This window comes from Rhizobium sp. P1_B8, assembly GCF_056406515.1.
Genome location: NZ_JBFTZZ010000039.1, coordinates 1 through 54,945, shown reverse-complemented (window position 1 = coordinate 54,945; position 54,945 = coordinate 1). Strand labels below are relative to the sequence as shown.

Here is a 54,945-nt window from a genome sequence, read left to right as displayed (position 1 = left end):
TTCGAATTTCGGCTTGTCGAATTTCGGCTTGTCTGACTTCGGGCCATCGAAGCCGGGTTTGCCCGGCTTCTTGCTCCAGGGCTTGCTATCCTGTCTCTCCTGGCCTGCATTGTCGGCTGCGGCGTATCCGCCGCCCGGACCCTTGCCGAACTTGTTCTTCGGCCGCTCGCCGCGGAACGTATCGTCCGGCCGCTCGTCGCGGGATGGCCTGCCGGCATAAGGCTTCGGCGACGGCGCCCGGCTAAAATCCGGCGTGCCGGGAAGCCTGGTCACGCGGATGCCGCGTTCGAGCGCCTTGTTCGGTCCGATCGCCGCCTGGAAGCTTTCGGCGCTCGCCGCAGCGATCTCCACGAAGGTCTCCTCAGGCTGCATCTTGATCGCGCCGATCTCGCGCTTCGTCACATTGCCGTTGCGGCAGAGCATCGGGATGAGCCAGCGCGGCTCGGCATTCTGCTTGCGCCCGACCGAGACGGAGAACCAGACGCTAGCGCCGAAATCCTCGCGCGGTCCCTTCTGCGCCGGCTCGTAGGGCTCGGCATTGTCGCGGCGCTTGCGGCTGCGTTCGTCCTGCACGGTAACTTCGATGAGATCTTCCGGCGCCGAATGATTGGTGCGGTAAAGACGCAGGAAGGCGGCGGCAAGCTTTTCGGCGCCGTGGCTGGCAAGAAGCTGCTGTACCAGCCCCTGCTCTTCTTCCTGCGGCGTTTCGTTGAAGATCGGGTCGGCGAGCAGCCGCTCGTCGTCGCGTTCGCTCACCTCCTCGGCCGAGGGCGGTCGCGCCCAGGCAGCCGAAATACCGGCATTCTCGAGCAGGCGCTCTGCCTTGCGCCGTGCGTTCAGCGGCACGATCATGGCGCTGATGCCCTTGCGTCCGGCCCGGCCGGTACGGCCGCTGCGGTGTAGCAGCGTTTCCGGGTTGGTCGGCAGGTCGGCGTGGATGACGAGATCGAGGCCCGGCAGGTCGATGCCGCGGGCGGCGACGTCGGTCGCGATGCAGACCCGGGCGCGCCCGTCGCGCATCGCCTGCAGCGCATGGCTGCGTTCGTTCTGCGTCAGCTCGCCGGACAGCGCCACCACGGCGAAATTGCGGTTGTTGAACCGCGCGGTCAGATGATTGACGGCAGCGCGCGTTGAGCAAAAGACGATGGCGTTGGTCGCCTCGTAATAGCGCAGCACGTTGATGATCGCATTCTCGCGGTCGCTCGGGGCAACCATGAGCGCGCGATATTCAATATCGATATGCTGCTTTTCCTCGGCCGCGGTGCTGATGCGCACGGCATCGCGCTGGTAGCTCTTGGCAAGCTTGGCGATCGCCGCCGGCACCGTTGCTGAAAACATCAGAGTCCGGCGTTCGTCCGGTGCCGCATCCAGGATGAATTCGAGATCCTCGCGGAAGCCGAGATCGAGCATCTCGTCGGCCTCGTCGAGCACGGCAGCCTTCAGTTCCGACATGTCGAGCGCCCTGCGGCGGATATGGTCGCAGAGCCGGCCGGGCGTGCCAACGACGATATGGGCGCCGCGTTCGAGCGAGCGGCGCTCGCTGCGGATGTCCATGCCGCCGACGCAGCTGACGATCACCGCGCCAGTCATCTCAAAGAGCCATTCGAGCTCACGCTTGACCTGCAGGGCAAGTTCGCGCGTCGGGGCGATAACGATGGCGAGCGGCGCGCCGGCATTGCCGAAGCGCTCCCTGCCTTCGAGCAGCGTCGGCGCCAGCGCCAAGCCGAAGGCGACGGTCTTGCCGGAACCTGTCTGGGCCGAGACCAGCGCGTCGGAAGCGGCAAGCGCCGGATCGAGCATCGCCTTCTGCACCGGGGTGAGTTCGGCGTAACCGCGCTTCTGCAACGCCTTGGCGATCGCCGGGACGACGCCGTTAAATTCTGTCATGGATTCGATCTTTCGGAGCTGTCAGGCGCGTTGCTGCGCCATGGCCGGAGCCAGCCGGCGGGGTATTTGCGCCGTTCCTAGCCGCTCCCGCGGCGATTGTCAAAGCGTACGGCTACGCCACAGCCAGACGTCGATGCGGCTTGCCCGGCCGCGCAGCGCCGTTTCCAACGGTCCCTCCATGCGGCCGGACTGCGTGAGCACACTATCGGAGCCGGCAGCGCGGACGATTTCGGCGCTCAGCGCCAGTTCGACACCATGGCGGGCGGCCACCTCCATCAGCCGGCTGCCGACATTGATGGTGTCTCCCGCCGCCGTGATCTGTTGCCGGTCGCCGGTGCCTAATCGCGAGGCGACGATCGGGCCGCAATGGGCGCCGACCTTGAAGCCGATCTTCTTCGGGGCAAAGCCCGCATGCGCTTGAAGCCAGGCCCGTGTGCGCTCGCACAGGCTGACCGCGCAGGCAGCGGCGCGGGCGGCATCGTCATCGGCCGGCTCCGGTAGGCCGAACAGGATCATCGCCCCGTCGCCCATGAAGCTGGTGATGGCGCCGCCATGGGCGCGCGCCTCCTCGTCGACCAGTTCGAAGAAGCCGCTCAGCATCTCGCTGACCGCCACTGGCCCGACATTTTCGCTGAGGCCGGTGAAACCCGAGAGATCAATGAAGATGACGGCGGCGTTCTGGCGCACCGGCGCAGCAAGGAAATTCGGATCGCGCGCCAGCCACTCGCCGAGGCCGGGCGCCTCGATGCGCTGCAGGAGCGCGCTCTGCTCGGCGAAATGGCGGGCGCGGCCGCGGTCGAGCCAGAGCTCGGCCGCCCCGTAGATCAGCGCCGGCGGCAGCGCTGCGGCGATCGGCAGCGCCGCACTCAACCAGTAGCCATGCGCAAAAGCCGACAGATTGATCATCGCCCAGACAATCAGCGTCAGCACGATGATGATGTAGCCTGCCGCACTGCGGCGCCAGGCAATCAGCGAAACGAGCACGAGCGTCAGACCGACGGCAACGCCGGCATCGATCAGCCTTATCCTACGGTCGCGCACCATGCCGTCGCCGGTGACGAGATGGGTGATCGCGGTCGACATCACCTCGACGCCCGGCATGACGGGATCGAACGGCGTCGGAAAGACGTCGCCGCCGCCAGTCACCGTCGAACCGATAACGACGATGCGATCAGTGATCGCATCCGCCGAAAGCTTGCCATCCAGCGCATCGGCGGCGCTGAAGGTGGCGATGCTGCCATGCCCGCCATAAAAAGTCACCGGCAGGCGCTGGCCGATATCGGTGGGAATACGCAGCTTTCCGAGCATGATGGCATCGGGTTCGATGGTGGGGTCGACGCCGAGCGCCACCGACGCGACACGCAGCGGAAAAGCCGGATCCAGCCGGTCTGCGGAACGCGAGATCAGCGGAATGAAGCGCGGCGTGCCGGTCTGGTCGGTTGCGACATTGACGATGCCGACCGCCGCTGCCTCGGCAAAGCGCGGAAGCGGCAAGAGCAGCTGGTTTGCCTCAGGGATGGCGGCCAGCGGATCGCCTGCCGCATCCGTGACCCGCTGGCTGCTTTGCGCGAAAGTGGCAGCAGCCGCAATCACGCTCGGCCCCTGGCGAAGGGCAGCAGTCAGCGCCGCATCACCCGCCTCCGGCCCCGGATCGACGAGCAGAATGTCGATCGCCAAAGCCTTCGGCTTCAACGCGGTGATCGCCTCGGCGAGGCGCGCAAGTGTCGCCCGATCGAGCGGATAACCGTGCGCCCTAGCGGTGCGGTCATCTATCGCAACGATCGAGACGACGGGCGGCGGTGTTTTCGCGCCGACGATGGCGCTGCGGATATCGGCAAGCGAGGCCTCTATCCGGTCGAGAAGGCCGTTTCCGGCATTGAGATGGGTATAGCCGAGCGCAGTCGCCCAAAGACCGGCGAGCAGCAGCGCGATCACGGCCAGCAGACGATGGTTCATGGGATTTATTGGCCGAGGCGGGCAAGAAGGGCGGCGGCGCGTGGCGCCGGCCAGCGGCGCCGCGCCGGCCGGCCGGCGGACCGCGACACTGCCTCTGACGACCAGCACCGAGGTCTTGCCGCCAGCGACATCGACAGCCCATTGCGTACCGCGCACGGCAGCGATCGCCTGCGGCGTCACGACCTGAAAACCACCGGCGTGCTGGTTGCTGTCGACATCGACGAGAATGGCCTTGCGCCGCAGCGATGCCGAATCAGGGCTGCCGTCGCGGTTGCGGTCGACGAGGCTGTAGGCGGCGTCGGCCTCCGCCGTTACCGTGACGCCGCCTGGACAACTGAGCACCTGGCGGGCGCCGGCATCACGCGATACAGTGCAGCCGGCAGACTGCGCAAAGGCCGCCCCATGCGGAATGAGGCCGAGAACGAGTGCGGCGGCAAGCAGGCTGCGAAGCGTCGTATTCATGGAAAGTCCCCTTGACCATGCGGAACAGCTCTTTTCGAAAGCGCCCGCCAACCGTCTTCTTCCATGTGAGGGATGATAGACGAATTCAAATATTTCCCTAGGCAAAAAAAGTAAACCGGCGCAATCGCCGGCGGAATTCTTACGTTCTACTATCCGTTTCAAGCACGGGTCCGGCATAACGCGCCCGCGGCCGGATCAATTCACCGCTGTCGATCTGCTCCATCGCATGTGCAAGCCAACCGGCGGAACGGGCAAGCGAGAAGATGATGATCGGCGCCTCCCTCGGGAGGTCGAAGGCGGCGGCCATTGCGGCAAGCGCGAAATCGACGTTGACCTTCTCGCCGACCATCTCTTCGCCGGTTTCCCGGATCTCGGCAAATTGCGGCGGCAAGTCAAAGTGCGAAAGCAGCGCCAGAGCCCTGACATCGCCGTCGGGATAGAGCGGATGACCGAAGGCCGACAGGCGATTGCCTTGGGCGAGCGTGCGGCGGATCGCCTGCTCCGCCCCGAGGGCGGAAGCGTTCTCGATCAAGGCGTCGACGCCCTGCCACGCGGCGCCATGCAACGGCCCTGTCAGCGTCGCCAGACCGGACAGCACGACGGCCGAAAGGGCTGCACCCGCCGATGCCGTGACCCGCGCCGCAAAGGTCGAGGCGTTGAGTTCGTGATCGGCAAGCAGCACCAGCGCGCGACGCAGGCAATCGGCAGCGTCCGGCCTCTGCCAGCTTGCCGCAAGCCGCAAATGCAGCGGCCGGTCGGAAGGTCCTGGCGCCAGCGCATCGGCGACGGTGCGGAGAACGCCACTTGCTTCGCGGCGAAGTGCTGCCTGCGAGCGGCCGAGCGATGGCAGGTCCGACGTTACCCGCCCTGCCAGTGCCAGGAAAGCAACCTGAAGCGACGGAGAGGCATGTCCGGTCCCGCTGCCGGAGGAAAGTGTTTCCGCGCCGTTCCAGAGCAGTGCCGCCGTCTGCTCCAGCGTCGCGACTTCAGCGAAATCGGCGGCATCCTTTCCGCGATAGAAAAGCCGTCCGCCGATGATGGTGGAAATTGCCGAGGAGAGAACCGGATCGCCCCAGCGGATCGCCTCGGCGGCGACCGTTTCGGTCTTGCGGCGGCCGGCATGGCGTTCGGCAAGCCGCTGTACGTCGGAAGCCTGGTAGAGGCTGCGGCGCGGGTCGGTGGGATCGGGCTTGGCACGGATGCGCCCGCGACTGACATTGGCGTAGAGCGTCTGCGGCTTGGTCTTCAGCGCCCGCAACGCCTCCTCGGCAGTCAGCCACGACATTGGAGCCTCACATTGATCAATTACGTCAAGATTGACGTCAATGAGACTAGGTTGGATCATCCCGATCGTAAAGGAGAAAACAACATGAAAAATGGCTTGGAAGACGTCATTGCCGCCGAAACGCAGCTCTCGGATGTCGATGGCGAAGCGGGACGACTGATCATCCGCGGCGTAGCGCTGGATCATCTGGTCGCAGACGGCACCTATGAAGGCGTCGCAGCCCTGTTGCTGGACGGGTTGATGGAGCGAAGCTTCAATGAAGTGGAATTGCGCGACTGGCTGGCGCAGGCGCGAACTGGGGTGTTCGACCACATCAAGGCCGCCGATGCCTCTTTGCTCACCCTGCCTCCGGTCGATGCGATGCGGGCGCTGATCGCCCGGCTGCCTGACGGCGAAGATTTCGATACCGCGCTCAACCTTCTGGCGGCGCCTGCCGTCTTTCTGCCGGCGGTTTTGCGCCTGCAACGCGGTGAACAGCCGATCGCACCAGACGCCTCGCTGCCGCAGGCCGCCGATATCCTGCGCATGCTGACCGGAAAATTGCCGACCAGGGAGCAGACGGCGGCACTCGATGCCTATCTCGTGACGATATCTGACCATGGCCTCAATGCCTCGACCTTCGCGTCGCGCGTCATCGCCTCGACTCAGGCTGGCCTCACCTCTTCCGTGCTGGCGGCGCTGAGCGCCCTGAAGGGGCCGCTGCATGGCGGTGCGCCCGGTCCCGTGCTCGACATGCTGGATGCGATCGGAACGGCGGAGAATGCTTACCCGTGGCTCGGCGAAGCGCTTGATCGCGGCGAAAGGCTGATGGGCTTCGGCCACCGCATCTATCGCGTCCGCGATCCGCGCGCCGATGCGCTGAAGGGCGCGCTGAAGCCGCTGATATCAACCGGACAGGTAAACAGCGCCCGCGGCGCGCTGGCGGAAGCCGTGGAGGTCGCTGCATTGGCGATCCTGAAAGCGCGCAAGCCGAACCGGCCGCTTGAGGTCAATGTCGAATTTTATACCGCGCTGCTGCTCGAAACGCTCGGCTTTCCCCGTGAGGCCTTCACCGGTGTCTTCGCGATCGGCCGCACCGTCGGATGGCTGGCGCACGCGCGTGAGCAGGCGCTCAACGGCCGGCTGATCCGCCCACGTTCGGTCTATATCGGGCCACTACCGGCCGCTGCCTGAAAGTTGAATTCGGCGGCAGAGCATCTTTCTGCCGCCGATCATTAACCGCCGACGAAGGCGGCGAGGTTGTCGAGCGTCAAACGGCAACCTTCCTCATTGTCTTCGAGGCGAATGCCGGAGGGGATGTTGTCGCAGACCATCGTCACATCGGTGCCGCCGTCCGCAGACGCCAGTGTCGTGCTGACCGTCATCTCGCCGGAAAAACCTTCATCCTCGGAATCGAAGACCGTAGCCCAGACGATGTTTTCGTCAGGCACGAGCTTGGCAAAGCGGCCTTCGAACTTGTCGGTCTTGTCGGAGGTCTTGCCCGGCTGCGATGTCTCGTCATCGGGATAGACGAGCGACATGCTGAAGGCGCCGCCTTCCCTGCCCTCGAAGGCATGAACGATGCCCTTCATCGAACCGGGCGGAAGCCAGGTGGCGACGGCATCTGCGTCGAGGAAGGCACGGTAGATGCGCTCGCGCGATACTGCGATGAAGCGTGAGACGGTCGTGCTGCGTGGAGTGGTCATGCCGGCAAGATAGCGCGAGCACGGATGTGATCCAGATCGCGCTTGAAAGCGCGCGATCTGGTGGTGGCATTCGTCAGACGAGACGGCTCTGTTCCGTCGCCGCTTCGATGAAGCTCGCAAACAGCGGATGCGGATCGAGAGGCCGGCTCTTCAGTTCCGGGTGGTACTGCACGCCGATGAACCAGGGATGGTCGGGATATTCGATCGTCTCCGGCAGCACGCCGTCCGGCGACATGCCGGAGAAGACGAGACCGCAGTTTTCGAGCCGATCCTTGTAGTCGACATTGACCTCGTAGCGGTGGCGGTGACGCTCGGAAATATCGGTGGAACCGTAGATATCCGAGATCTTCGTGCCCTTCTTCAGCGCCGCCTTGTAGGCGCCGAGGCGCATCGTGCCGCCGAGATCCCCGGCTGCCGTGCGCTTCTGCAATTCGTTGCCCTTGACCCATTCGGTCATCAGGCCGACCACGGGTTCTTTCGTCGCGCCGAATTCTGTCGAGGAGGCACCAGCCACGTCGGCGAGATTGCGCGCCGCCTCGATGACCGCCATCTGCATGCCGAAGCAGATGCCGAAATACGGCACCTTGCGCTCGCGAGCAAAGCGGGCAGCGTGGATCTTGCCTTCCGAACCGCGTTCACCGAAGCCGCCGGGCACGAGGATGCCATGCACTTTTTCGAGATAGGGCGCCGGGTCTTCCTTTTCGAAGACCTCGGATTCGATCCATTCGAGGTTGACCTTGACGCGATTGGCGATGCCGCCGTGATGCAGAGCCTCGATCAGCGACTTATAGGCGTCCTTGAGGCCGGTATATTTGCCGACGATCGCGATCGTCACCTCGCCCTCCGGCGTGCGGATGCGATTGCAGACCTCTTCCCACTGGTCGAGCCGTGGCTTCGGCGCCGGCTCGATGCCGAAGGCGGCAAGGACTTCGTCGTCCAGACCTTCCTTGTGGTAGGCTATCGGCACATCGTAGATGTTGGCGACGTCGAGCGCCTGGATAACGGCGGACGGGCGAACGTTGCAGAACAGCGAGAGCTTGCGGCGTTCGGCTTCCGGAATTTCGCGGTCGGCGCGCACCAGCAGGATATCGGGATGAATGCCGAGTGCCTGCAGTTCCTTGACCGAATGCTGCGTCGGCTTGGTCTTGAGCTCGCCGGCCGCCGGAATATAGGGCATCAGCGTCAGGTGGACGTAGACGGCGGTGCCGCGCGGCAGGTCGTTGCCGAGCTGGCGGATCGCCTCCATGAACGGCATCGCCTCGATGTCGCCGACCGTGCCGCCGATCTCGCAAATGACGAAATCGTAGTCGTCATTGCCCTCGACAACGAAATCCTTGATCTCGTTGGTGACGTGCGGAATGACCTGCACCGTCGCGCCGAGATAGTCGCCGCGCCGTTCCTTGTCGATGATGTTCTTGTAGATGCGACCAGTGGTGATGTTGTCGGTCTTGGTCGCCGAACGCCCCGTGAAGCGTTCATAGTGACCGAGATCGAGATCGGTTTCCGCGCCGTCGTCGGTGACGAAGACCTCGCCGTGCTGGGTCGGGCTCATCGTGCCCGGGTCCACGTTCAGATAGGGGTCGAGCTTGCGAAGCCGAACCCGATATCCACGGGCCTGCAGCAACGCTCCGAGAGCCGCGGCCGCAATTCCTTTTCCGAGAGAGGAAACCACGCCGCCAGTGATGAATACGTATCGCGCCATGGGATTCACCGGATACCTTTTCAAAAACGATTCCACCAGCCCAAAAATTCTTTTCCGGAACTTTCGGAGCGTGGCGTGGGAATCTGAACAAAAGAAAACCGGCAGACCCTAGGGCCTGCCGGCGGTTTATGTCGAAGACCGGCTTACTGTCCCGTCGGGACGCCGGAAGGCTGGGCCGGTGCCGGCGCGGCCGGAGTTGCGGGCGTTGCCGGAGCCGTCGTCGCCGGGGCAGTCGTAGCAGGTGCGGTGGCCGCAGGGGCCTGAGTTGCCGGAGCCGCAGTTGCCGGAGCTTGAGTGGCGGGAGCCTGCGGTGCGGGCGCCGCTGCCCCGCTGCTCGGAACGCCGTTGCCGGCCGGCTGATTTGCCGGAGCCTGCGCGCCGCCGAGCGAATCGAGAATGCCGTTGCCCTGGCCGCCTGTTGCCGGAATGCGGTCGAGAATATCGCTCGGACGGCCCTCGTAACGCGTCAATATGCCGAGGCCGAGCGAGGTCAGGAAGAACAGAGTCGCAAGGATCGCGGTGGTGCGCGTCAGCGCATTGGCCGTGCCGCGGGCCGACATGAAGCCCGAACCGCCGCCAATACCGAGGCCGCCGCCTTCAGAGCGCTGGATGAGCACGACGCCAACAAGGGCGAGCACGATCATAAGATGGATGACAATCAATACTGTCTGCATGGGTCCAGTCCTGCCCGCCTGGAGACGGACATAAATAAGAATTCTGGCGGCTCTTTACATGAGGCTTTCATCTATTCCAAGCCCTTCGGGCCGGAATATGCCCTGGGATAAACGAATAAACCCAGGAATAAACAATGCCTCAGGCGAGCAGCGCCTCATAGGCCCGGTAGATGGCGAGGAAGTCGGCCGCTTTCAAGCTCGCTCCGCCGATCAGCGCGCCGTCGACATTGGCGATGCCCATCAGCTCATGGGCATTGGCCGGCTTGACCGAGCCGCCGTAGAGAAGACGCATCTTGCGGCCCTCATCGCCGAAGCGGGCTACAAGTTCTGCCCGCATGAAGGCATGCGCCTTTTCGACATCACCTGATGTCGGCGTCGCACCGGTGCCGATCGCCCAGATCGGTTCGTAGGCGATGACGGTATTTTCGGCCGTCGCGCCATCGGGAACGGAGGCGGAAAGCTGGCGTTTGATGACGTCGAGCGCCTGGCCTGTCCGGCGTTCATCCGCCGTCTCGCCGATGCAGATGATCGCCGTCAGCTCTGCGGCGAAGGCCGCCTCCGCCTTGGCGCGAACCAGATGGTCGGTTTCGGCATGGTCGGTGCGCCGCTCGGAGTGACCGACGATGACATAGGTGCCGAAACAATCGGCAATCATCTCGGCCGAGATGTCGCCGGTATGTGCACCAGACGGGTTCTGATGGCAGTCCTGAGCGCCGATCGCCAGCGGGCTGTCGGTGCAAAGCGCCGTCGCCACGTAGAGAAGAGTCGCCGGCGGGCAGATCAGCGCTTGGACCTTGTCGGCCAGCGGCGGGCGAACACCCTCGGCGATCGCTTTGATCTGATCCAGGGAGGCACGCATGCCATTCATTTTCCAGTTTCCCGCCACAAGCGGGCGCACGTCAGGTGTCATGCTGGCCTTCCACAATCTGCTTATGCCTTGGGCAATATCAAAAGCCTGCAGCAAAGAAAAGCATCATGCCCTTGACGTAAGGGGAATCTCTGCGATCTGGAGCATATTTCTGCCGAATATCGACTGCTACAGCGCCGCGCGTCTTTTAAGACACGCAAAGGTAGCATTCTGAATTCCTGCATCGTGCTTTCCAAAAATAGTCTCCGATTTTCCGACCGATACGCTAGCCGGCAAGAATCCAGTTCAACACCCCACGCCAGTCGATCATCCGGATCGGCGTCCCGTGATTTCCGGTCTGAAACAGCGTGAAACGCGCCGGATATTTTGCCTTGTGCAGGCTTTCGAACAGCGCCTGTTGTTCGGAGGCGGCATAGACCGGGTCGCGGCTGCCATGGGCGAACCAGAGCGGCAGCTTCGCCCTATAGAAGGCGCTCTTGATGAAATCCGGATCGGTGACTCCGCTCATGATCAGCATGCCCTTCAGCCGCTTGACACTGTCGCTGTCGCGCGCAATGCCCCAGCAGACTTGGCTGCCCATCGAGGCGCAGGAAAGGATGATCGGTCGGCCGGGCGATTGCGCGTTGGCATAGCGGATCAGGCCGGCGATCGCCGCGACGCCGCTGCTGTCGAAGCTCCTCACGGTCGGCGAATAATAAACGCCGCCATTGCCGGCGACGAGGTTCTTCAGCCGGTTGAAATTGCCGCCGAAGCTGTAATCGTTGGCGCCGAGCCGCCGGTCACCGTCGCGCCCATGGATGAAAATCACCGTGAAAGCGGCACTCTGAGCCGGTCCCACCCTGGTGACATCGAGCTTGATGCCGTCGAGAGACAGCGTCTCGTCCGCCTGGGCCTTGCGGATGCCGAGCGCCACATATTTCTGCTGCACCCGCTTTTGCGGGATCTGGTCGCGGCCGTTGATATCACGCATCTCGTCATAGTCGATGGCCTCGAAGGCGCCATCATCGCCTGTCTGCAGCACGGTCTGCTTCGAAAACAGATCGTCCTTGAAAGGCGCCAGCACATCGGCTGCCTGTGCCGGGCCACCAGCGGATAGCATGGCCGCAGACAAGAAAAACGCCGCAATTGCGGTGATGATGGTGCAATGACTTGTGGACATTCGCATTCGGATGGTTCCTGAAGCCTGCCGCCGCTTGCCATTCCGCGCCCGGCAACGCAAATCATTTGGGAAAAGCCCGCCAAAACTGGCGGTGTCGCGTATAGAGGTGCTTTCTGGCAAAATCTGTCTGATTCGCAAACGTGGCATGAAATGCGGTGATTTTGGGTCGGCGGCGGATGCCCGCCCAAGACAGGATGAAGATCTGAACGGCTCCATGGACGATAGCAACGACCTCTTTTCCGGAATGCCCCTCTCTGAAAAACGCGAGGAGGCGCAGAAGCCTGCCGCTCCGGCCGAGCGGCCGCCGGTGACGGCTGCGCCCGCCGCCGCCGCAGCACCTCCTGCCGGAGCCTCCGCGCGCCCGGCGCCCGCCGCGTCGAACTCCGATGACTACGGCGCCTCGTCGATCCGCGTCCTCGAAGGCCTCGAGCCGGTGCGCATGCGCCCGGGCATGTATATCGGCGGCACCGATGAAAAGGCGCTGCACCATCTGTTTGCCGAAGTCATCGACAATGCGATGGATGAGGCGGTCGCCGGGCACGCCAATTTCATCGAGGTTTATCTCGACCTCGAGGGTTATCTCACCGTCTCCGACAACGGCCGCGGCATCCCGGTCGAGAACCATCCGCAGGTGCCGGGCAAGTCGACGCTCGAAGTCATCATGACCAAGCTGCATGCCGGCGGCAAATTCGACGGCAAGGCCTACGAGACCTCGGGCGGCCTGCACGGCGTCGGCGTTTCGGTCGTCAACGCGCTCTCCGACGACCTCGAGGTCGAGGTAGCGCGAAACCGCAAGCTCTACCGCCAGCGCTTCTCCCGCGGCCTGCCGCAGGGCGGGCTCGAAGAGTTGGGCGACGTCCACAATCGCCGCGGCACCCGGGTGCGCTTCCATCCAGACCCCCAGATCTTTGGGGAGCACATGAAGTTCGATGCCGCCCGCGTCTTCCGCATGGCGCGCTCGAAAGCCTATCTCTTCGGCGGCGTCGAAATCCGCTGGAGCTGCGAGGCGGGCGTGCTGCCCGAAGGCTCCGAGGTCCCTGACAAGGCCGTCTTCCACTTCCCCGGCGGCCTGAAGGACTATCTCCAGGCGACGATGGGCAAGGAGTTCACCGTCACCCGCGAGATCTTTGCCGGCAAGACTGAGAAGACCAGCGGCCATGGCTCGATGGAATGGGCGATCACCTGGTATGGCGGCGATCCGCAGGTACATTCCTATTGCAACACCATCCCGACCCCCGAAGGCGGCACACATGAGGCGGGGCTCCGCATCGCGCTGACCAAGGGCCTGAAAGCCTATGCCGAACTGACGCAGAACAAGCGTGCCGCTCAGATCACCACCGACGACGTGATGATCTCGGCCGTCGGCATGCTGTCTGTCTTCATCCGCGAGCCGGAATTCGTCGGCCAGACCAAGGACAAGCTTGCGACCGTCGAGGCCCAGCGCATCGTCGAGAACGCGTTGCGCGATCCCTTCGACCATTACCTTGCGGACAATCCGAACGAGTCGGCGAAGCTGCTCGACTGGGTGATCGAGCGCGCCGAGGAGCGCCTGCGCCGCCGCAAGGAAAAGGAAGTCAACCGCAAGACGGCGGTGCGCAAACTGCGCCTGCCCGGCAAACTTGCCGATTGTTCGCAGAACACCGCGGAAGGCGCCGAACTCTTCATCGTCGAAGGCGATTCGGCAGGTGGTTCGGCCAAGCAGGCGCGCAACCGCGCCAACCAGGCCATTCTGCCGCTGCGCGGCAAGATCCTCAACGTTGCCAGCGCCGGCCGCGAAAAACTCGGCGCCAACCAGCAGCTCGCCGATCTCATCCAGGCGCTCGGCTGTGGCACGCGCTCGAAATACCGCGACGAAGATCTGCGCTACGAGCGCATCATCGTCATGACCGATGCGGACGTCGACGGCGCCCATATCGCCTCGCTGCTCATCACCTTCTTCTATCAGGAGATGCCGGAGCTGGTGCGTGGCGGCCATCTCTTCCTCGCCGTGCCGCCGCTTTACAAGATCACCCAAGGGTCGAAATCTGCCTATGCCCGCGACGACAATCATCGCGCCGAGCTGATGCAGACGGAGTTCAAGGGCAAGGCCAAGGTCGAGATCAGCCGTTTCAAAGGTCTCGGCGAGATGATGCCCGCCCAGCTCAAGGAAACCACCATGGATCCGTCCAAGCGCACCCTGCTCAAGGTGCTGATCGATGAGGTGGATTTCGAAGGCACCCGCAGCGCTGTCGACGATCTGATGGGCACCAAACCGGAAGCCCGCTTCCGCTTCATCCAAGATCGCGCGGCCTTCGCCGAGAACCTCGATATTTAATGCGTCGCCACGCATTTTAGCATCGACGATTTCACGGAACTGACGAAGAACCGTAACAACTCCGTCAAACAACCGGCGCATGAAGCGGTCGGCGCGCTTTCCCCTTGAGGGAGCGGCAGCGCCGATTCGAACCGTTTTCAAACCCCTTGCCGGATATTTGTCATGACCAAGCGTTTTCTCGCGGCTGCCGCTTTTGTTCTCCTGTCCAGCACCGTCAGCGCCACCGATATCGGCGCCACCTTCGAGACCGCCTGCCCCTTCGGTGATTGCGCCGCCGGCATTTCGCTCTCCTATCTCGGTGAATTCGTCATCCCCACGGGCCACATGGAAAACGGCGTCGAATTCGGCGGCATTTCCGGCCTCGATTTCGATGCCGCCACCGGTCACTATCTCGCCATCAGCGACGACCGCTCGGAAAGAGGCCCAGCCCGCTTCTATGAACTCGACGTCGATGTCGACGCGTCCGGCCTCAAGGGTGTTTCCGTCGTCAAGCAGGTCACCCTGAAGGACAAGAACGGCGCACCCTTCGCCGCCAGGACCGTCGATCCGGAATCGATCCGCCTCGGCAAGGACGGCATCTATTGGGGCAGTGAAGGCGACGGCAAGGCGCTGCTTGCGCCCTTCGTCCGTGTCGCTTCGCCGGACGGCTCCTTCGTCCGCGAATTCAAGCTGCCGGAGGGCTTTGCGCCGACCGCGGACAAGTCGACCGGTATCCGCGACAACCTCGCCTTCGAAGATCTCGCCGTCGCGCCCTCCGGCGATGTTTTCCTCGGTGTCGAAGCCGCCCTCTATCAGGACGGCCCGAACCCTTCGCTGACGTCAGGCAGCCTGTCGCGCATCGTCCGCTACGACGGCGCTACCGGCGAGCCGAAGGCCGAGTACGTCTATCCGGTCTCGCCGATCCCGCAGGCCGCCACCAAGGCCGACGGCGGCAACGACAACGGCATGTCGGAGATGCTTGCCCTCGACGATCACCGCCTGCTCGCCGTCGAGCGGAGTTATGCCCAGGGCTTCGGCAACAGCATCAAGATCATGATGATGGATCTGACTGATGCCACCGATGTATCCGCCATCGCGTCCCTCGCCAAAAACGACCAGCGTGTCGTTCCCGCCCGGAAGAGCCAGGTCCTTGATTTGAGGGCGATCGGCCTTGTTCCCGACAATATCGAGGCCATGTCGCTGGGGAAGGCCAAGGACGGCACCGACGTCCTCATTCTCGGCTCCGACAACAATTTCTCGACCAGCCAGAAGACGCAATTCTACGCCTTCAAGATTCTGCGCCGCCCGCAGCAGTAAGACGCCCGGGTCTGAGCCTCGAATAGCGACGCTTTGTATACGCTTTCATGGTGCGGACCTTGAAACCGCCGGGTTGATGGCCCATAACCAGAGTACAAGAAAAAGAAGAGGCGCGCGTGGGTGTGTTCGACCGTCAGAAAAGCAATCATGAGCCGCGATGGCTCGGATCATCGGCGCAGACGCGCACGCCGCTGATTCCCTCCATTTCGGCGGCGCGCTGGCTGCTGGTCCTGGTCGTCGCTGCCGGCGTCTATTTCTTCTACGGCTTCCTCGTGCCGGTGCTCGCAGCCCTCGTCATCGGCTTTGCCAGCTGGCCGCTCTACCGCAAGCTTCTTGCCCGCGTCGGCGGCAATACGACGATCGCCGCGACCATCGCCATCATCATGATCATCACTTTCCTGGTCATCCCGATCGGGCTTGCTGTGACCTATACGACCGGCGAAGTACGCACCTGGGTCACCTGGGCAATCCACGCCAACCGCGCCGGCGCCCCGACACCCGACTGGATCGTCGCGCTGCCTTGGGCCGGCGCCTACCTCGATGAAGTCTGGACAAAATATATCGGCAGTCCCGGCGCCTTGGGCGAAGTCATCCAGGCAGTCAGCGGCGCCAATATCGGCAACATCTATCGTGCCGTGCTTGCGGCCGGCGGCGGCGCCTTCCACCTGCTGCTGACGCTGCTCTTCATGCTGATCGCGCTATTCTTCGTCTATCGCGACGGTTTCTCCTTCTCCAAGCAGATCGACATGCTGGGCGAGCGTATCCTGCCGAACCGCTGGGAGCGCATTTCCCGCGTCGTGCCGGCGACGATCAGCTCCACCGTCATGGGCATGACGTTGATCGCGATCGGCGAAGGCATTGTGCTCGGCCTTGCCTACTGGATTGCCGGCGTGCCCTCGCCGGTGACGCTCGGCGTTCTGACGGGCGTGATGGCGCTGATACCGGGCGGTGCGCCGCTCTCCTTCACGCTGGTCTCCATCTATCTGCTGGCGAGCGGCTCGCATGTCGCCGGCATCGGTCTCTTCGTCTGGGGTACGGTTGAATTGTTCATCGTCGACAAGACCCTGCGGCCGAAACTCGTCGGCGGTCCGATCAAGCTGCCCTTCCTGCCGACCTTCTTCGGCCTCGTCGGCGGTGTCAAAACGATGGGTTTCCTCGGCCTCTTCATCGGCCCGGTGCTGATGGCGCTGATCGTCGCCATCTGGCGTGAATGGATCCACGAGGCCCGCAGCGCCGACAAGAGCGAAACGGGGCCGCAGATCATCATCGACGAACCGGCCCCACCGCCGGTACCGCGAGTCGCCGAAGGCTGAACATACCTTCGCAGACGGGGCTACCCCAGCCGCTTTTCCATGAACAGGCTGAGCGGGTCCGGCAGGTAGGCGCCGAAAGGCTCGATTTCCCGATATCCGTATTTGCGATAGAGCGCGATCGCCTCGGGTTGGTAGATGCCGGTTTCGAGCCGGATCGCCGTCAGCCCCTCTTTCTCTGCGATTGCTTCGATTGCATTCATCAGGCTGCTGGCGATCCTCAGCCCCCTTGCCTCGGGATCGACGAACATGCGCTTGATCTCCGCCGTGCCGTCACCGGCCTCGACCAGCGCGCAGCAGCCGACGATCGCATCGTCGCTGCGCGCGACGAGGAAGCTCACCGAAGCTTTCTCCAGCACGGAGAGGTCGACCAGATGGTTGCTTTCCGCCGGATAGAGCGATTGCGCATAGGCATCGGAAAGATCGAGAAGGCGAATGACGCCCTCTTGGCGCGGCGGCTCCAGGGCGATGGTCACGGACATGCTGACTTCCTCTGCTGGCGCGGGGCACAATTTTTCCCGACATGACGAAGAGTTAATGCCGGTGCCTTCATTCGGTTGGAATTGCACCCTCTAAGACGATGAGGTGCTCAATAATCAAGGAAGCAGAATATGCAAGCGGTGCTGATCGCGATGACCATTCTCGGCTGCGACGATTCGATCAGCCAGTGCAATTATGTCGCGACGGTCGATAAACGCTGGGAAACCGTTGCCGCCTGCGATGCGGAAGCCGAACGACGCCTGAAGACCTATGTCAATGTCAACTATCCCTCGGTGATCGCGGTGTGCGAGGCGCCGAAAGCCATCGCCGCCGCCGAGCCGCCGAAGCCGGCGCCCGTGCCTGCCGCTGCGCCCGAGGTCGCTGTCGCAGCGCCCGAGTTACCGGCAGGAAGGATCGCCGGTTTTGCTGAAGGCATCGCCGGGCAGGTCCGCGCCCATCTGCCCTCGGGCAGAAGCGTCAGGGATACACTCACCAAACCCGTGCACTTCGTCTCCGCCAGCTATTCCTGGGTGGTGACGCGGCTCGCTGATTAGGCGGCCGCAAGCGCCGCGTAGACGCGGGCCGATTGTCGCTGCTCGTTAACATGCAGCTTTTCCACCAGGTCGAGCAGTTCGCCGATCGCGCCATGCGCATCATGATGGCGGAATTTTTCGAGAAGACGGCCGCAGACATTGCCGAGCACGCTGCCCGGCGCTTTTCTGGCGGCGTCGCGCCACAGCATCGTCGCCTCGACAAAGATCACGCTGATATTCCTCGGCAGGCCGGCGGACTCGTAGAGCGCACGCACGGCATGCATACGCCCGGTTGCCAGGATCGAACGCACCCGGCGCTCGCTGCACGCGGTCAGATCGACGATCGCGCCGGCGAAGAAGTCCACCTTGCCGGCGCAGAGCGCATGCATCAGGAAGGATGGCGTCAGCCGGCCGTTGAGGCGCAGATGCTGGACGAGGTCGGGGATTTCGCGCGGGGCAATATCGCCGGCGATCGAGACGATGGCAGCCTCGGTCGCCTCGCGGCTGATGCGCTGGAGCCGCTGCAGGCCGATCGCCGCCTGCACCAACGGCAGCCCGATCAGCGCATTGCTGACATGCTGGGTGAGCAACTGGCGGGCATCGGCCGGAAGGTCGCTTCGGTCGAGAAGCAGGTTGCGGATATCGCAGCAGTCCCCGAGCCGTTCGGCGATGCGCTTCAACGACAGGCTGGAGATCACCGCGCCGTCATTCTCGAGCAGGCAGAGGAGTTCTTCCTCGTCGCCGACCTCCGCAAGCGCGGCGGAGACCGGGCGCGTCACATGCGCCCTCGCCGCGATCAGCATGCGGGTCGCGCCATTGCCGCGCGCGGCAAGGTCGACCAGATCAGCGTCGCTCAAAAGTGGCGAACAGGTCACCGCATGGCAGGCAACCTCGGGCTGGTCTTCGGCAAGCGAAAGGATCAGGCTGCGCGGCGCATCGGGCGACCAGGCGATCGCCTCGGCAAGCGCAAGCCGCACGCGTGGCGACGGATCGTCGAGAAGAAAGGTCATCGCCATTTCGGCCGCCGCCCGCTCGTCCGCAGACATTTCGGACTGCAGATAGGCGCGCCCGAGTGCGTTTGCGGCTCGGGCCCGGTCACCGGTCTTGGCCGTTTCGATCCAACGAAGGAAAGCTTCTACGATCACGCGACGCCCCAGCACTTGAACGCGATTCCCTCGCGCTCCATTCAATGCTGCGACCGTAGCGGTAAAAGGTTTAAGATTGGTTCACCATATTTCTTAAGTCTTTATACGCCTTACCGGTTCGGCTCAGCCTTGCTGCGGCTTCGGCCGAACCATCTCGAAAACATCGCTGCCTTCGCTGTAATCCATGTAACCCATGCGGGCGACAGGTCGGGCGATCGACATGTCGAGGCGGCCGTCCCTGACGATCGCTTCGTCGATGCGTATGCCGACCACTTCGCCGAAGACCAGGACGTTTTCGGACGGTTCCCCCGACAGCGTCTTCGGCTCGATGATCTCCGTGACCTTGCATTCGAGCACCGCGAAAGCCTCGCCGACATAGGGCGCGTCGATCAGTTCGGCCGGCTTCGGCGTCAGGCCGGCGAAATCGAATTCGCTGTCGCCGTAGGGCAGCGCCGCCGAGGAGAGATTCATCTTCTCAGCGAGATCGCGGCCGACGAAATTGCAGGTGAAGACGCCGGTCTCGGCCGCATTGCGCTGGCTGTGCTTGCGCCCGGCGGAAGAAAACATCACCAGCTTCGGCCGGTCGGCAACGGCATTGAAGAACGAATAGGGCGCGAGATTGATCGAGCCATCCCTGCCCTTGCTGCCAATCCAGCCGATCGGGCGCGGCGACACGATCGCCTTGAACGGGTCATGCGCGAGCCCGTGCCGGTTGCTGTCGGTGGTGTAGAACATCAGTCGTCTCCGCCGACCCAGGTTACCGTATCGGCAAGTTCCGGCCGCGGCCGCTCAATTGCCGGAAATGTGGTCGAGCCGATATGGATGAAGCCTGCCACCTTTTCATCCGGACCGACGCCGAGCAGCGGATAGGCGCGCTCGTCATAGGCGAACCACTCCGTCAGCCAGTTGGCGACATAACCATTGGCGTTGGCGGCGAGAATGACGTTGAAGCAAAGCGCGCCGGCCGACATCAGTTGCTCCCATTCCGGGATCTTGATATGCGGTCCTGCCTTGCTGACGACGGCGACGACCACGGGCGCACGGGTGAAACGGGTACGCTCGACCTGGATCATCTCTTCGGAAAGTTCGGGCTTTGTCTGAAGTGCCAGCGTCAGAAGCTCCTCGCCGAGACGCACGCGCTGCTCTCCGCGATAGACGATGAACCGCCAGGGGGCGATCTTGCCGTGATCGGGAACACGCGAGGCGAGACGCAGGATCTCCTCGATCTCGGCCTTCTCGGGGCCTGGTTCGCACATCTGGAAAGCGGGGATGGAGCGGCGCACGGCGAGGTAGTCGATCAGCTTGATATCGGATTTCATGCGGGAGAGGCTCTCATTATTTATGCTGCTGCAAAGGGTGGGTCTTGAATTTGCCATCGCGTTGGTCTTGAAGTGGCCTTTGCGATTTCAGAAGTCAATCGGTTCACGAAACAGATGTTTGGCATTTTGCCTTTTGCACGCATCGGCCTTGCCATTGCCCTGATCATACTGACGCCCTTCGGCGCCGGCGCTCAGGATGCCTTCAAGGGATTCAAACAGCTTGAATCGACGCCGAAGATGCCGAAGCTCGATGCCTTCATCGCGCCCGGTGCGGCGCCCGAAGGGGTCAAGCTGCGCGACGTCCCGATGGAGGCCAAGCTGACGGCGGACGGCACTCCGATTGAGGAAGGCCTCTCCTGGTACGTCTTCAGCCCGATCGCCGGATCCGACGGCAAGCTGCCGCTGATCGCCAGCGCCAAGGGCGGGCCCGCCGCCTTCCAGCTCGCTCCGGGCGATTATTTCGTCAACGTCTCCTTCGGCCGCGCCGGCGTCACCAAAAAACTGACCGTGCCCGCTGAAGGCGAGGTCGACAAGCAGGTGATGGTGCTCGATGCCGGCGGCCTGCTGCTCAATGCCGTCTCCGGCACCGATGCCCGCATCCGCCCCGACCAGTTGAGCTTCTCGATCTATTCCTCGGAAGTGCGCGACGATGGCGAGCGCGGCCTCGTCATGGCCGATGTCTCGCCGAATACCGTTGTCCGCCTCAATGCCGGCACCTACCACATCGTTTCCGAATATGGCAGCGTCAACGCCGTGATCCGCGCCGACATCCAGGTCGAGGCCGGCAAGCTGACCGAAGCGACGATCCAGCATCGCGCCGCGCAGATCACCTTCAAGCTGGTCTCGGACGCCGGTGGCGAGGCGATCGCCGATACGGCATGGTCGATCCTGACGGCGGCCGGCGACAGCGTCGGCGAAAGCGTCAGCGCCTTCCCGACCATGGTTCTCGCCGAAGGCGGATATTCCGCCGTCGCCCGCAACAAGGACAAGATCTACCAGCGCGATTTCACCGTCGTCGCCGGCAGGAACACCGATGTCGAGGTCCTGATGAAGGACCAGCAGCCGCAGCCGCCGGCGGATGCTGCCCGCACGGTGCAGCAGGTGCCTGTGGGCACACCGACACCGCCGGGCGTCCAGCCGGCCCCGGTGGCGCCGCTGCCGTCCTACGAACAGCTCGTGCCGCAGGGCGGCGACGACACCAGCCTCGATTGATTTTACCGCGCGCGGTTTCGGCTCAGCCGAGACGTTTGGAAGGCGCGCTTCTGCGGCGCCATCGTTAGGACGGCCTCGTTATCGCGACTTAGAAGCCCCCGGCCGCACAAATCAGCAGGTTTCATCATTGGTATGGGGAGATTCGTTGAAGCGCCGCTCGGACTCGGGCGACGCGCAGACCGGATTTCCGACAGCGCCGAGCCTGGCGCTGTCGGATCCCTGCTATTCAGGCCGCCTTGGCTTTTTTTGCTTCGGCCTTGCGACGAATGTCGGGCGGTGTCGCTTCGAGGGCAAGGCTCTCGACGGCGGCGTCTAGCCCCATCGAAACCTGTTCCTGGCTGCCGAGGCGGCGGATATTGACCGTGCGCTCCTCGGCCTCCTTCCTGCCGCAGACGATGATGACAGGAACCTTGGTGACCGAATGTTCGCGGACCTTGTAGTTGATCTTCTCGTTGCGGAAGTCGGTTTCGACGTTGAGACCGGCCTCGCGCAGCGCCTCGGCCACTTCAAGCCCGTAGGCGTCGGCTTCCGAGGTGATCGTTGCGACCACCACCTGAAGCGGCGATACCCAAAGCGGCATGTGGCCGGCGAAGTTCTCGATCAGGATGCCGAGGAAGCGCTCCATCGAGCCGCAGATGGCGCGGTGGATCATCACCGGCTGCGTCTTTTCGGAGTTGCTGTCGATATAGAAGGCGCCGAAGCGTTCCGGCAGGTTGAAGTCGACCTGCGTCGTGCCGCACTGCCATTCGCGGCCGATCGCATCCTTCAGCGTATATTCGAACTTCGGCCCGTAGAAGGCGCCCTCGCCCGGCAGAATGCCGGTCTTGATGTCATTCGACTGCTGCTGGATCGTCTCCAGCACGCCCATCATCACGTTTTCGGCGCGGTCCCAGAGTTCGTCCGAACCGACGCGCTTGTCCGGCCGGGTCGAAAGTTTGATGGTGACTTCGTCGAAGCCGAAATCCTTATAGACCGAAAGGATCAGGTCGTTGATCTTCAGGCATTCGGCGGCCATCTGCTCGTCGGTGCAGAAGATATGCGCATCGTCCTGCGTGAAACCGCGCACGCGCATCAGCCCGTGCAGCGCGCCCGACGGTTCGTAGCGATGGACATTGCCGAATTCGGCAAGCCGGATCGGCAGCTCGCGGTAGGATTTCAGCCCGTGCTTGAAGATCTGGATATGGCCGGGGCAGTTCATCGGCTTCAGCGCAAAGACACGGTCGTCGTCGGTGTCGTCGCCGGCAACCGTCACCTTGAACATGTTATCGCGGTACCAGCCCCAGTGACCGGAGGTTTCCCACAGCGATTTGTCGAGCACCTGCGGCGCATTGACTTCCTGATAATCGCCGGCCAGCCGGCGGCGCATATAGGCGACCAGCGTCTGGAAGACGCGCCAGCCCTTGCCGTGCCAGAAGACGACGCCAGGACCCTCTTCCTGGAAATGGAAGAGATCCATCTCGCGGCCGAGGCGGCGGTGATCGCGCTTTTCAGCTTCGGCAAGCATATGCAGGTAGTTGTCGAGTTCCGACTGCTCGGCAAAGGCCGTGCCGTAGATGCGGCTCAGCATCGGATTGTTGCTGTCGCCGCGCCAATAGGCGCCGGCCACCTTCAAGAGCTTGAAGGCTGAGCCGATCTGGCCGGTCGAGGCCATGTGCGGGCCGCGGCAAAGGTCGAACCAGTCGCCCTGATAATAGATCTTGAGATCCTGCCCTTCCGGGATCGCGTCGACGAGTTCGACCTTGTACTGCTCGCCCTTGTCGGCGAAGACCTGTTTCGCCTTCTCGCGCGACCAGACCTGCTTGGTGAAGGCGGCGTTGCGGGCGATGATTTCCTTCATCTTCTTTTCGATCTTCGGCAGATCGTCGAGTGTGAAGGGCTCGTTCTTGGCGAAGTCGTAATAGAAGCCGTTTTCAATGACCGGACCGATCGTCACCTGGGTGCCGGGYCAGAGTTCCTGCACCGCTTCGGCCATGACATGCGCCGCGTCGTGGCGGATGAGTTCCAGCGCGCGGTCGTCATTGCGGGTGATGATCTCGATCCTGCCCGTCGGCACGGGATCGGAAAGGTCGCGCACGGTGCCGTCGATTGCAACGGCGACTGCCTTCTTGGCGAGCGACTTGGAAATGGATTCGGCGACATCCCGGCCGGTTGCGCCAGCATCGTAGCTGCGCACGGAACCATCGGGAAATGTCAGGGAAATAGCTTGGGACATCGAAATTCTCCTTGTCCAGTCCCGCCAACGAATGCGGGTGGTTGCAACGACAGCGCCTCCGTCCTTGGATGCGCCGCCGCCTGATAGCCAGATTTGCTGCCCGAGTAAAGAAAAAGCGGGGCGATCCGGCACCGAAACGAGGTCGTGCGTCTATCCGCCGTAGGTCATTGCGTAATCCCTGAGCGCCGATTTCAAGGGCTGGTCAATCTCATCGTCCAGTGGCCCATCGTAAAGGCCGCGTCGCGAGAGGCTTCTTTTCAGTGCCGTGCGGGTGAAAGATGAAAACGCCTTCAACTCATCGGCAATCTGCCGGTCTCCCTGCCGCATTGCCAGAAGGATGTTTTCGGCTGCGTTATCCGAACTGAAGGTCGCATCATAGGCATAGGCCAGCCGATAGGCGGCTCTGTTGTAGCCAGTGTCCATCGCCCGCAGATACCACTTGATGGCCTCTTGCCGGTTGACAGCAATTCCGAGGCCATCGTCGTAGAAACGCCCGAGCGAGAACATGCCGCCGGCCGAATTCAGCTCGGCGGATTTTTTGTAATATTGGAATGCGATAGCCTGATCTTGATCCTTGCCGTTCTCGTAGTACCACCCAAGATTAAGAGCGCCGGCCGCAGATCCCGCATCGGCCGCCTTCTGATACCAGTTGCGGGCGATGGTCTGGTCCTCTTTGGTGCCGATGCCATTCTGGTAGTAGTAGCCGACGGCGTTCATCGCTTCAGGATATTGCTTGAAGGCCGCCATCATGAACCAGCTGAGCGCCTTGGAGCGATCAATAGGCACGCCCTGCCCGTATTCGTAGATATCGCCCAGGGAGTATTGCGCTTTCGCATTGCCATAGGCCCCGGCCTTCGTCAGCCATTCCAGAGCTTTGCCGAAATCCTTCAGGTTTCCATCCGCTCCTCGATAGAGCGTCCCGAGCCTGTACATCGCATCAGCAGAGTTCTTGTTCGCCGCCGCCTCGTACCACTCGATCGCTTTCGCATAGTCGCGGGCGACCCCATCGCCATCCTCATACTTGATGCCGAGCAGGATCATCGCCGTGACGTTACCGGCGGCCGCGCCTTTTTCCAGATAGTCGATCGACTTGCCGTCGTCCCGCGGCAGGTTGGCATCATTGGCGTACATTTCGCCAAGCTCGGCGAAGGCATCGATAAATCCGTTCTCTGCAGCGGCCTTAAACCAGTGTACGGCTTCTCTCGAATCCTGAGCCGTACCCTCGCCTCTTTCATACAAAAGCCCAACACAATACTGGGCCTTGGCCGAGCCATTTTCGGCCGCCTTGAGATACCAGACAAAGGATTTTTTAGCGTCGGCAGTCGTACCCGAACCGTCATAGGAGCGGTCAGCGACTTCGAGAAATGCGTTGGTATCTCCTGCCTCCGCCGCCTTCTGGAACCATTCGAAAGCTTTGACCACATCCTTGGGAAGGCCGCCGCCTTTTTCATAACCATAGGCAAGCACCCGCATGGCGTCTGTCTCGCCGGCGGCCGCAGACTTCTCCAGCCATTTCACGCCGTTTTCGACGTCACGAGGACCACCCGTTCCCATATAGAGCGATTGACCGAAACGTCGGGCGCCGCTGGAATCTCCGAGTTCGGCAGATTTTCCATACCAGATGCGGGCTTCGCTCTCGTCTACCGGCACACCTTTACCTTGCTCATACATGGCGCCCACATCTGCCATGGCACGGGCATTCCCACGAGAGGCAGCTTCCTTCATCCAGTACATGGCCTGGTCATAGCGCGGATCGGGCATCTTCAATAAAAGCAAAGCCTTGCTGCGATAGGCAGCGAGTATGTCTTGCGCAATTGCCTGATCCAGCAGGCTCTCGGCCTTTGCGAAGTCACGCTTCGTCTCTCTGCCCGCCACGTAGACGTCTGCCAGCGTCCTCATCGCATTGCCGTCGCCAAGTGCCACGGCTTTCTCAAGGAGATCGAGCGCGGTCTTTCTCTGCGTCTTGTCCCCATCTCTCAGATAATATCGAGCAAGCGTCCTCATTCCATCGGCGGAACCTTTCCGCACCAGGTCGTCCAGCATGGCAACGGCGCGGCTGGCATTCTTCTCCGTTCCGATGCCTTTCGTGTAAAGGAATGTGATGTCCGTTGTCGCTCTCTCATGGCCCAGTTGTGCTGCGGCTGAAAGCAGTCCAAAACCCCGCTCGGCGTCAACGGGAACACCAATCCCGTCCAGATACATCCAGGCAAGCGACCTCTTGGCGGGAATGTAGCCCAGCCGATCTGCAAGTTCGAAATAGGAGCGCGCCATGACAAAGTCCTGCGCAACGCCCCACCCCAACATGTACATCTCTCCAAGATAGTCGGCGGAGCGCGGATCGTTTGCTTCTCTTGCCTTTCTCAGCCAGGCCAGCGCGGCTTTGAAATCACGCTCACGCCCGAGACCGTAAGCAGATGCCTTCGCCAGGTAATCCATGGAGGGTGCGTGCCCCTGGGCCGCCAACTCCTCGAATCCGGCAAGGGCCGGTTCGAATTGCTGAAGGTTGAACTTGCTGGCGAGCCAGAAATAACGGGCGTCGATGGAGCTTGGTTCTGCCTGCAAATAGGCTTCGCAAGCGGCAAGCGCATCCCGCCAGTAAGCGAGATTGTCGATTTCTACGCCATCACGCGCCAGATGGCGGCACGTGGCTTCCGATGCTGGGTCAACTGCGGTTGCAGCAGCTGCCGGGGAGTTGGCAATAGAGACGGCGAGAAAAAGCGAGGCAGTCGCGAGATAGTGAAAGAGCTTCATCAGTGACGGAATTTCAAAAATTAGAACAGGAAATACACTGATATCTGTCACTTATTCAACTGCAAGTACATTTTTTCTCAAGTGATGAAAACCTTTGAAGACGTGTTTTCCTTGCATCTAATCCAGCATGTCCATCAGAGTTCGCACCGTGTTCCAGTGCGCAGCATCAGTAGCGGCATCATTTCCTGTCTGAGTAAAGAAGAAGCGGGGCTATATGATCATTTCGGTGAGGCCGCGCACGGTGTTCCAGTTGCGCATCGTACCGACGCCAAGCTGCTTGGTCGTCAGCGCCGAAAGCAGCTTGGATTGGCTCGGCTTGCCGGCGAAATCGATCCAGAGATCGCCGCCGACGACGGCGATGCGCTGTCCCTCCGTCATCAGCGGCTTCAGCGCCTCCACCTTCTTCGGGTCGACCGGCAGACGCATCACCCGGACGATCACCTGGTCGCCGTTGCCGTCCTTGAAGGGATTGGTGCTGCAAAGCGCCATCCAGGTGCAGTCGCTGCGCACGATGATATCGACATGTTTGCCGAACTTTTCTTCAAAGCCCTCTTCCAGGGTTACTTCGAGTTCGTGCGGCCGCATATCGTCGGCCTCGAAGACGAGATTGCCTGTGGAAACCAGCGTGCGCGGCTCGCGATAACCGAGTTCTTCGGCAAGTGCGCGCAAATCCTGCATGATGACGCGGCGATCGGGCGTCAGGACAATGCTGTGCAGAAGGGCTATGAAGGTGCTCATGGCACTCGCCCTCTCTTGCGTCCGAGGGCGAGATAACGCCATGGGGTCCACCAGCGGAAGCTGTCGCCGAGTATCTCCGGCACCTGGTCGAGGCCGCTGGTGCCGCCCGGGCCGCAGCGGCCGACGCGAAACAGCGTCATCCAGCCGCCGGCCCAGAGGCCGTGGCGGGCGATCGACTCGTAGCCATATTCGGAGCAGGTCGGGATATGGCGGCAGGAATTGCCGACAAAGCCGGACAGCGTCAGCTGGTAGAGGCGGATGAGACCCATGCCGAGCAGGCGGTCGGGAGTTTTGCGGAAAGGACCGGTGTAATTGCGGGAAGTGCGTGCGGCCTTTTCACGCGGCTTGTCCGATCCGGCGGCGCCACCGTCGTCCTCATCTTCAGCCTGCTGGGCGCAGAACTCGCACATGTTAGTTACGCCTCGACAACTTCCGCCCGTTTCGCCTCGATCTGCCCGATCGCGTCAACGACCGCATCGAAGGTCAGCATCGTCGAAGCATGGCGGGCCTTGTAGTCCCGCACCGGCTGGAGATAACGCATGTCTTCGAACCGTCCCTGTGGCCCCGCTCCATCCGCCTTCAACATGGCGAGCATGTCCAGGCGTGCCTGGCGCAATTCGCCCGATGTGGCGCCGACCACATGGCGGGCCATGATCGAGGACGAGGCCTGGCCGAGCGCGCAGGCCTTCACCTCATGGGCAAAACCGGTCACCGCATCGCCATCCATCTTCAGCCAGATCCGCACCTTCGAGCCGCAGAGCTTGGAATAGGCCTGGGCGGTCGCATCCGCATCATCAAGCGTGCCGGTCAACGGAATATTGCCGGCGAATTCGAGGATTTTGCTGTTGTAGATATCGTCCATGCTGGATTTCCGCTCCAAAATCACTGCGGATCGGCCTTTATGGGGGCGTTATTGTCATCAAAACAAAAAACACACCGTGTCGTCTGAGGATACTTACATACGATGGCCGTCTTCCTATATGTATGTCGTTCGAAGGCCATTAAAATGCAATGGCCTCGTGTAAGTTTGATTGGGAAACCGTGCCGGACGGGCTGAACTTGCCCTGAAAGCCCCGGAGCCTGCCAAAGGTGCATGAATTCCCGCATGGGATTGACCAGTGGCGATTCCGACAGATGGGTCCGCGGTGCGGACCAGGAGACCATTGTTCATGGACGCCATCGTAAAGAATTTTCCGCAGACGAACCGCGACTCGGATCGCCCCTCCCAGCAGGAGGCGGAGGAAGCCGTTCGCGTTCTGCTGCGCTGGGCCGGTGATGACCCGACGCGTGAAGGCCTGCTCGAAACGCCGGCCCGCGTCGTCAAATCGTACCGCGAACTCTTTTCCGGTTACGACATGGCGGCGGAAGACGTGCTCGGCCGCACATTCGAGGAGGTCGCCGGTTACGACGACATGGTCCTCGTCAAGGACATTCCGTTTTACTCGCATTGCGAACACCACATGGTGCCGATCATCGGCAAGGCTCACGTCGCCTACATGCCGGACGGACGTGTGCTCGGCCTGTCGAAGATTGCCCGTGTCGTTGAGATCTATGGCCGCCGCCTGCAGACGCAGGAAACGATGACCGCGCAGATCGCCCGGGCAATCGACGATACGCTGCATCCGCGCGGTGTCGCCGTGTTGATCGAGGCCGAACACATGTGCATGGCGATGCGCGGCGTTCAGAAGCAGGGCTCGACCACGTTGACGACCACCTTTACGGGAACGTTCAAGACGGAGCCGGCCGATCAGGCCCGTTTCATGACTATGGTGCGGAGCCGCTGATACCGGCTCCCTCAGGAGGGCCGCGATGAGTCAACTGATCTTCAATCAACCATCCGAGGACAAGTCGGCGTTGGAAGACGCCGGCGATTTCACGCCACGTTTCGACGACCGCGGCCTGATCACCGCGATCGTCACCGATGCTGGCGATGGCGAGTTGCTGATGGTGGCGCATATGAATGCCCAGGCATTGGCGCTGACCATCCAGACCGGCACGGCGCATTATTTCAGCCGTTCGCGCGGCAAGCTCTGGAAGAAGGGCGAGACCTCCGGCAATCTCCAGACCGTGAAGGAAATCCGCACCGATTGCGATCAGGACGCCATCTGGCTGAAGGTCGAGGTCGCCGGCCACGACGCCACCTGTCACACCGGCCGCCGCTCCTGTTTCTACCGGACGATCACGCTTCAGGACGGAAAGCCGATGCTTGATATCGTTGACGACGAGCTTCAATTCGATCCGCAGGATGTCTACGGAAAATAGCCCGAATTTCCCGGTACTTGCTCCTTATTGCGCCAGAAACCGCTTCTATATACCATTTGGAAACTGATCGGGCACACTATCGGAAATCACGTGTTCTGCTGGGAGGGGAGAGCGCCATGTTGAGCTGGAGTCTGCATCGTCAAAGCTCTGAAGGCGAGGGTTCTGGTTCCGGCATGTCGACCACGCTCGATATGCTCCCGCCTCCGGCGCCTCAAAAGAAAATCAAGATTGCGCTCGCGCTCGGCGGCGGCGCTGCCCGCGGCTGGGCCCATATCGGTGTGCTGCGCGCACTCGACGAGGCTAAGGTCGAGATCGGCATGATTGCCGGCACCTCTATCGGCGCGCTGGTCGGCGGCTGCTATCTCGCCGGCAAACTCGATGAACTCGAAAGCTTCGCGCGCTCGCTGACGATGCGCCGTATCGCAAGTCTCCTCGACCTCACCATCGGCGGCAGCGGCCTGTTCGGCGGCATGCGGCTGACCAAGCGCATGCAGGAACATCTCGAAGGCCTGAACGTCGAGGATCTCGACCGGCCATTCGTCGCGGTCGCGGCCGAGGTCAATACCGGCCATGAGGTCTGGATTGCCAATGGTTCGCTGATTACGGCGCTGCGCGCCTCCTATGCCCTGCCCGGCATTTTCGAGCCGGTGCGCAGCAACCATCGCACGCTGGTCGACGGGGCGCTGGTCAATCCCGTCCCCGTCTCCGTCTGCCGCGCCTACGAACAGCCGCTCGTCGTCGCCGTCAATCTCAATTACGATCTCTACGGCCGCTCGGCCGTCGTCCGGCACAATGCCAGCCTCTCTCCGCAGGAAGTGCAGAAGCAGGAAGAGGCGCCCTATGCGCGCCTCGGTATGACCGGCGTCATGGTGCAGGCCTTCAACATTATCCAGGATAGGATCGCCCGCGCCCGCCTTGCCGGCGACCCGCCGGATATTTCACTGCAGCCGCGTCTCAGCTATATCGGCCTTTCCGAATTCCACCGGGCTGGCGAGGCGATCGAACGCGGCTACGAGGAAGCCAGGGCCCGGCTCCCCGAGATCAAGCGCATGCAGGAAGTCTACGCCAGCCACCCCTGATGCAGGCCGTCTAAAAGCCTGCAGCGGTTTTGCGATAACGACATCGGTCAAGCACGGCCGGCTAAAACCTCAGCCGGCGATATAGGCCTTGATTTCCTCGGCCTCACGCTCGACTTCGGCGATGCGCGATTTCACCACGTCGCCGATCGAAATGATGCCTGCAAGCTTGCCATTGCTTTCCACCGGCACGTGACGGAAACGGCGGCTGGTCATCAGCTCCATAAGCTCGTTGACGGTCGTATCCTCATGGCAGCGGTAGACCTTCGCGGTCATGACCTGGGCCAGCGACTGGTCGAGGCCTGCCTTGCCGTGTTTGGCGATCGCATGCACGAGATCGCGCTCGGTGAACATTCCCGAAATCCTGTTCTCCATGCCGACGACGACGATGGCGCCGATCTTTTTCTTGCTGAGGATGGCGGCCGCCTCGGCGACGGTAGTGCTCGGCCCGGCAGTGATGACGTCTCTGCCCTTCAGGTCGAGGATTGCTTTGACTGAACTGGTCATTCGAACCTCCTATGTCCGTGAAACACTTGTCACAGGCATCCGCGGCGGTTTCTCCCCCCATCGCAGATAGGTTGATGGTGCACTGCCCGGCTCAGGATTGCAACATATCCTTCTCGGTTCCGTCAGGTTCCATCACCGGCGGGCGCGGCGCCCGATCAAACAGCGAAAACAGCAAGAAGCCGAAGACGAATCCGCCGATATGCGCATCCCAGGCAATCGCCTGGTCGCTGTCGCCGACGAGCGGGATGCCGACGGCGATCAGCGCGTTGCCGACCAGCCAGAGCAGCATGAAGATGATGACGGTGCGGCTCTTCAGCGCCCCGACGATGGAAAGCCGGGGATTGAGATGCGCCGGCGCCATCGGCCGCCGTTCGGCCGGAAAGGCGAATCGACAGGCGGCGCCCATCAGCCCGGAGATGACGCCCGACGCGCCGATCAGCAGTGACACATCCCCCCAGTTCAGCACCGCGTGCAGGGCGGCGGAGGCGACGGCGGAAAAAACCCAGAAGAGCACGAAACGCAGCGTCCCGATGCGGCGCACGACCGGCGCGCCGAAGGCCATCAGCCAGAAGGCGTTAAAGAGGATATGCTGGACGCTGCCGTGCAGCAGCGAATAGGTGACGGGCGTCCAGAACAGCTCCGGCCCTTGCTGCGACAGCGGAATCACATAACGGGCGGGAACGAAGCCGAAGGTGAAGAACAGCCAGTTCAGCGCATCGTCGGAGAGCAGGAGTTCCTGCACCGCATAGATGACCCCAAGCAGGCAAAGGCTGAAGAACAGCGCCGGAGGAAGGTTGAAGACCGGTTCGCGCGGTGGCCGTGCCGGCGGCTGGACCTCGGGAGGTTCGGGCGCCCTATGCGGCTCGGCCGTCTGCTCATTCATCTGTGTTTCGCCTCGTTGAGGCCACAGCCATACAGGAGCGACTGTCAAAAAAAAAGCCGTCCGAAGTGCCGGACGGCGTACCGGGAGCTCCAGGAAAGACCTCGGCCCGTAGGTTGTGCTGAACTTCGAAAGTCGAAGCGATGCGGAACAGTGTCACGACGGGCACCGCATCTCAACCGAAACCCTTTCTTAACCTTAACCGCCGCGATCTGGCATGAAATCCGCATAGTAGAGCCTGTACGGGCAATGACTGCCCGAAAATGATCCGGAATGGGACAGGTTGGTGTGAAATGCGTGTGCAAACGACCATCGAAATTTTTGACTACTGGAACCGTATCCGCGGCGCTGCCGATGCGCCGCTGAAATCACAGGTCGAACCCTCCGCCGTCCCCCACCTGCTCCAGAGTTTGTTTATTCTTGAGAGGCGCGAGGGCGGAGATATCGGTTTCCGGCTCGCCGGCACCCGCATCTGTGATCTCTTTGGGCGTGACCTGCGCGGCGAACGTTTTTCGTCTCTCTGGGCAAATAGTCAGCTCGCGGACATCGAACGCACGGCGATGGGTGTCATGGACCATGCGATGCCGGCTCTGTTCAACGCCACCGGCTACAGCACCGTCGGTCATCAGGCCTCCTTCGAGATTATCATGATGCCGCTGCGTTCGCCGGACGGCGCCTGCGACCGGCTGCTCGGCGCGATCGCGCCGGCCGTAACCGCGAGCTGGCTGGAGATCGTACCGCTCGAATTCCTGGCGCTCGACCGCAGCCGCCTGCTGCCCGGAAAATTCGACAAGCCAGCACCGGCCGACCTGCGCCCCATCAACAGGATCGTCGCTGGCAAAAGCATCCATTTCGGGCAGGTCATGCGCCGCATGGTGTCGCAGCTGCTGAGCGTGGAGGCTCGCTGACGGTCCCATTTTAGGACATCGGATATACTCGTTTTCCGCTACGTCGGGACTGGGCGAAACAACCTTCTGTTAATGGATTGTGGGTAAAGATCGGTCTCTGCGATTTTGATGAAGAAGCCCTTTGATGCACTCGTTCCAGCCAGCTCAGACGCAACGACCTGCGCCGCGCCCTGAACAGGGCGTTTTCCAGCGCGTGCCCATCAATATGCAGGGCCGGCTGATGCTTGCGAATTACGAGGAATTCGAATGTATGGTGATCGACATGTCGCCTGGCGACATGTACGTCACCTGCCCCGGCCGGCCGCGCGCCAACGAACGCGTCGTCGCCTATATCGACCATCTCGGCCGCGTCGAAGGTTATGTCCAGACGATCGATGGCCGTGGCTTCACCATGTCGATCAACGCCACCGACCGGAAACGCGAGAAACTCGCGGCCCAGCTCACCTGGCTTGCCAACAAGCACGAACTCGGCCTGCCCGAGGATCGCCGCCACGACCGTCTGACGCCACGCGACACGAAGACCGAACTGACGCTCGAGGACGGCACGCGTTATTCCTGCCGTATCATGGACCTTTCGCTGTCGGGCGCTGCCGTCGACGTCGAGATGCGCCCTTCGATCGGAACGGCCGTGCGCCTCGGCAACATGCGTGGTCGCGTCGTGCGCCACTTCGTCGAAGGTGTTGCGATCGAATTCCTGTCGATCCAGTCCCGCGAGACGCTGCGGGAATTCCTTTAGCAGCTGCTGAAAATGGGCGATGCCGCGGATTCTGTGGCGGGTGCCAATTCTCGACGGACTTCCATCGAACGCGATTGCCAGGCCCGGTGCGCACCCGGTCAGGTCGTGTTGAAAAGCCTCCACTTCACGGCGACAACTTTGCAAGCGGCTACAAATCTGGCTTTGGTACGCAAGCGCGAATTCCTGTCGCAAGTCGTTCCACCCAGTCGGTAGACTATATTATGTGTGGAACAAGCTGCGACACCGATCGGCACCCAACGAGGTCGCCCAAAATTGTGCGGTGATTTTGCGTCCCGGAGCGCTCCGCCCTCACCCGTCTTCCCTTTGTCAGCGAGATGATGGATAAGGTCCGCTTCGACCCAGGCGCACCGATGTCAGCTCTCTATCCGGAAATCGAACCCTATGATCATGGCCTGCTCGATACCGGCGATGGCAACCTGATCTACTGGGAGGCCTGCGGCAATCCGGCGGGCCGCCCGGCGCTGGTGTTGCATGGCGGCCCTGGCTCCGGCTGTTCGACCACGGCGCGCCGCTATTTCGATCCCGATGCCTACCGAATCATTCTGTTCGATCAGCGCAATTGTGGCCGCAGCCTTCCGAGCGCTGCCGATCCCGAAACTGATCTCTCCCTCAACACCACCTGGCATCTCGTTGCCGATATCGAACGGCTGCGGGCCTGTCTCGGCATCGGCGCCTCCTGGCTCCTTTTCGGCAATTCCTGGGGTTCTACGCTGGCGCTCGCCTATGCCGAAACCCATCCGGAGCGTGTCGCGGCGATCGTCCTGTCAGGCGTGACCACCACCCGCCGCTCGGAAATCGACTGGCTCTATCGCGGCATGGCGCCGCTCTTTCCTGAAGAATGGCACCGTTTCCGCCAGGCGGTTTCCCCAGGCAGCCAGGGACGAGATGAGGACATGGTTGCCGCCTATCATCGTCTCCTCAACGATCCGGACCCGGAGACGCGCCTCAAGGCGGCGCGCGACTGGCATGATTGGGAGGCGGCCTCGATTCTGCTCGCCGATCCCCAAGGCCTGCCGCGCCGCTGGGCCGATCCGGCCTATTTGCTAACACGGGCCCGCATCATCACCCACTACTTCAGCAATGGCGCCTGGCTGGAGGACGCCCAGCTTTTGAAGAACGCCGCGCGGCTCACCGGCATCCCCGGTATCCTGCTGCAGGGACGATTCGACATCGAGGCGCCGCTCGTCACCGCCTGGGAACTGGCCCGCGCCTGGCCGAAAAGCGAGATCAGCATCCTTGCGCATGCGGCCCATTCCACCGCAAATCCCGATATGAGCGCGGCGATCGTCGGTGCCACCGATCGATTTCGCGATATCTAGCAAAAATAATTTCCTGCCGGAATCGAGGATCTGAGCGACATTCTGCTTTTGAACCGGCCGAATCGGCCCATTCCAGCGGCATCGCCGGTCGGCTGCGCGTTGCCGCAGATCGCCAGCCGGCAGCTGAGATTTACCCGGCTCAACGAAAATCCTTAACATGCGGGCGGCAACGCAACCTTTTCGCGGGCGAAAGCCTTGTTGCGTTGATTACAATTTTAATCGATTTCGCGACAAATCCGCGTCAAATTTTATGCGCATTCGAATCTGTTTTTAGCCAAGTTTTATCGGCATTTGAATCAACTAAGCCTTTAATTCTATTGCGTAATTTTGCGTGAGATAAAAACGTCTGTGCCATTGTCACCTCAACTTACGGGGAGACGGCAATGACAACTGCGAATATCCTGAAAGGCGGCCTTCTGGCCGGTGCCATCATGATGGCAATGGCGGGTTCGGGACAGGCAATGCCCGCCAGCATGGTACTGGCAGGCAATGCCAGCCCGCCGATCGGACACTACGAATTCTGCAAGGCGAATCCGACGGAATGTGTCGAAGTTGGCGGCGATGCCGGACCGGCCATCCTCAACGAGGATCGCTGGAAGGAAATTCTCAAGGTCAACTACACCGTCAATTCGACGATCCAGCCGATGACGGATGAGCAGATCTACGGGGTCGAAGAGCGCTGGGCCTATCCGCGCACCGTCGGCGACTGCGAGGATTACGCCCTGCTGAAGCGCAAGATGCTGATCGACGACGGTTTCTCGCCGTCCGACACGCTGATCACCGTCGTGCTGCAGCCGAATGGCGAAGGCCATGCCGTGCTGACGGTCCGCACCGATCACGGCGACTTCATCCTCGACAACATGCGCAACAAGGTGCTGCTGTGGTCGGATACCGAATACACCTATCTGAAGCGCCAGTCCGCCGACGATCCGGCCCGCTGGTCGAAGCTTCAGGACGGCCGCGCTGTCGCGGTCGGTAGCGTCAAGTAAGAACAGCCTGCCGGCCAATGCCGGCTGCTGCCTGCGGCCCGGTCAGTCCCCGCATCCCGTCCCCGACCGGTGCCCAAGAGCCGTTCCCGCTGTCCCGGGAACGGCTCGCTCCTTTTTGAGCCTTACGTCATCAGCGCATTAGCGAATTATTAACCCTGCTGGTCCGATCATGACGATGAGATTCATCATCGGCACCGGCGGCTCATGTTCTTCCTGCGGCGGACCGAAACCCGAAGAACCGCCATGAGCAATGCCGCGCACAGCGCACCCGACGAGCAGCCGCTTCTTTCCATGGGGTTTCTCCTCCGCACGATGGCGGTGATCGCCGTTCTGGCGGTCCTGACTGTTGCCATCAGCATTGGCGGCCGTTGGTTCGGCCGGCATATCTCGCTTGCCGGCAACACCGACAGCACGGTTGAAATCAAGCTGGCCATCGGCCGCGACACCGTGAAATTCCCCGAGAATGCCATCCGCTTCCCGAGTCAAAGACACGAAGGCGCCGCCGAGCGCGTCGATCTCTACCTCGCCTGGCCTGAGATGCAGGGTTACGGCAAGGAAAACCACCTTCGATTCGACGATATCGCCCAATCCTCCGGGCTGATCTTCCTGCAGATCACCCAGAGCACCATGTCGCGCGACATGTCCGGGCGGCTGGAACCGATCTATTCGCATCTGCTTGAAGGCCCGGCCGAGTCCTTCCGGGACGGGCTGACGCTGCACCGTCTTCGCGCCGATGCAGGTTACGGCGATGAAGTGCTGCTGACGGCGCCCATCAAGGGTGGGCCGGATTACGTCGTGCGCTGCATCTTGCCGTCAGCCCCGGATAAGGCTGCGGGCGGAGATTGTCAGCGCGATATCAAGGTCGGCAGGGATCTCAGCGTTCTCTACCGTTTCTCAAGCAGCCATCTCGACGACTGGGAACATATTGATGCCGCTATCCGCACCTTTGTGGACGCGCGTCTTGTGAACGGTTCTGCGACAAGTCCCTAAAATGCTCTCCGGACAGCGAAATAAACGATTCATCATAAACGGATTGGTAACGCCCAACCGGTAATTTTAGAAGACGAGCTGTACGGCGGGAGGTGTGCGGTTCCTGCCAAAATCTGAAGTGCCAAATATCTGAAATGCAAGCGAAGAGTGGAATAGTGTCAAGGTCAGTCTCCTCCGTATCATCGTCCCGATCCGGCAGTTTTTTCGCAAAGCTGCTGGCGATCCTTTCGGTGGCCGTCACGATCGTCCTGGTCGATTCGGTGAATGCCGACGCGGAAGCGGCAAATCCGAAATATGCAGGCATCGTCGTCGACGCCAAGACCGGTAACGTTCTCTACAGTGAGAATGCCGACCGGCTGCAATACCCCGCCTCCCTGACCAAGATGATGACCCTATACATGACCTTCGAGGCGTTGGAGCAGGGTCGCATCCGCCTCGATACGCCGGTCCCCTTCTCCGCCCATGCGGCAGCCCAGGCGCCGACCAAGCTCGGCGTGCGCGCCGGTGGCACGATCACCGTCGAGCAGGGCATTCTCGGTCTCGTCACCCTGTCGGCCAATGATGCCGCAACTGCGCTCGGCGAAATGCTGGGCGGTGGCAGCGAGGATCGCTTCGCCCAGCTGATGACCGCCAAGGCGCATGCGCTCGGCATGACGCGCACCACCTATCGCAACGCCAACGGCCTGCCCAATACGGCGCAGATGACGACGGCGCGCGACCAGGCCCGCCTTGGCATCGCCCTTCGCCAGCATTTCCCGCAATATTACGGCTATTTCTCCACCCGCGCCTTCAAGTTCGGCAGCCGCACGATCCGCAGTCACAACCGCCTGGTCGGTTCGGTGCGCGGCGTCGACGGCATCAAGACCGGTTACACGCGCGCTGCCGGTTTCAATCTGGTGAGCTCGGTGCAGGTCGACGGCAAGTCGATCGTCGGCGTCGTTCTCGGCGGCGCCTCGACGCCTGCCCGCGATGCCCAGATGCGCAATCTGATCGCCAGTTACCTGCCGAAGGCATCGAGCCGCGGCGGATCGTCGGCGCTGATCGCCCAGGCAGCCCCTGCCCCGGCGATGATCGAGACGCCCGCTCCGGTTCAGCCGCAGAAGGCCCAGCAGAAAGCTCAGCCGCAAATGGCCCAACAGCAGGTCGCAAAGACGATCACCGCAGCGCAGCCGCCGATTTCAGCAGCGGCTGCCGATCTCAGCCTGCCGCACAAAGGCCCGCTGCCGGATGCGCGCTATCAGGTTGCCGAAACCGAAGTCGCCTATGCCGAGACCGCTCAATCGAAATCCGACAATCCGCTGGTCGCGCAGCCGATGCCGGCGCCGACCAAAGTCAAGACCATGGCCTTCAAGCAGCAGGCATCGGTCGCTGTGCCAACGCCGGCACCCGCCTATATGCCGCCGGAACAGGGCGATACCTCGGTCGATGAGGTCACAACCGCCTCGACCACTCCCTCCCCGACTCGTGCTGCTTCAACCAGCAACGGTCCGGCCGGCTGGGTGGTGCAGGTCGGCGTCTCGCCGAGCCGGCAGATGGCCATGGATCTTCTGGAAAGCGCCAAGAGCAAGGGCGGCAAGGCGCTGGCCTCGGCAAAGCCCTTCGCGGTCGCCTATGCCGCTGGCGGTGACCAGCTTTATCGCGCCCGCTTCGGCGGCTTCGATGACCAGCGCGACGCCGTCAATGCCTGCAAGGCCTTGAAGAAGGCCGGCATCAAGTGCTGGGCGGCTGCCCAATGAGCTATTCGATGCTGCCTGCAAGATGGCCGGCGGCATCGGTGACGGCCGGAATCGGTGTTTGCGTTTCCGGCCACCTTTCTTGAACTCGATCAGTATTGCGTACGGGGAAAACAATGGCGATCAATGAGAATTTTCCAGGAGTGCCAGCCGACCGCCGCATGGCGGCTAAAGGGCGCTCATCCCTCCATCCGCTGCACGAGGCGGCCTTGCGCCTTGCCGAGATCGGCCTGCAGCGGCCGAAGGCGAAGTCGCCGAAGACCCGGGATCTCATCAATCTGCTGCTTTGCCATGGCGCCCGCGCCTGGCGTTACTCCCAGCCCGAAGCCCGCATCCATCTGCATGTGACCTCGCCGGACGGCAGCGCGCCGGTGCAGTTGCGCTTGCGCTGAACTGCGGAGTGCCGCGCGTCCGAAAGGACGCGCGGAAGACGTTCAAATCCACGCATAAACCTTTCCGGAAATCGGCTCCGGTTTTCCGGGATTAGAGCAGACCAAGATCCGTGAGTTCGCGGCGAAGATCAGCGGGCATTTCGGCAATGCCGGCGCCAAGGCTTGTCAGGTCGCGCGGCACGTCATCCTCAGTGTAATAACGCCAGCCCTGGAACGGACGCTTCGGCTGCACGGCCGTCTCGATGACCTCCGGGCCGAGCATCAGGCGGCAGCGCGAAATCCCCTCGCCGTCGGTGAAGGTCTCGATGTCGAGCAGCTTCTGCCTCGCCTGCACCTGCCCCTTGATCACCCAGTAGAGCGAGCCGCCGTCAAGCAGCTCCTCCATCCGTTTCGGCGCCATGCGCGTCGTATGCACCGAATGCGGCTCGAGTCCGGCGGCGATGGCGCGCAGTGAGCGTTCCGCCACCCAATCGCGCAGATCGTCTATCGAGTCGGCGCCGACACAGAGTTTGATGAGATGCAATGCCATGCTGCCGTTGAAATCCTTTTGGCAGCGAGCGTCAAGCTTCAAGCATCAAGCATCCACAAACTCAGCATTCGACGACGTTGACGGCGAGCCCCCCGGTCGAGGTTTCCTTATATTTCTCGCTCATGTCGTGCCCGGTCTGGCGCATTGTTTCGATGCAGGCGTCGAGCGGCACGAAATGTTGGCCGTCGCCCTTGATGGCGAGCGAGGCTGCCGTGACGGCCTTGACGGCGCCGAGCGCGTTGCGCTCGATGCAGGGTACCTGCACCAGGCCCGCGATCGGATCGCAGGTCATGCCGAGATGATGTTCGAGCGCGATTTCGGCGGCGTTCTCGATCTGCTCCGGCGTTCCGCCCATGACCGCGGCAAGGCCCGCGGCAGCCATTGCCGCTGCCGAGCCGACCTCGCCCTGACAGCCGACCTCGGCGCCGGAGATCGAGGCATTGTGCTTGATGATGCCGCCGATCGCAGCGGCCGTCAGCAGATAGTCGCGGATGCCGTTCTGGTCCCAGTCCTCATGGAAATGCTCGTAGTAGCGGATCGTCGCCGGGATGACGCCGGCCGCGCCGTTGGTCGGCGCCGTGACGACGCGCCCGCCGGCTGCATTCTCCTCGTTGACCGCCATCGCATAGACGCTCAGCCAGTCGTTGGCGAGCAGCGGGTTGATGCGGTTGCTGCGCCATTCCTCTTCCAGCTTGTCGTGAATCCTGCGGGCGCGCCGCTTGACGTTGAGGCCGCCGGGCATGATGCCCTCGACCTTGAGGCCGCGCTCGATGCAGGAGCGCATCGCCTCCCAGATGCGGTCGAGCCCCTGATCGAGCTCCTCCTGGCTGCGCTGGCTCTCCTCATTCGCCCGCTTCATCTGCGCGATCGACAGCCCGGAGCGCGCCGCCATCTCGAGCATCTGCTTGGCGGTGGAGAAGGGATAGGGCACGCGCGTCCCACCAGCCGCGTTTTTCTTCGCCCGCATCTGCTCGAGCTCGGTGTCAGTGACGACGAAGCCGCCGCCGACCGAATAATAGATGCGCTTGACGAGCAGCCGGCCGTCCCTGTCATAGGCGGAAAAGACCATGCCGTTGGCATGCCCCGGCAGCGGCTGTTTCTTGTCGAAGATCAGGTCGGTTTTCGGCTGGAACTGATAGCCGGGATGGCCCTCCGGCGTGATGCGGCCGGTGCGCTCTACCGTGTCGACGATGCCGTCCATTTTGTCGGGATCGACGCTGTCGGGTGCCTCGCCCATCAGCCCGAGAATGACAGCCCTGCCCGTGCCGTGGCCGATACCGGTATGGGCGAGCGAGCCGTGCAGGCTGACCTTGATCGCTGTGACCTGTGCACCCGATGACGGGCGCGGCCATTCGTTCGACAGGATCAGCTCGAGAAACCGGTTGGCCGCCGACATCGGACCCATCGTGTGCGAGCTCGACGGCCCGACACCGATCTTGAAGACATCGAATACCGAGAGAAACATGGGTGCGCCTTCTGAATATGAGGATGCAAGCTTAAGCGAGGCCGGTTTCGAATCCGTGCGGCGCACCGACATCGCATGGAGCCGGTGCGACATTCGGACTGCAGACTAGAGCGCCGCGACTCCAATAGGACGCGCTAGCACGTTGAGCTTGCGCATAATCCTTTCCGAAAATCGAATCCGATTTTCGAAATCGCGATCTGGCCGTACGCGCTGGGGTGATGAAGACTATGCGGCGGAAGAACTGGTTGCCTTATCTTGACAGTCTGCACCGGCTCCCAACGTCCTACAGACGTCGATGCAACAGGACTGACGGAGGCCGGCCTGGACAGCGCCGGCAAATTGAACTCCTTCGTTGATGCGGGCTCCCCGGATGGGGGGCCGGGCAAGGTTGAGAAACCTGTCCGTTCTTAGACTAGACGACACCTTGCAGATTGGGAGATTGGGCATATGGCGCTCAAACGGATGGACAATATGGGCATCGTCGTGGAAGACCTCGGCGTGACGATTGATTTCTTTCGCGAACTCGGCCTCGAGCTCGAAGGGCGGGCCACGATCGAAGGAGAATGGGCCGGACGCGTCACCGGACTGGGCGATCAGCATGTCGAGATTGCCATGATGCGCACGCCTGATGGCCACAGCCGGCTCGAGCTCTCCCGCTTTCTCACGCCGCCTGTCGTCGAGGATCACCGCAATGCCCCGGTGAACGCTCTAGGCTACCTCCGCGTCATGTTCACCGTAGACGACATCAATGAGACGCTTGAAAGGCTCCGCAAGCGCGGCGCGCAGCTCGTAGGCGACATAGTGGATTATCAAGACACATATCGGCTCTGCTACATCCGCGGGCCTGAAGGGCTTCTCATCGGGCTCGCCCAAGAACTCAGCTGAGCGCTATGCGCGAAGCTTCCCGTTGCGATTATCCTGAATGACCGTGCCGTCGGCGGCATCGGGTTCGGGCGTCGTCGAGATTTGTCGTTGATCGGCCATGGTTGAAGTTGCGCCGCTCAGTAGGCGCTTTTCGATCTCTTGCAGGTTGAGGATCGCGCGGTCCATTTGATCAGCCGGAGTTTCGCGCGGAACCATCCGCAAGCGATTATCCTGCCATAGCTGGACCAGCCGCCGCCGGCCGGGAACCTCGATCGTCTCGTGGATGAACCATGCCCCGATTGCCGCAACGAAAAGCGTCACCACGATGAGCGCCGGTTCTGGCATCAAGGCATCAAAAGTCAGACGCGTCAGGAACATTATGGGGACATGAAAAAGGTAAAGTGAAAAGCTGATCTTCCCTAGAAACCGTACTGGTGCAGCTGCCAGGACATGTGCAGCGATGGGCGGTTGTCGAGCGACGAGCCCGACAATGACGGCCGCGCCCACCGCACTTTGCAGGCTCCAAAATTCAGGGGAAAAGCCCGACAAGATATGCCTGTAAGTGAAGAACACCGCCAGAAGGAAAAGCGTTAAAATTCCTGTGAGGGCAGATGGATTCCATTTATTCCAATGGGAATGCATCATCCCGGCAATTGCGCCGAAAAGAAAGTAAGGAAGCTTGGAGACGAGCATTATTCCCGGGCCTGGCAATTCAACCAGGCCATCCACGACGACGACCACCGTGAGGCCGACAATCACGCCGCTATAGCGGTGCGGTCGGGCCAAGCAAAGCCACAGGACAGGAAAGAGCAGATAGAATTGGATCTCGGGTGGTATTGACCAGAAAACACCACTCGAGCCGAGAAGAAAGACATGACGCACAAAATCTGTGACGCCAACGATAGGCTGAACAAAATGCAGATTTTGCATGATCGACAGCATCGCCACGAAAACGACGGCCGCCAGGTAAACCGGATAGATGCGAGCAAAGCGGCTCACAAGAAAATCCAACACGTTTTCTCTCGTCACCGGCCGTGAACCATAGAGATGAGCCATCAGGAAGCCACTGAGAGCAAAAAACAAACCGACAGCTTCGTCGCCCAGCGTCACGAGATGCGGCGCCGTGATTGGAAAGATAAAGCCAATATGGGCTTCAATGACCAGGAGCGCAGCGACACCGCGCAGGCCATCGAGACTGGGAATGTAATCCGGCCGGCTCATGGGTCACTTTTGAATCAGGTTTTCAGTCCTGAACAATTGGCTATCACGACTTTACAGGCGGTTAACGCGGTGCCCTGCCCGTGCACCTCTAGACTGGCGTTACGCTAAAGCATGTCGCGCAAAACTGTGCAGCGGTTTTGCGACAGCGACATGCGTAAAACAAAGGCCTCAAGCACGAGAAGCGGATCTGAAAGATCGCGACGCTCTAACTCTTTCAATCCTCGCATGGCGCTTTCCGATAATCGATTCCGATTTTCGGGCCGATGCGCTAGGGTGCATCTTCAAGACGGCAAATTGCTTTGGAAAACGGAACCGCTTCTCCATGACAGCCACCAACCGCATCGCCCTCTCCAGCGACCACGCCGCCATTCAGCTCCGGCAGGCCATTGCCGGTCATATCGCGGCGCAAGGCTGGATAGTGGTCGATATCGGACCGACAACGCCGAAGAGCACACACTATCCTAAGCACGGCGAAGCGGCCGCGCGTCTCGTCGCCTCCGGCGATTGCCGGTTTGGCATCATCCTATGCGGCACCGGCCAGGGCATCATGATGGCGGCGAACAAGGTAAAGGGCATCCGATGCGGCGTCTGCGTCGACACATTCTCAGCCCGCATGATCCGCCAGCACAACGATGCCAACATGCTTTCGATTGGCGTGCGCGTGGTGGGCGAAGGGCTGGCGCTCGATATCGTGGATGCGTTCCTGACCGCCCAGTTCGAGGGTGGCCGGCATGCAACGCGGGTGGAGATGATTGAGGCGCTGGAGGGGTAGCACCGTCCTTTTCTTCTTCTTTTTCTTCTTTTTCTTCTTCTTCTTTGGGTCCTGCCCCGAATCCCCAAGCTGACGGATCACCGCATTGCTACATTTAGGTCCAGAAGATGCCGGTCGGCTATCCACCACGCCTCGCCGTTTCCCGACGACTCGATTATGCCGAACTGCCGCATGGCCAAAAGCCCGCGTCAAGCCGCCCAACTCGGCCATGCGGCAAAATCTAACTTGCGGCATACTAGCCACATTCATGCGGAGACTGGATCACTGATGACGACGGCGGACTATATCGCTCTGGCCTTCTTTGCCTGGGTCTGGATGGGCTATTCCTGGCTGCTGCGTGGCCGTACCTTCTTCGGACGCACCAGCCTCACCCATGCGATGACCGAGCGGCGGCGGGAGTGGATCTATAATTCGCTGCGCCGCGACCTGAAGATGATCGACACGCAGATCATGGCCGGCCTGCAGAACGGCACCGCCTTCTTCGCTTCGACCTCGATCTTCGCGATCGGCAGCTGCTTTGCTTTGCTCGGCGCGACGGAGAAAGTCGACGCCGTCTTCGCCGACCTGCCCTTCGTCTTCCATGGCGGCCATGCCGTTTTCGAGATGAAGGTCGGCGGGCTGGCAGCGCTTTTCGGCTATGCCTTCTTCAAGTTCGGCTGGTCCTACCGGTTGTTCAACTACTGCACCATTCTCTTTGGCTCGATCCCGATGATGCGCGACAGCGAACGCGACATCATCGCCGCCGAGCGGGCCGCCGAACGCGTCATCCGCATGAATGTCATTGCCGGCAGCAATTTCAACGAGGGCCTCAGGGCGATCTTCCTGTCGATTGGTTATCTCGGCTGGTTCATCAACCCTTATGTCTTCATGATGACGACGGCGATCGTCATCTTCGTGCTGGCGCGGCGGCAATTCTTCTCGGAGGCGCGACTGGCGATCATGGATGCCGGCCCGCCATCAAATCTCCACCTTTCTGCTATTCGCCGCGATATGCCGTCGAGCGACGGACGTGATTTGCCCGAGGGACTTTGATGACATTGCCGGCAACGGAAACCGATGCGGCGGCAAGGCCACCGCGCATCGGTCTATTGGATACGGCGCGCGGCGTCGCGCTGATCGCCATGGCGAGCTACCATTTCAGCTGGGATATGGAGTTCATGGGCTATCTCGCGCCGGGCACGGCCGAGACCGGCTGGCTGAAGATCTATGCCCGGGCGATCGCCACGACCTTTCTCTTCATCGTCGGCATCAGCCTGGTGCTGTCGAGCAAGCCCGAGATTCGCTGGCCCTCCTTCTGGAAGCGCTTCGGCATGATTGCCGCGGCAGCCGCGGTGATTTCGATCGCCACGCGCATCGCGGTGCCGGACGAGTGGATCTACTTCGGCATCCTGCATTGTATCGCGGTGCTCACGCTCATCGGCATCGTTTTCTTGAGACTGCCTCTCGCCCTCACCCTCATCGCCACGCTCGCGCTCTTTGCCGCCTGGATCACCGACAATTTCGGCCCGCCCGGCCTGTTGCGCTCATCCTTCTTCGATCCCCGATATCTCGCCTGGATCGGCCTTGCGGTGATGCCGGAACGGTCCAACGACTACGTGCCGCTATTTCCCTGGGCAACGCCCTTCTTCGCTGGATTGAGCATCGCCTCGATCGCCATCAGAACCCGGCTGCTGCACCGGCTTGCCGCCATTGGCACCGGCTCCTGGTGGCCGGCAAGGCTTGGCCGCCACAGCCTTGCCTTTTACCTCATCCACCAGCCGGTGTTGATCGCTATCGCCTATGGGCTGTCCCTCGTCGTCCCACCGCAGGCGCCGGATCCGGTTGCGACTTACCTAAGGCAATGCAACGCCTCTTGCGTCATGCAGCAAGGCGAAGCGCTCTGCCGCAGCTTCTGCCGGTGCACGCAGGAGAAATTGCAGGCGCAGGCCCTGTTCACGCCGCTTCAGGCGGGCACGATCGATATACAGAACGACGAGCGGGTCCAGACCATTGCCGCCGAATGCAGCGCCGAGGCTGAATGAATTCGCCGACAATACGGCGCGTGATCAGGTGGTGACGCCGATTTCGGCGAGGCGGCCGAGGCAGGTCTCTTCGATAGCGTCGAGTTCCGCCAGCGTGTCGTCGATATCCTTGCGCTTCTGGCGCAGGTCGTCGCGCTTCTCGTCGACGCGCTTCATCAGGAGCTTCAGCTGGCCGAGTTCGCCCGGCGGCTCCTTGTAGACCTGGATGATCTCACGGATTTCGGCGATGGTGAAACCGATGCGCCGGCCGCGGAGGATTTCGGCGATGAGCCGCCGGTCGGCTTGCCGGAACAGACGGGTGCGCCCGCGCCGCTCCGGATGGATCAGTCCCTCGTCCTCGTAGAAGCGGAGCGTGCGCGTCGAGACCCCGAATTCGCGCGTCAGCTCCGTTATGCTATAAAACTTGTTCACCGGCATGTGTTCCCCGTCGTCGGACAGACGATAATATTGACTTTTACGTAATAGTCAATTTTTGGCGGTTCAGATGCCGAACCACCATGTGGCGATGCCGAGAAAGGCGAAGAAGCCGGTGCAGTCCGTCACCGTCGTGACGAAGACGGAAGAGGCGATCGCCGGGTCGGCCCCCATCTTGTCGAGCAGCAGCGGCAGCAGGATGCCGGCAAGGGCTGCCGCTATCAGATTGATGATCATCGCCGCCGCAATCACCCCGCCGAGCTGGTAGTCGTGGAACCAGGTACCGGCGATCGCGCCCATGATCGTCGCAAAGACGATGCCGTTCAAGATGCCGACACCCGCCTCCCTGCGGATGATGCGGCCGGCATTGTAGATGTCGAGATCGCGAGTGGCGAGCGCGCGCACCGTCACCGTCATCGTCTGCGTACCGGCATTGCCGCCCATCGAGGCGACGATCGGCATCAGCACCGCGAGCGCGATCATCTTCTCGATCGAGGCGTCGAACAGGCCGATGACGCTTGCCGACAGCATCGCCGTGCCGAGATTGATCAAAAGCCACAGGAAGCGCGAACGCACCGTCGACAGCACATTGTCCGACAGCTCTTCGTCGCCGACGCCGCCGAGGCGCTTGATGTCTTCGTCCGCCTCCTCGTGGATGACGTCGACGACATCGTCGATGGTCAGCACGCCGACCAGCCGGCCGTTTTCGTCGACGACGGCAGCCGAGAGAAGGTCGTACTGCTCGAAGAGCTGGGCCGCCTCCTCCTGGTCCATCTCGGCCGGAACCGGATGGTTGGTCTCGCGCATGATCTGCTCGATCTTCGTCTGCCGCTTGGTGCGCAGGATCTGGTCGAGATCGACGGCGCCGAGCAGCTTGAAGGTCGGATCGATGACGAAGATCTGCGAGAAGGAATAGGGCAGATCCTCCTCGTCGCGCATGTAGTCGATCGTCTGGCCGACTGTCCAGAACGGCGGCACGGCGACGAATTCCGTCTGCATGCGGCGCCCGGCCGAGCTTTCGGGATAGTCGAGCGCCCGGCGCAGCCGCACCCGTTCGGTAAACGGCAGCTGGGCAAGGATTTCCTCCCGGTCTTCCTTGTCGAGGTCCTCGAGAATGTAGACGGCATCGTCCGAATCGAGCTCGCCGATCGCGGCGGCGATCTGCGCGTTCGGCATCTGGTCGACGATCTCGCGGCGGATCGCCTCGTCGACCTCGGTCAGCGCCGTCATGTCGAAATCGTCGCCGAGCAGGCGCACCAGCGCCAGGCGCTGATCCGGCTGGATCGATTCCAACAGGTCGCCTATTTCCGATTCATGCAGGCGAGCAACGTTCTGACGCAGGAACAGCGTGTCGCGATCGGCGATCGCAGCACCGACGAGCGCCAGGAAATCGCTGCGGACATTGCCGTCCTCGTCGTAGATATCAGCGTCCTCGTCATCGGGACGCCTGCGGATTCGGTCTTCCTCATCGGTCGTCGTCATCTGCCGCCCTCGCATCTGGTTCGAATTTCAACGACTGCCGCGCCGCATTCGCAAATGTCGGCTGAAAACACATTATCAACAAGCGGATAAGCGAATCCTGCGCGAGGCTCCCGCAGCCGGAATTCTTGGCCCCTGCTAGCCCAAAGCACCCGTGTCGTAAAGCGGCAAACCGCGCTTCGTGATGACAATGCTCGTGGCCGGCGATAGTTTCCTCACCCGTCCAAGCAGAGGAAGCCTGCCCCATGCCCATCCGTCCAATTTTGCGCTATCCACATCCGGGCCTGAAGACTGTCTGCGCACCGGTGACGGCCTTTGATTCCTCGCTCGCCGCGCTTGCCGACGACCTGCTGGTGACGATGCGCGCTGCCCCTGGCGTCGGCATCACCGCCGCCCATATCGGTGTCTTCAACCGTGTCACGGTGCTGGAACTCGACAAGGCCGACGGCGTGCGCCTCTACGTCAATCCTCATATCACCTGGTTTTCGAAGGAGACGTTGAGCCATACCGAAGGCAGCGTCTCCATGCCCGGTGCGACCGACGAGGTCACGCGCCCGCGGGCGATCCGCTTCCGCTATCAGGATGCCGAGGGCGCCATGCACGAGGACGGTGCCGAAGATTTCCTTGCCATCTGCATTCAGCACGAGGTCGACCAGCTCGACGGCATTTTCTGGCTACAGCGCCTCTCACGGCTGAAACGCGACCGTCTCGTGAAAAAATGGGAGAAGGCCCAGGGCTGACAATCACGGCCGACAAATCGCCGTCCATGCCGAACCATTCGCCGTTGCCGGCGTTTCCAGCAAAGAAACAAGGAGCGACTGCAATGGCAAGAATCGGTGACAAGCCCCCGATTTCCCGGGAAAAGCCTGAGCTTTCCCGGGAGGAAGATTATCGCGACCTCGAAGAGCGCAATCTCGACGACGGCTGGCCCTATGCCGACGGCAGCGGCGCCGACCCCGCCAACCGCCCTTATGGCGAGACCGCAGCCAATTTCGACAGCGATCCCAACAAGGGCTTCCGGGTCGATGGCACGGATGAGGACGGCAACGAGAATCGCCTGAAGGATTCGCTGCGCGCCGATACGATCGACCGCGATGAAAGCGACGATCTCGAAGCGCGGGTGAACGACAATCTCGAAAACATTCCTGAGGTCGACATCGACAGCATCGAGGTTCATGCAGATGGTCACGTCGTCACCCTGGAAGGGTCGGTGGAGACGATCGGCATCGCTCGCAAGGTCGAACTCGGCGCGCTTTCGGTCGATGGCGTCCATCATGTCCGCAACAAACTGCAGCTGACCGGTGTCGATGCGCATATCCCGAACGACGACTGACTTCCACGCCCAAGGCGCAGATCACCAACCGAAGGCGGGCTGCCGCCTGCCGTTGGTGATCTTTCCCAATATTACCAAAAGTTAACAATTTAAGATTGCAGCACCAGCTGTCTTATTCGTGACACCAATCGCCTATTTTTGTTAGGCGGCTTCTGTCACGCGAACGTCAATTTCGTTGACAACACTGTGATTTCATTTGGACAAAAGGTCGCGGGTGCGTCGCCATATTATCACAAAATTGCCTGAATTGGGGCGCGAACTCGTGTGTGCCGGGGGTTAGTTTATGTTGTGGAATTCAACAGCAGATTGAGGAGATAGACCCATGCGCATCAAATTTGCCCTTGCCGCGTCCCTGTTCGCCGTCAGCCTTGCAGGCGCTGCCTTCGCCCAGCCGACCTATTCCGACGACTACACCAACGACAGCGACGGCTTCGCGCCGAGCCCCACCTCGAAGCCGGCCCCAGTGCACTACAGCAGCCGCAAGGCTCCGTCCTATTCCAGCGACTACACCAATGACAGCGACGGCTTCGCACCGAGCGCCATGGCAGCCCCTGCCGTCGACAAGACCGCAACGGCCAGCATCACGCCGCTGCCCCCATGCCATAGCATGATCGGCCCGAAGGGCTCCCATACCAAGGGTGCCGACAGCGGCGCTTCCCGCACTGAAGCATGCCGCGCAACCCATTGATCCGATAAAAGAAAGGGCCGGAAACCGGCCCTTCTCTTTTTCAATCCATCTCTAGACGCTCGGCGAGCCGTTCCCCAAAGGGTCAGGTTTCTCCCATCGTTTCCCCGAAAACCGCTTCGAAGGCCGTGCGCAGCCGGATATCGACATCAGCCATCATCACAGGCAGGCCAAGATCGACGAGGCTGGTCACGCCATAGGCTGATATCCCGCAGGGCACGATGCCGCCGAAATGATCAAGATCCGGATCGACGTTGAGCGACAGTCCGTGGAAGGTCACCCATTTCCGCAGCCTTATGCCGAGAGCGGCGATCTTGTCCTCGGCCATCGTCCCATCGGCCAGCAACGGCTTTTCCGGCCGGCGCACCCAGACGCCGACGCGATCTTCACGTCGCTCACCGCGGACATTCATCATGTCGAGCGTGCGGATGACGACATCTTCAAGGGCAGCGACAAAGGCGCGCACGTCCTGGCGCCGCCTTTTCAGGTCGAGCATGACATAGGCGACGCGCTGGCCGGGTCCATGATAGGTATATTCACCGCCACGCCCTGTCGCAAAGACCGGAAACCGGTTCGGCTGGACGAGGTCCCTCGCATTGGCGCTGGTGCCGGCAGTATAGAGCGGCGGATGTTCGACGAGCCAGACGAGTTCATCGCCGCCATCTGATATCACCGCCACCTCGCGCTCCATCGTCTCCACCGCCTCCTCATAGGGAACGAGGCCATCGGCGATGCGCCAGCGTACCGGCCGGGTTCCGAGTCGGGGAAGCATAGAGAATTCGAGATCGGTGCGAAGCATGGTCATTCCTTGCCGCTCTCCCCGAAATGCCTGCGAAAAGGGGCGGCAGGACAGCTATATGGACCTGTTTCGGGGCCAATTCAAATGCTGTGAGCGGTTTTCAAAAAAACTGTCATATCGCCCTTGTGCACCCCAGATGCTTTTGCTACATGCTGCCCCGCCGACGCAAATCGGCACCTACCACGATGCGGTCGTGGCGGAATTGGTAGACGCGCAGCGTTGAGGTCGCTGTGGGGCAACCCGTGGAAGTTCGAGTCTTCTCGACCGCACCATTTCCCTTCAGGGAAACGCTCTCTAAGCGATGATTTCGATTTCACCTCGAAGCTATTTGCGGTTGCTTGGCTTGATTGCCTGGCTTTCCCGTGATTGATGGCGTCATCCTCGCAAGAATCAGCAGCCATGTCAGAGCCCCATCAAAATTCCCTGCAGGGCATGGCCATCATGTCCGGCGCCATGCTCATCCTGCCGACCATGGATGCGATCGCCAAATACATGGCGACCTTCGAGGCGATGTCGCCGGGCCAGGTGACCTTCTACCGATTCTTCTTTCAGATCGCCTGTACCCTGCCGATTCTTTTCGCCCTCTTCGGGCTTAAGGCGCTTTCGGCCAAACGGCCATGGATGAATCTGCTGCGCGGCGTGCTGCATGGCGCTGCGAGCCTGCTTTTCTTCGTCGCCGTCAAATACATGCCGCTCGCCGATGTCTTCGCCATCTATTTCGTCGAGCCCTTCATGCTGACCGCGATGTCGGCACTGTTTCTCGGCGACAAGGTCGGCTGGCGGCGCTGGATGGCGATCATCGTCGGCTTCGGCGGCGCAATGATCGTCATTCAGCCAAGCTACGAGATCTTCGGGCTGAAGGCGCTGCTCCCGGTCGCCTGCGCCTTTCTGTTCTCGCTCTATCTCTTCCTCAACCGCGCCATTGGCGAGGCCGATTCGCCGCTGACCATGCAGACGATGGCCGGCATCGGCGGAACGATCTTCATGGCGGCTGCGCTTTTCGTCGGAAACAGTTTCGGCAATGCCGATTTTGCCGTCTCTCTGCCCTCCTCCGGTCTCGGCCTTATCCTGCTTCTCGCCCTCGGCTCGATCTCGGGATATGCGCATATGCTCGTGGTCCGGGCTTTCCGCCTCGCTCCGCTGTCGCTGCTTGCGCCGTTCCAGTACTTCGAGATTATCTCGGCGACCGTTCTCGGCTATGCGTTGTTCAACGATTTCCCGAGCTTTTCCAAATGGATCGGCATCTTCATCATCGTTGCATCAGGCCTTTTCATCATCTGGCGCGAGCGGCTGCAGGCGCAAACGTTAAAATCTTCCTGACCTCGGGAATATCAGATTAACTCCTCTTCTTGAGGGATCGTCAATTCGCAGGCGCTAAAACTGTCTCCGGTTTCATGATGAAGCCTGGAGTTAAAACATGAGCGAATTTCGTCTCGCTTTTCCGGCCTGTGTCGTGGCCGGCAAGCATCGGCTGACGGCCGAAGATATAGTACTGCTGCGCAAACATAGTTTTCCGGAGGGTATCCGGACATCCGACGACGTCGTGGCGATGTTGGCGCTCAACAATTCCTGCCCTGAAAAATGTGCCGACTGGAACGCTTTCTTCGTGGAGCAGCTCGCCGGTTTCATCGTCCATTACACCTATCCGCAGGGCTCGCTGGATGAAATCAACGTCGCCTGGATCATGCGCATGTTCACGACCAATGGTGTCGTCAACTCGGCGCTCGAGCTCGAGCTCATTCTCCACGTTATGGAGATTTCGACCGATGTCCCAGTTGAGTTGAGAGCGCTTGCCCTCGATCAGCTTCGTCTGGCGATCACCGACAATATCGGTGGCTACAAGCTGTCGCGCGCCATCGATCGCCGGGGCATCACCCGCCAGGACGTCGACTACGCAATGCGCATCTTCAGAAGCGTCGCCGAAGGCGGCATCATCCCCGTCTCGTCGGTCGAATACGGCGTTCTCCAGCAGATCGAGCAGGCAACGCTGTCCGGCGCCAATCATCCGCACTGGGCGGGGATCATGGCTGCCGTCGAGCTGCGCGATTATGCCGAGCCGCGTCGCAGCCGCTGGCTGCGCATCGTCGACGAGGAACCTGTCTCCGAAGCTGCCGTCGCCTGACGCTCCGCAAGCCTGATTGTGCGTTCCGGTGTTTTGTGCGTAAAACTCCGGGATGCATTTCTGGGTGGAGTCTCCATGTTCAAGAAAATCCTGATCGCGAATCGCGGCGAAATTGCCTGCCGCGTGATCAAGACTGCGCGCCGCATGGGGATTCTGACCGTCGCGGTCTATTCGGATGCGGATCGGGACGCGCTGCATGTCGAGATGGCTGACGAGGCTGTGCATATCGGCCCGGCGGCGGCGTCGGAGAGTTATCTCGTCGCCGAAAAGATCATCGCCGCCTGCAAGGCGACGGGGGCCGAGGCCGTCCACCCCGGTTACGGCTTCCTCTCCGAACGCGCCTCCTTCTGCGCTGAACTCGAAAAGCAGGGCATCGTCTTCATCGGCCCGAAGCCGAAGGCCATCATGGCGATGGGCGACAAGATCGAATCGAAGAAATTCGCCAATGCCGCCGGTGTCTCCACCGTGCCGGGCCATCTCGGCATCATCGAAGATGCCGCCCATGCGGAAGTGATCGCTGGCGAGATCGGCTATCCTGTCATGATCAAGGCGTCGGCGGGTGGCGGCGGCAAGGGCATGCGCATCGCCTGGAACAAGGCTGATGTGCGTGACGGCTTCGAGCGCGCCCGCTCGGAGGCAAAAAGCTCCTTCGGCGACGACCGCGTCTTCATCGAGAAGTTCGTCGTCGAGCCGCGCCATATCGAGATCCAGGTGCTGGCCGACGCGCATGGCAACGTCGTCTATCTCGGCGAGCGCGAATGCTCGATCCAGCGGCGGAACCAGAAGGTCGCGGAAGAGGCGCCCTCGCCCTTCCTCGATGAAGCCACCCGTAAGGCCATGGGCGAACAGTCGGTGGCGTTGGCGAAGGCCGTCGATTACCAGAGCGCCGGCACCGTCGAATTCATCGTCGACCGCGACCGCAATTTCTATTTCCTAGAAATGAACACCCGCCTGCAGGTCGAGCATCCCGTGACCGAACTCGTCACCGGTATCGATCTCGTCGAGCAGATGATCCGGGTGGCAGCCGGAGAGCCCCTTCCCTTTGCTCAGGAGGACATCAGGCTCGACGGCTGGGCGATTGAGAGCCGGCTCTATGCCGAAGATCCCTACCGCAACTTCCTGCCCTCGATCGGCCGCCTGACGCGTTACCGCCCGCCGGCGGAAGGCAGGACCGGCAATGTCGTTATCCGCAACGATACCGGCGTCTTCGAGGGTGCCGAGATTTCGATGTACTACGATCCGATGATCGCCAAGCTCTGCACCTGGGCGCCGACCCGGCCCGAGGCGATCGACGCCATGGGCCGGGCGCTCGACGGCTTCGTCGTCGATGGCATCGAGCACAATGTGCCTTTCCTGTCGGCGCTGATGAAACATCCGCGCTGGCGCGAGGGCCGGCTGTCCACAGGCTTCATCGCCGAGGAATATCCCGATGGTTTTGCGCCGATGAAACCGGACCCGGCGGAAGAAGCCGTGCTTGCCGGCATCGCCCTCTCCGCCTCGCTGATCGAGACAAACCGCCGCGAACGTTTCGCCGATCGTCTGCGCGCCGCATCGGGCGCGCTGCGCGAGGAATGGGTGGTCAAGATCGGCGACAACCACGTCGCTGCAAGATTGCTCGACGGCCTCGTCACTATCCCCTTCGATATGGACATCGCGATCGAGGGGGCGATAGAGGGCGAGAGCAAGAGTGTTGTCACCGATTGGAGACCGGGGGATCCTGTCTGGAGCGGCAAGGTCGGCGGTCGCGACATCACCGCGCAGATTCGCCCCGTTCTGAACGGGTTGCGTATCGACTGGCAGGGGCTTTCAGTGATTACCAAGGTCTTTTCGCCGCGTCATGCCGAGCTCGACAGGCTGATGCCGGTGAAACTGCCGCCCGATACCTCCAAGCTCCTGCTCTGCCCGATGCCTGGCCTCGTCGTCGCCATCGCGGTTGCCGAGGGCCAGGAGGTCAAGGCCGGTGAGACGCTTGCGATCGTCGAAGCGATGAAGATGGAAAACGTGCTGCGCGCCGACCGCGATCTCGTCATCTCGAAGATCAATGCCGCGGCCGGCGAAAGCCTGGCCGTCGATGCCGTGATCATGGAATTCGCCTGAGAGGAAAAGACCGGGCGACCGGCCGTTTTCGCTTGAGCCGAGTTCGCCGACCATGCCAAGCTCAGCCCGATAAATCAGCTGGGAACCAACAAAAATCGACAGGGAGATGTGAAGATGGACGTTCGCGCCGCCGTTGCCGTTCAGGCCGGAAAACCGCTGGAAGTGATGACCGTGCAGCTGGAAGGGCCGCGGGCCGGCGAAGTGCTGGTCGAGGTCAAGGCGACGGGCATCTGCCACACCGACGATTTCACCCTGTCGGGCGCCGATCCTGAAGGCCTGTTTCCGGCCATTCTCGGCCATGAGGGTGCCGGCATCGTCGTCGATGTCGGCTCCGGGGCTCCGG

The 54,945-nt window shown here is 61.7% G+C and carries 53 protein-coding genes, 1 tRNA gene and 1 pseudogene (1 of these 55 only partly in view); 29 read left to right on the top strand and 26 right to left on the bottom strand.

The window, feature by feature from the left end; genetic code table 11:
• The 4 genes and pseudogenes from AC1D2N_RS32065 to AC1D2N_RS32050 form a co-directional block, all read right to left on the bottom strand.
• Window positions 1-1,887, bottom strand: the 5' portion of a protein-coding gene (locus tag AC1D2N_RS32065) for a DEAD/DEAH box helicase (RefSeq protein WP_130652430.1). The gene continues 69 nt to the left of window position 1, outside the view; 1,887 of the gene's 1,956 nt are visible here — the first part of the coding sequence; the start codon lies at window positions 1,885-1,887; its stop codon lies beyond the left edge, outside the window.
• Window positions 1,888-1,986: 99 nt separating this feature from the next.
• A complete protein-coding gene (locus AC1D2N_RS32060) occupies window positions 1,987-3,843 on the bottom strand; it encodes a CHASE2 domain-containing protein (protein ID WP_477982722.1) in 1,857 nt (618 codons plus the stop codon).
• Window positions 3,844-3,987: 144 nt separating this feature from the next.
• Window positions 3,988-4,305: pseudogene (locus AC1D2N_RS32055) on the bottom strand (FecR family protein); the annotation flags it as partial.
• A 139-nt stretch (window positions 4,306-4,444) separates the two neighbouring features.
• Window positions 4,445-5,590, bottom strand: a complete 1,146-nt coding sequence (locus AC1D2N_RS32050) for a citrate synthase (RefSeq protein ID WP_130652433.1) — start codon at window positions 5,588-5,590, stop codon at window positions 4,445-4,447.
• A gap of 84 nt (window positions 5,591-5,674) precedes the next feature.
• Here AC1D2N_RS32050 and AC1D2N_RS32045 point away from each other — a divergent pair, with 84 nt between their 5' ends.
• Window positions 5,675-6,763, top strand: coding sequence for a citrate synthase/methylcitrate synthase (locus AC1D2N_RS32045; protein ID WP_130652434.1), 1,089 nt, complete (start codon window positions 5,675-5,677; stop codon window positions 6,761-6,763).
• A 41-nt stretch (window positions 6,764-6,804) separates the two neighbouring features.
• Here AC1D2N_RS32045 and AC1D2N_RS32040 read toward each other — a convergent pair whose 3' ends face one another.
• From AC1D2N_RS32040 to tpiA, 4 genes are all read right to left on the bottom strand, one after another.
• On the bottom strand, window positions 6,805-7,275 hold the full coding sequence (locus AC1D2N_RS32040) for an SRPBCC family protein (RefSeq protein ID WP_018242099.1): 471 nt from the start codon (window positions 7,273-7,275) through the stop codon (window positions 6,805-6,807).
• Between the two features lie 73 nt (window positions 7,276-7,348).
• On the bottom strand, window positions 7,349-8,977 hold the full coding sequence (locus AC1D2N_RS32035) for a CTP synthase (protein WP_018445280.1): 1,629 nt from the start codon (window positions 8,975-8,977) through the stop codon (window positions 7,349-7,351).
• 143 nt (window positions 8,978-9,120) lie between these two features.
• Window positions 9,121-9,651 carry a preprotein translocase subunit SecG gene (secG, locus tag AC1D2N_RS32030; protein WP_026230510.1) on the bottom strand — a complete coding sequence of 177 codons (531 nt, stop codon included), beginning with the start codon at window positions 9,649-9,651 and terminating at the stop codon, window positions 9,121-9,123.
• Window positions 9,652-9,790: 139 nt separating this feature from the next.
• Window positions 9,791-10,561, bottom strand: coding sequence for a triose-phosphate isomerase (tpiA, locus tag AC1D2N_RS32025; RefSeq protein WP_130652435.1), 771 nt, complete (start codon window positions 10,559-10,561; stop codon window positions 9,791-9,793).
• On the opposite strand from tpiA, the gene AC1D2N_RS32020 reads away from it, so the two are divergent.
• Window positions 10,509-10,733, top strand: coding sequence for a hypothetical protein (locus tag AC1D2N_RS32020; protein ID WP_163925544.1), 225 nt, complete (start codon window positions 10,509-10,511; stop codon window positions 10,731-10,733). The two genes, tpiA and AC1D2N_RS32020, sit on opposite strands and share 53 nt — an antisense overlap.
• A 51-nt stretch (window positions 10,734-10,784) precedes the next feature.
• Here the strand turns inward: AC1D2N_RS32020 and AC1D2N_RS32015 are convergent, their stop codons facing one another.
• On the bottom strand, window positions 10,785-11,684 hold the full coding sequence (locus AC1D2N_RS32015; RefSeq protein WP_130652436.1) for an alpha/beta hydrolase: 900 nt from the start codon (window positions 11,682-11,684) through the stop codon (window positions 10,785-10,787).
• A gap of 208 nt (window positions 11,685-11,892) precedes the next feature.
• Here AC1D2N_RS32015 and parE point away from each other — a divergent pair, with 208 nt between their 5' ends.
• The 3 genes from parE to AC1D2N_RS32000 all read left to right on the top strand — a co-directional run bounded on the left by parE (window position 11,893) and on the right by AC1D2N_RS32000 (window position 16,601).
• Complete coding sequence (gene parE / locus AC1D2N_RS32010) at window positions 11,893-13,992, top strand: DNA topoisomerase IV subunit B (protein ID WP_130652437.1); 2,100 nt, start codon at window positions 11,893-11,895, stop codon at window positions 13,990-13,992.
• Window positions 13,993-14,154: 162 nt separating this feature from the next.
• Complete coding sequence (locus tag AC1D2N_RS32005) at window positions 14,155-15,288, top strand: esterase-like activity of phytase family protein (protein WP_130652438.1); 1,134 nt, start codon at window positions 14,155-14,157, stop codon at window positions 15,286-15,288.
• A 116-nt stretch (window positions 15,289-15,404) separates the two neighbouring features.
• Entirely contained in the window at window positions 15,405-16,601 is a 1,197-nt protein-coding gene (locus AC1D2N_RS32000) for an AI-2E family transporter (RefSeq protein WP_018242106.1), read from the top strand.
• A gap of 20 nt (window positions 16,602-16,621) precedes the next feature.
• Here the strand turns inward: AC1D2N_RS32000 and AC1D2N_RS31995 are convergent, their stop codons facing one another.
• The gene (locus tag AC1D2N_RS31995) at window positions 16,622-17,080 is read right to left on the bottom strand and encodes a GNAT family N-acetyltransferase (RefSeq protein WP_130652439.1); all 459 of its coding nucleotides are present in this window, start codon (window positions 17,078-17,080) and stop codon (window positions 16,622-16,624) included.
• Window positions 17,081-17,209: 129 nt separating this feature from the next.
• On the opposite strand from AC1D2N_RS31995, the gene AC1D2N_RS31990 reads away from it, so the two are divergent.
• The gene (locus AC1D2N_RS31990; protein WP_130652440.1) at window positions 17,210-17,632 is read left to right on the top strand and encodes a hypothetical protein; all 423 of its coding nucleotides are present in this window, start codon (window positions 17,210-17,212) and stop codon (window positions 17,630-17,632) included.
• Here AC1D2N_RS31990 and AC1D2N_RS31985 read toward each other — a convergent pair.
• The 3 genes from AC1D2N_RS31985 to AC1D2N_RS31975 form a co-directional block, all read right to left on the bottom strand.
• On the bottom strand, window positions 17,629-18,771 hold the full coding sequence (locus AC1D2N_RS31985; protein WP_026230507.1) for a DUF2336 domain-containing protein: 1,143 nt from the start codon (window positions 18,769-18,771) through the stop codon (window positions 17,629-17,631). The genes AC1D2N_RS31990 and AC1D2N_RS31985 overlap by 4 nt on opposite strands.
• Before the next feature lie 108 nt (window positions 18,772-18,879).
• Complete coding sequence (locus tag AC1D2N_RS31980) at window positions 18,880-19,491, bottom strand: flavin reductase family protein (protein ID WP_130652441.1); 612 nt, start codon at window positions 19,489-19,491, stop codon at window positions 18,880-18,882.
• The gene (locus tag AC1D2N_RS31975) at window positions 19,491-20,075 is read right to left on the bottom strand and encodes a nitroreductase family protein (protein ID WP_130652442.1); all 585 of its coding nucleotides are present in this window, start codon (window positions 20,073-20,075) and stop codon (window positions 19,491-19,493) included. Before AC1D2N_RS31975 ends, AC1D2N_RS31980 begins: the two co-directional genes overlap by 1 nt.
• A 114-nt stretch (window positions 20,076-20,189) precedes the next feature.
• Between AC1D2N_RS31975 and AC1D2N_RS31970 the strand changes: the two genes are divergently transcribed.
• Window positions 20,190-21,287: a hypothetical protein gene (locus AC1D2N_RS31970; RefSeq protein WP_028733740.1), complete on the top strand. Its 1,098-nt coding sequence runs from the start codon at window positions 20,190-20,192 to the stop codon at window positions 21,285-21,287.
• A gap of 226 nt (window positions 21,288-21,513) precedes the next feature.
• Here AC1D2N_RS31970 and thrS read toward each other — a convergent pair whose 3' ends face one another.
• The 5 genes from thrS to AC1D2N_RS31945 all read right to left on the bottom strand — a co-directional run bounded on the left by thrS (window position 21,514) and on the right by AC1D2N_RS31945 (window position 27,850).
• The gene (gene thrS / locus AC1D2N_RS31965; protein ID WP_477982700.1) at window positions 21,514-23,499 is read right to left on the bottom strand and encodes a threonine--tRNA ligase; all 1,986 of its coding nucleotides are present in this window, start codon (window positions 23,497-23,499) and stop codon (window positions 21,514-21,516) included.
• Window positions 23,500-23,649: 150 nt separating this feature from the next.
• Complete coding sequence (locus AC1D2N_RS31960; RefSeq protein WP_130652444.1) at window positions 23,650-26,250, bottom strand: tetratricopeptide repeat protein; 2,601 nt, start codon at window positions 26,248-26,250, stop codon at window positions 23,650-23,652.
• A 210-nt stretch (window positions 26,251-26,460) separates the two neighbouring features.
• Complete coding sequence (locus tag AC1D2N_RS31955; RefSeq protein WP_047622848.1) at window positions 26,461-26,988, bottom strand: DUF1697 domain-containing protein; 528 nt, start codon at window positions 26,986-26,988, stop codon at window positions 26,461-26,463.
• The gene (yidD, locus tag AC1D2N_RS31950; RefSeq protein WP_130652445.1) at window positions 26,985-27,398 is read right to left on the bottom strand and encodes a membrane protein insertion efficiency factor YidD; all 414 of its coding nucleotides are present in this window, start codon (window positions 27,396-27,398) and stop codon (window positions 26,985-26,987) included. The genes AC1D2N_RS31955 and yidD overlap by 4 nt, the downstream gene beginning before the upstream one ends.
• Before the next feature lie 5 nt (window positions 27,399-27,403).
• Window positions 27,404-27,850 (bottom strand): iron-sulfur cluster assembly scaffold protein, encoded by a 447-nt coding sequence (locus AC1D2N_RS31945; protein ID WP_477982697.1) that lies wholly within the window; start codon window positions 27,848-27,850, stop codon window positions 27,404-27,406.
• Between the two features lie 307 nt (window positions 27,851-28,157).
• On the opposite strand from AC1D2N_RS31945, the gene folE reads away from it, so the two are divergent.
• The 3 genes from folE to AC1D2N_RS31930 all read left to right on the top strand — a co-directional run bounded on the left by folE (window position 28,158) and on the right by AC1D2N_RS31930 (window position 30,329).
• Window positions 28,158-28,772: a GTP cyclohydrolase I FolE gene (folE, locus tag AC1D2N_RS31940; protein ID WP_003559608.1), complete on the top strand. Its 615-nt coding sequence runs from the start codon at window positions 28,158-28,160 to the stop codon at window positions 28,770-28,772.
• A gap of 25 nt (window positions 28,773-28,797) precedes the next feature.
• Complete coding sequence (gene hisI, locus AC1D2N_RS31935) at window positions 28,798-29,250, top strand: phosphoribosyl-AMP cyclohydrolase (protein ID WP_018242117.1); 453 nt, start codon at window positions 28,798-28,800, stop codon at window positions 29,248-29,250.
• A 116-nt stretch (window positions 29,251-29,366) separates the two neighbouring features.
• Window positions 29,367-30,329: a patatin-like phospholipase family protein gene (locus AC1D2N_RS31930; protein WP_018242118.1), complete on the top strand. Its 963-nt coding sequence runs from the start codon at window positions 29,367-29,369 to the stop codon at window positions 30,327-30,329.
• A 69-nt stretch (window positions 30,330-30,398) separates the two neighbouring features.
• Here AC1D2N_RS31930 and AC1D2N_RS31925 read toward each other — a convergent pair whose 3' ends face one another.
• Both AC1D2N_RS31925 and AC1D2N_RS31920 read right to left on the bottom strand, forming a co-directional pair.
• On the bottom strand, window positions 30,399-30,833 hold the full coding sequence (locus AC1D2N_RS31925) for a CBS domain-containing protein (RefSeq protein ID WP_130652446.1): 435 nt from the start codon (window positions 30,831-30,833) through the stop codon (window positions 30,399-30,401).
• Between the two features lie 91 nt (window positions 30,834-30,924).
• Window positions 30,925-31,716, bottom strand: coding sequence for a rhomboid family intramembrane serine protease (locus tag AC1D2N_RS31920; RefSeq protein WP_065277530.1), 792 nt, complete (start codon window positions 31,714-31,716; stop codon window positions 30,925-30,927).
• Window positions 31,717-31,976: 260 nt separating this feature from the next.
• Between AC1D2N_RS31920 and AC1D2N_RS31915 the strand changes: the two genes are divergently transcribed.
• The 7 genes from AC1D2N_RS31915 (at window position 31,977) to AC1D2N_RS31885 (ending at window position 38,801) form a co-directional block, all read left to right on the top strand.
• A complete protein-coding gene (locus AC1D2N_RS31915; RefSeq protein ID WP_130652447.1) occupies window positions 31,977-32,621 on the top strand; it encodes a PAS domain-containing protein in 645 nt (214 codons plus the stop codon).
• Between the two features lie 124 nt (window positions 32,622-32,745).
• On the top strand, window positions 32,746-33,357 hold the full coding sequence (locus AC1D2N_RS31910; RefSeq protein WP_018072182.1) for a PilZ domain-containing protein: 612 nt from the start codon (window positions 32,746-32,748) through the stop codon (window positions 33,355-33,357).
• 371 nt (window positions 33,358-33,728) lie between these two features.
• A complete protein-coding gene (gene pip / locus AC1D2N_RS31905; RefSeq protein ID WP_130652448.1) occupies window positions 33,729-34,697 on the top strand; it encodes a prolyl aminopeptidase in 969 nt (322 codons plus the stop codon).
• A gap of 383 nt (window positions 34,698-35,080) precedes the next feature.
• Entirely contained in the window at window positions 35,081-35,686 is a 606-nt protein-coding gene (locus AC1D2N_RS31900) for a transglutaminase-like cysteine peptidase (RefSeq protein ID WP_018242123.1), read from the top strand.
• 204 nt (window positions 35,687-35,890) lie between these two features.
• On the top strand, window positions 35,891-36,676 hold the full coding sequence (locus AC1D2N_RS31895; RefSeq protein WP_130652449.1) for a hypothetical protein: 786 nt from the start codon (window positions 35,891-35,893) through the stop codon (window positions 36,674-36,676).
• Window positions 36,677-36,810: 134 nt separating this feature from the next.
• Window positions 36,811-38,412 (top strand): serine hydrolase, encoded by a 1,602-nt coding sequence (locus tag AC1D2N_RS31890; protein WP_130652450.1) that lies wholly within the window; start codon window positions 36,811-36,813, stop codon window positions 38,410-38,412.
• Between the two features lie 113 nt (window positions 38,413-38,525).
• Entirely contained in the window at window positions 38,526-38,801 is a 276-nt protein-coding gene (locus AC1D2N_RS31885; RefSeq protein WP_003559631.1) for a hypothetical protein, read from the top strand.
• A gap of 91 nt (window positions 38,802-38,892) precedes the next feature.
• Here the strand turns inward: AC1D2N_RS31885 and AC1D2N_RS31880 are convergent, their stop codons facing one another.
• Both AC1D2N_RS31880 and AC1D2N_RS31875 read right to left on the bottom strand, forming a co-directional pair.
• Window positions 38,893-39,330, bottom strand: coding sequence for a DUF1489 family protein (locus tag AC1D2N_RS31880; RefSeq protein WP_130652451.1), 438 nt, complete (start codon window positions 39,328-39,330; stop codon window positions 38,893-38,895).
• A 61-nt stretch (window positions 39,331-39,391) separates the two neighbouring features.
• Window positions 39,392-40,795: an L-serine ammonia-lyase gene (locus AC1D2N_RS31875; RefSeq protein ID WP_028733749.1), complete on the bottom strand. Its 1,404-nt coding sequence runs from the start codon at window positions 40,793-40,795 to the stop codon at window positions 39,392-39,394.
• Window positions 40,796-41,242: 447 nt separating this feature from the next.
• Here AC1D2N_RS31875 and AC1D2N_RS31870 point away from each other — a divergent pair, with 447 nt between their 5' ends.
• The gene (locus tag AC1D2N_RS31870; RefSeq protein ID WP_130652452.1) at window positions 41,243-41,680 is read left to right on the top strand and encodes a VOC family protein; all 438 of its coding nucleotides are present in this window, start codon (window positions 41,243-41,245) and stop codon (window positions 41,678-41,680) included.
• A gap of 3 nt (window positions 41,681-41,683) precedes the next feature.
• Here AC1D2N_RS31870 and AC1D2N_RS31865 read toward each other — a convergent pair whose 3' ends face one another.
• Window positions 41,684-42,880 (bottom strand): acyltransferase family protein, encoded by a 1,197-nt coding sequence (locus AC1D2N_RS31865; RefSeq protein ID WP_130652453.1) that lies wholly within the window; start codon window positions 42,878-42,880, stop codon window positions 41,684-41,686.
• Window positions 42,881-43,202: 322 nt separating this feature from the next.
• Between AC1D2N_RS31865 and rpiB the strand changes: the two genes are divergently transcribed.
• From rpiB to AC1D2N_RS31850, 3 genes are all read left to right on the top strand, one after another.
• A complete protein-coding gene (rpiB, locus tag AC1D2N_RS31860; RefSeq protein ID WP_130652454.1) occupies window positions 43,203-43,652 on the top strand; it encodes a ribose 5-phosphate isomerase B in 450 nt (149 codons plus the stop codon).
• Window positions 43,653-43,919: 267 nt separating this feature from the next.
• Window positions 43,920-44,684, top strand: coding sequence for a DUF599 domain-containing protein (locus AC1D2N_RS31855; RefSeq protein WP_026188402.1), 765 nt, complete (start codon window positions 43,920-43,922; stop codon window positions 44,682-44,684).
• Window positions 44,684-45,673, top strand: coding sequence for a heparan-alpha-glucosaminide N-acetyltransferase (locus tag AC1D2N_RS31850; RefSeq protein WP_130652455.1), 990 nt, complete (start codon window positions 44,684-44,686; stop codon window positions 45,671-45,673). The genes AC1D2N_RS31855 and AC1D2N_RS31850 overlap by 1 nt, the downstream gene beginning before the upstream one ends.
• 24 nt (window positions 45,674-45,697) lie before the next feature.
• On the opposite strand, the gene AC1D2N_RS31845 is transcribed toward AC1D2N_RS31850, so the two are convergent.
• Both AC1D2N_RS31845 and mgtE read right to left on the bottom strand, forming a co-directional pair.
• Window positions 45,698-46,090 (bottom strand): MerR family transcriptional regulator, encoded by a 393-nt coding sequence (locus tag AC1D2N_RS31845; protein ID WP_018242133.1) that lies wholly within the window; start codon window positions 46,088-46,090, stop codon window positions 45,698-45,700.
• A 63-nt stretch (window positions 46,091-46,153) separates the two neighbouring features.
• Window positions 46,154-47,569 carry a magnesium transporter gene (mgtE, locus tag AC1D2N_RS31840; protein WP_018242134.1) on the bottom strand — a complete coding sequence of 472 codons (1,416 nt, stop codon included), beginning with the start codon at window positions 47,567-47,569 and terminating at the stop codon, window positions 46,154-46,156.
• Window positions 47,570-47,811: 242 nt separating this feature from the next.
• Between mgtE and AC1D2N_RS31835 the strand changes: the two genes are divergently transcribed.
• The 3 genes from AC1D2N_RS31835 (at window position 47,812) to AC1D2N_RS31825 (ending at window position 49,587) form a co-directional block, all read left to right on the top strand.
• Window positions 47,812-48,306 (top strand): peptide deformylase, encoded by a 495-nt coding sequence (locus AC1D2N_RS31835; protein WP_130652456.1) that lies wholly within the window; start codon window positions 47,812-47,814, stop codon window positions 48,304-48,306.
• 83 nt (window positions 48,307-48,389) lie between these two features.
• Window positions 48,390-48,899 carry a BON domain-containing protein gene (locus AC1D2N_RS31830; RefSeq protein WP_130652457.1) on the top strand — a complete coding sequence of 170 codons (510 nt, stop codon included), beginning with the start codon at window positions 48,390-48,392 and terminating at the stop codon, window positions 48,897-48,899.
• 322 nt (window positions 48,900-49,221) lie between these two features.
• Window positions 49,222-49,587, top strand: coding sequence for a hypothetical protein (locus tag AC1D2N_RS31825; protein WP_018242137.1), 366 nt, complete (start codon window positions 49,222-49,224; stop codon window positions 49,585-49,587).
• 82 nt (window positions 49,588-49,669) lie between these two features.
• Here the strand turns inward: AC1D2N_RS31825 and lipB are convergent, their stop codons facing one another.
• Window positions 49,670-50,389 carry a lipoyl(octanoyl) transferase LipB gene (gene lipB, locus AC1D2N_RS31820; RefSeq protein WP_130652458.1) on the bottom strand — a complete coding sequence of 240 codons (720 nt, stop codon included), beginning with the start codon at window positions 50,387-50,389 and terminating at the stop codon, window positions 49,670-49,672.
• Between the two features lie 181 nt (window positions 50,390-50,570).
• On the opposite strand from lipB, the gene AC1D2N_RS31815 reads away from it, so the two are divergent.
• The 5 genes from AC1D2N_RS31815 to AC1D2N_RS31795 all read left to right on the top strand — a co-directional run.
• Window positions 50,571-50,655: transfer RNA gene (locus tag AC1D2N_RS31815), tRNA-Leu, on the top strand.
• A 97-nt stretch (window positions 50,656-50,752) separates the two neighbouring features.
• Window positions 50,753-51,703: a DMT family transporter gene (locus tag AC1D2N_RS31810; protein ID WP_018242140.1), complete on the top strand. Its 951-nt coding sequence runs from the start codon at window positions 50,753-50,755 to the stop codon at window positions 51,701-51,703.
• 97 nt (window positions 51,704-51,800) lie between these two features.
• Complete coding sequence (locus AC1D2N_RS31805; RefSeq protein ID WP_028733758.1) at window positions 51,801-52,505, top strand: hypothetical protein; 705 nt, start codon at window positions 51,801-51,803, stop codon at window positions 52,503-52,505.
• A gap of 75 nt (window positions 52,506-52,580) precedes the next feature.
• On the top strand, window positions 52,581-54,602 hold the full coding sequence (locus AC1D2N_RS31800) for an acetyl-CoA carboxylase biotin carboxylase subunit (RefSeq protein WP_130652459.1): 2,022 nt from the start codon (window positions 52,581-52,583) through the stop codon (window positions 54,600-54,602).
• A 114-nt stretch (window positions 54,603-54,716) separates the two neighbouring features.
• On the top strand, window positions 54,717-54,945 hold a 229-nt coding region (locus tag AC1D2N_RS31795), incomplete at its 3' end, for an alcohol dehydrogenase catalytic domain-containing protein (RefSeq protein WP_477982686.1).

What these genes read in the sequence shown, in the direction of transcription:
- AC1D2N_RS32060 (WP_477982722.1), bottom strand. Translation starts at nt 3,843, where the DNA reads ATGAACCATCGTCTGCTGGCCGTGATCGCGCTGCTGCTCGCCGGTCTT.
- AC1D2N_RS32050 (WP_130652433.1), bottom strand. Translation starts at nt 5,590, where the DNA reads ATGTCGTGGCTGACTGCCGAGGAGGCGTTGCGGGCGCTGAAGACCAAG.
- AC1D2N_RS32045 (WP_130652434.1), top strand. Translation starts at nt 5,675, where the DNA reads ATGAAAAATGGCTTGGAAGACGTCATTGCCGCCGAAACGCAGCTCTCG.
- AC1D2N_RS32040 (WP_018242099.1), bottom strand. Translation starts at nt 7,275, where the DNA reads ATGACCACTCCACGCAGCACGACCGTCTCACGCTTCATCGCAGTATCG.
- AC1D2N_RS32035 (WP_018445280.1), bottom strand. Translation starts at nt 8,977, where the DNA reads ATGGCGCGATACGTATTCATCACTGGCGGCGTGGTTTCCTCTCTCGGA.
- secG (WP_026230510.1), bottom strand. Translation starts at nt 9,651, where the DNA reads ATGCAGACAGTATTGATTGTCATCCATCTTATGATCGTGCTCGCCCTT.
- AC1D2N_RS32020 (WP_163925544.1), top strand. Translation starts at nt 10,509, where the DNA reads ATGCCATTCATTTTCCAGTTTCCCGCCACAAGCGGGCGCACGTCAGGT.
- tpiA (WP_130652435.1), bottom strand. Translation starts at nt 10,561, where the DNA reads ATGACACCTGACGTGCGCCCGCTTGTGGCGGGAAACTGGAAAATGAAT.
- AC1D2N_RS32015 (WP_130652436.1), bottom strand. Translation starts at nt 11,684, where the DNA reads ATGCGAATGTCCACAAGTCATTGCACCATCATCACCGCAATTGCGGCG.
- parE (WP_130652437.1), top strand. Translation starts at nt 11,893, where the DNA reads ATGGACGATAGCAACGACCTCTTTTCCGGAATGCCCCTCTCTGAAAAA.
- AC1D2N_RS32005 (WP_130652438.1), top strand. Translation starts at nt 14,155, where the DNA reads ATGACCAAGCGTTTTCTCGCGGCTGCCGCTTTTGTTCTCCTGTCCAGC.
- AC1D2N_RS31995 (WP_130652439.1), bottom strand. Translation starts at nt 17,080, where the DNA reads ATGTCCGTGACCATCGCCCTGGAGCCGCCGCGCCAAGAGGGCGTCATT.
- AC1D2N_RS31990 (WP_130652440.1), top strand. Translation starts at nt 17,210, where the DNA reads ATGCAAGCGGTGCTGATCGCGATGACCATTCTCGGCTGCGACGATTCG.
- AC1D2N_RS31980 (WP_130652441.1), bottom strand. Translation starts at nt 19,491, where the DNA reads ATGTTCTACACCACCGACAGCAACCGGCACGGGCTCGCGCATGACCCG.
- AC1D2N_RS31975 (WP_130652442.1), bottom strand. Translation starts at nt 20,075, where the DNA reads ATGAAATCCGATATCAAGCTGATCGACTACCTCGCCGTGCGCCGCTCC.
- AC1D2N_RS31970 (WP_028733740.1), top strand. Translation starts at nt 20,190, where the DNA reads ATGTTTGGCATTTTGCCTTTTGCACGCATCGGCCTTGCCATTGCCCTG.
- AC1D2N_RS31960 (WP_130652444.1), bottom strand. Translation starts at nt 26,250, where the DNA reads ATGAAGCTCTTTCACTATCTCGCGACTGCCTCGCTTTTTCTCGCCGTC.
- AC1D2N_RS31955 (WP_047622848.1), bottom strand. Translation starts at nt 26,988, where the DNA reads ATGAGCACCTTCATAGCCCTTCTGCACAGCATTGTCCTGACGCCCGAT.
- yidD (WP_130652445.1), bottom strand. Translation starts at nt 27,398, where the DNA reads ATGTGCGAGTTCTGCGCCCAGCAGGCTGAAGATGAGGACGACGGTGGC.
- AC1D2N_RS31945 (WP_477982697.1), bottom strand. Translation starts at nt 27,850, where the DNA reads ATGGACGATATCTACAACAGCAAAATCCTCGAATTCGCCGGCAATATT.
- folE (WP_003559608.1), top strand. Translation starts at nt 28,158, where the DNA reads ATGGACGCCATCGTAAAGAATTTTCCGCAGACGAACCGCGACTCGGAT.
- hisI (WP_018242117.1), top strand. Translation starts at nt 28,798, where the DNA reads ATGAGTCAACTGATCTTCAATCAACCATCCGAGGACAAGTCGGCGTTG.
- AC1D2N_RS31930 (WP_018242118.1), top strand. Translation starts at nt 29,367, where the DNA reads ATGTTGAGCTGGAGTCTGCATCGTCAAAGCTCTGAAGGCGAGGGTTCT.
- AC1D2N_RS31925 (WP_130652446.1), bottom strand. Translation starts at nt 30,833, where the DNA reads ATGACCAGTTCAGTCAAAGCAATCCTCGACCTGAAGGGCAGAGACGTC.
- AC1D2N_RS31920 (WP_065277530.1), bottom strand. Translation starts at nt 31,716, where the DNA reads ATGAATGAGCAGACGGCCGAGCCGCATAGGGCGCCCGAACCTCCCGAG.
- AC1D2N_RS31915 (WP_130652447.1), top strand. Translation starts at nt 31,977, where the DNA reads ATGATCCGGAATGGGACAGGTTGGTGTGAAATGCGTGTGCAAACGACC.
- AC1D2N_RS31910 (WP_018072182.1), top strand. Translation starts at nt 32,746, where the DNA reads ATGCACTCGTTCCAGCCAGCTCAGACGCAACGACCTGCGCCGCGCCCT.
- pip (WP_130652448.1), top strand. Translation starts at nt 33,729, where the DNA reads ATGTCAGCTCTCTATCCGGAAATCGAACCCTATGATCATGGCCTGCTC.
- AC1D2N_RS31900 (WP_018242123.1), top strand. Translation starts at nt 35,081, where the DNA reads ATGACAACTGCGAATATCCTGAAAGGCGGCCTTCTGGCCGGTGCCATC.
- AC1D2N_RS31895 (WP_130652449.1), top strand. Translation starts at nt 35,891, where the DNA reads ATGTTCTTCCTGCGGCGGACCGAAACCCGAAGAACCGCCATGAGCAAT.
- AC1D2N_RS31890 (WP_130652450.1), top strand. Translation starts at nt 36,811, where the DNA reads ATGCAAGCGAAGAGTGGAATAGTGTCAAGGTCAGTCTCCTCCGTATCA.
- AC1D2N_RS31885 (WP_003559631.1), top strand. Translation starts at nt 38,526, where the DNA reads ATGGCGATCAATGAGAATTTTCCAGGAGTGCCAGCCGACCGCCGCATG.
- AC1D2N_RS31880 (WP_130652451.1), bottom strand. Translation starts at nt 39,330, where the DNA reads ATGGCATTGCATCTCATCAAACTCTGTGTCGGCGCCGACTCGATAGAC.
- AC1D2N_RS31875 (WP_028733749.1), bottom strand. Translation starts at nt 40,795, where the DNA reads ATGTTTCTCTCGGTATTCGATGTCTTCAAGATCGGTGTCGGGCCGTCG.
- AC1D2N_RS31870 (WP_130652452.1), top strand. Translation starts at nt 41,243, where the DNA reads ATGGCGCTCAAACGGATGGACAATATGGGCATCGTCGTGGAAGACCTC.
- AC1D2N_RS31865 (WP_130652453.1), bottom strand. Translation starts at nt 42,880, where the DNA reads ATGAGCCGGCCGGATTACATTCCCAGTCTCGATGGCCTGCGCGGTGTC.
- rpiB (WP_130652454.1), top strand. Translation starts at nt 43,203, where the DNA reads ATGACAGCCACCAACCGCATCGCCCTCTCCAGCGACCACGCCGCCATT.
- AC1D2N_RS31855 (WP_026188402.1), top strand. Translation starts at nt 43,920, where the DNA reads ATGACGACGGCGGACTATATCGCTCTGGCCTTCTTTGCCTGGGTCTGG.
- AC1D2N_RS31850 (WP_130652455.1), top strand. Translation starts at nt 44,684, where the DNA reads ATGACATTGCCGGCAACGGAAACCGATGCGGCGGCAAGGCCACCGCGC.
- AC1D2N_RS31845 (WP_018242133.1), bottom strand. Translation starts at nt 46,090, where the DNA reads ATGCCGGTGAACAAGTTTTATAGCATAACGGAGCTGACGCGCGAATTC.
- mgtE (WP_018242134.1), bottom strand. Translation starts at nt 47,569, where the DNA reads ATGACGACGACCGATGAGGAAGACCGAATCCGCAGGCGTCCCGATGAC.
- AC1D2N_RS31835 (WP_130652456.1), top strand. Translation starts at nt 47,812, where the DNA reads ATGCCCATCCGTCCAATTTTGCGCTATCCACATCCGGGCCTGAAGACT.
- AC1D2N_RS31830 (WP_130652457.1), top strand. Translation starts at nt 48,390, where the DNA reads ATGGCAAGAATCGGTGACAAGCCCCCGATTTCCCGGGAAAAGCCTGAG.
- AC1D2N_RS31825 (WP_018242137.1), top strand. Translation starts at nt 49,222, where the DNA reads ATGCGCATCAAATTTGCCCTTGCCGCGTCCCTGTTCGCCGTCAGCCTT.
- lipB (WP_130652458.1), bottom strand. Translation starts at nt 50,389, where the DNA reads ATGACCATGCTTCGCACCGATCTCGAATTCTCTATGCTTCCCCGACTC.
- AC1D2N_RS31810 (WP_018242140.1), top strand. Translation starts at nt 50,753, where the DNA reads ATGGCGTCATCCTCGCAAGAATCAGCAGCCATGTCAGAGCCCCATCAA.
- AC1D2N_RS31805 (WP_028733758.1), top strand. Translation starts at nt 51,801, where the DNA reads ATGAGCGAATTTCGTCTCGCTTTTCCGGCCTGTGTCGTGGCCGGCAAG.
- AC1D2N_RS31800 (WP_130652459.1), top strand. Translation starts at nt 52,581, where the DNA reads ATGTTCAAGAAAATCCTGATCGCGAATCGCGGCGAAATTGCCTGCCGC.